Annotated in this window: 44 protein-coding genes (1 of these 44 running past the window's edge); 13 read left to right on the plus strand and 31 right to left on the minus strand. The window is 65.0% G+C overall.

Annotated elements, in window-relative coordinates:
* The first annotated feature begins 349 nt into the window (after nt 1–349).
* The 6 genes from WBR68_RS28265 (at nt 350) to cynS (ending at nt 5,729) form a co-directional block, all read left to right on the plus strand.
* Entirely contained in the window at nt 350–1,492 is a 1,143-nt protein-coding gene (locus WBR68_RS28265) for a sensor histidine kinase (protein WP_230695892.1), read from the plus strand.
* Nucleotides 1,493–1,511: 19 nt separating this feature from the next.
* Nucleotides 1,512–2,150: a response regulator gene (locus WBR68_RS28270; RefSeq protein WP_230695919.1), complete on the plus strand. Its 639-nt coding sequence runs from the start codon at nt 1,512–1,514 to the stop codon at nt 2,148–2,150.
* 136 nt (nt 2,151–2,286) lie between these two features.
* Nucleotides 2,287–3,633 (plus strand): CmpA/NrtA family ABC transporter substrate-binding protein, encoded by a 1,347-nt coding sequence (locus WBR68_RS28275; protein WP_230695893.1) that lies wholly within the window; start codon nt 2,287–2,289, stop codon nt 3,631–3,633.
* The gene (ntrB, locus tag WBR68_RS28280; protein ID WP_230695894.1) at nt 3,633–4,475 is read left to right on the plus strand and encodes a nitrate ABC transporter permease; all 843 of its coding nucleotides are present in this window, start codon (nt 3,633–3,635) and stop codon (nt 4,473–4,475) included. Before WBR68_RS28275 ends, ntrB begins: the two co-directional genes overlap by 1 nt.
* Before the next feature lie 4 nt (nt 4,476–4,479).
* Complete coding sequence (locus tag WBR68_RS28285) at nt 4,480–5,286, plus strand: ABC transporter ATP-binding protein (RefSeq protein ID WP_050450341.1); 807 nt, start codon at nt 4,480–4,482, stop codon at nt 5,284–5,286.
* A complete protein-coding gene (gene cynS / locus WBR68_RS28290; RefSeq protein WP_050450348.1) occupies nt 5,286–5,729 on the plus strand; it encodes a cyanase in 444 nt (147 codons plus the stop codon). The genes WBR68_RS28285 and cynS overlap by 1 nt, the downstream gene beginning before the upstream one ends.
* Nucleotides 5,730–5,799: 70 nt before the next feature.
* On the opposite strand, the gene pdxK is transcribed toward cynS, so the two are convergent.
* The 15 genes from pdxK to WBR68_RS28365 form a co-directional block, all read right to left on the minus strand.
* Nucleotides 5,800–6,663, minus strand: coding sequence for a pyridoxine/pyridoxal/pyridoxamine kinase (pdxK, locus tag WBR68_RS28295; protein WP_230695895.1), 864 nt, complete (start codon nt 6,661–6,663; stop codon nt 5,800–5,802).
* A gap of 62 nt (nt 6,664–6,725) precedes the next feature.
* Nucleotides 6,726–7,223 (minus strand): RES domain-containing protein, encoded by a 498-nt coding sequence (locus WBR68_RS28300; protein WP_230695896.1) that lies wholly within the window; start codon nt 7,221–7,223, stop codon nt 6,726–6,728.
* On the minus strand, nt 7,220–7,681 hold the full coding sequence (locus WBR68_RS28305) for an MbcA/ParS/Xre antitoxin family protein (RefSeq protein WP_230695897.1): 462 nt from the start codon (nt 7,679–7,681) through the stop codon (nt 7,220–7,222). Before WBR68_RS28305 ends, WBR68_RS28300 begins: the two co-directional genes overlap by 4 nt.
* A complete protein-coding gene (locus WBR68_RS28310) occupies nt 7,665–8,744 on the minus strand; it encodes a peptidylprolyl isomerase (protein ID WP_230695898.1) in 1,080 nt (359 codons plus the stop codon). The genes WBR68_RS28305 and WBR68_RS28310 overlap by 17 nt, the downstream gene beginning before the upstream one ends.
* A 29-nt stretch (nt 8,745–8,773) precedes the next feature.
* Nucleotides 8,774–9,304, minus strand: a complete 531-nt coding sequence (locus WBR68_RS28315; protein ID WP_230695899.1) for a YbjN domain-containing protein — start codon at nt 9,302–9,304, stop codon at nt 8,774–8,776.
* A gap of 40 nt (nt 9,305–9,344) precedes the next feature.
* Nucleotides 9,345–10,043: a DNA repair protein gene (locus WBR68_RS28320; RefSeq protein WP_230695900.1), complete on the minus strand. Its 699-nt coding sequence runs from the start codon at nt 10,041–10,043 to the stop codon at nt 9,345–9,347.
* A 4-nt stretch (nt 10,044–10,047) separates the two neighbouring features.
* Complete coding sequence (locus WBR68_RS28325) at nt 10,048–11,745, minus strand: putative porin (RefSeq protein ID WP_050450157.1); 1,698 nt, start codon at nt 11,743–11,745, stop codon at nt 10,048–10,050.
* 36 nt (nt 11,746–11,781) lie between these two features.
* Entirely contained in the window at nt 11,782–12,495 is a 714-nt protein-coding gene (locus WBR68_RS28330; protein WP_050450158.1) for a TonB C-terminal domain-containing protein, read from the minus strand.
* Between the two features lie 17 nt (nt 12,496–12,512).
* Complete coding sequence (locus WBR68_RS28335; RefSeq protein ID WP_100856877.1) at nt 12,513–12,932, minus strand: ExbD/TolR family protein; 420 nt, start codon at nt 12,930–12,932, stop codon at nt 12,513–12,515.
* 9 nt (nt 12,933–12,941) lie between these two features.
* Nucleotides 12,942–14,858 (minus strand): DUF2341 domain-containing protein, encoded by a 1,917-nt coding sequence (locus WBR68_RS28340; RefSeq protein ID WP_230695901.1) that lies wholly within the window; start codon nt 14,856–14,858, stop codon nt 12,942–12,944.
* Between the two features lie 38 nt (nt 14,859–14,896).
* Nucleotides 14,897–16,519 carry a ShlB/FhaC/HecB family hemolysin secretion/activation protein gene (locus WBR68_RS28345; protein ID WP_230695902.1) on the minus strand — a complete coding sequence of 541 codons (1,623 nt, stop codon included), beginning with the start codon at nt 16,517–16,519 and terminating at the stop codon, nt 14,897–14,899.
* A 436-nt stretch (nt 16,520–16,955) separates the two neighbouring features.
* Entirely contained in the window at nt 16,956–29,663 is a 12,708-nt protein-coding gene (locus WBR68_RS28350) for a filamentous haemagglutinin family protein (protein WP_230695920.1), read from the minus strand.
* A 110-nt stretch (nt 29,664–29,773) separates the two neighbouring features.
* Nucleotides 29,774–30,727 carry a FecR family protein gene (locus WBR68_RS28355; RefSeq protein WP_230695903.1) on the minus strand — a complete coding sequence of 318 codons (954 nt, stop codon included), beginning with the start codon at nt 30,725–30,727 and terminating at the stop codon, nt 29,774–29,776.
* Nucleotides 30,728–30,735: 8 nt separating this feature from the next.
* Nucleotides 30,736–31,311: an RNA polymerase sigma factor gene (locus WBR68_RS28360; protein ID WP_050450432.1), complete on the minus strand. Its 576-nt coding sequence runs from the start codon at nt 31,309–31,311 to the stop codon at nt 30,736–30,738.
* On the minus strand, nt 31,301–31,972 hold the full coding sequence (locus tag WBR68_RS28365; protein WP_230695904.1) for an STN domain-containing protein: 672 nt from the start codon (nt 31,970–31,972) through the stop codon (nt 31,301–31,303). Before WBR68_RS28365 ends, WBR68_RS28360 begins: the two co-directional genes overlap by 11 nt.
* A gap of 222 nt (nt 31,973–32,194) precedes the next feature.
* On the opposite strand from WBR68_RS28365, the gene WBR68_RS28370 reads away from it, so the two are divergent.
* The gene (locus tag WBR68_RS28370; RefSeq protein WP_230695905.1) at nt 32,195–32,563 is read left to right on the plus strand and encodes a hypothetical protein; all 369 of its coding nucleotides are present in this window, start codon (nt 32,195–32,197) and stop codon (nt 32,561–32,563) included.
* Between the two features lie 19 nt (nt 32,564–32,582).
* Here WBR68_RS28370 and WBR68_RS28375 read toward each other — a convergent pair whose 3' ends face one another.
* The 10 genes from WBR68_RS28375 to WBR68_RS28420 all read right to left on the minus strand — a co-directional run bounded on the left by WBR68_RS28375 (nt 32,583) and on the right by WBR68_RS28420 (nt 42,067).
* Nucleotides 32,583–32,948, minus strand: coding sequence for a cupin domain-containing protein (locus tag WBR68_RS28375; RefSeq protein ID WP_230695906.1), 366 nt, complete (start codon nt 32,946–32,948; stop codon nt 32,583–32,585).
* Nucleotides 32,949–32,962: 14 nt separating this feature from the next.
* Nucleotides 32,963–33,517: a helix-turn-helix domain-containing protein gene (locus tag WBR68_RS28380; protein WP_050450436.1), complete on the minus strand. Its 555-nt coding sequence runs from the start codon at nt 33,515–33,517 to the stop codon at nt 32,963–32,965.
* A 146-nt stretch (nt 33,518–33,663) separates the two neighbouring features.
* Nucleotides 33,664–34,446 (minus strand): aldolase, encoded by a 783-nt coding sequence (locus WBR68_RS28385; RefSeq protein ID WP_127185344.1) that lies wholly within the window; start codon nt 34,444–34,446, stop codon nt 33,664–33,666.
* 114 nt (nt 34,447–34,560) lie between these two features.
* Nucleotides 34,561–35,523, minus strand: a complete 963-nt coding sequence (locus tag WBR68_RS28390; RefSeq protein WP_230695907.1) for a Bug family tripartite tricarboxylate transporter substrate binding protein — start codon at nt 35,521–35,523, stop codon at nt 34,561–34,563.
* A 905-nt stretch (nt 35,524–36,428) separates the two neighbouring features.
* Nucleotides 36,429–37,253, minus strand: a complete 825-nt coding sequence (locus WBR68_RS28395) for a phosphodiesterase (RefSeq protein WP_227741338.1) — start codon at nt 37,251–37,253, stop codon at nt 36,429–36,431.
* A complete protein-coding gene (locus tag WBR68_RS28400) occupies nt 37,250–38,509 on the minus strand; it encodes an ABC transporter substrate-binding protein (protein ID WP_054438606.1) in 1,260 nt (419 codons plus the stop codon). Before WBR68_RS28400 ends, WBR68_RS28395 begins: the two co-directional genes overlap by 4 nt.
* Before the next feature lie 10 nt (nt 38,510–38,519).
* Nucleotides 38,520–39,362: a carbohydrate ABC transporter permease gene (locus tag WBR68_RS28405; RefSeq protein ID WP_026382206.1), complete on the minus strand. Its 843-nt coding sequence runs from the start codon at nt 39,360–39,362 to the stop codon at nt 38,520–38,522.
* Entirely contained in the window at nt 39,362–40,231 is an 870-nt protein-coding gene (locus WBR68_RS28410) for a carbohydrate ABC transporter permease (protein ID WP_026382207.1), read from the minus strand. The genes WBR68_RS28405 and WBR68_RS28410 overlap by 1 nt, the downstream gene beginning before the upstream one ends.
* Nucleotides 40,232–40,239: 8 nt before the next feature.
* On the minus strand, nt 40,240–41,376 hold the full coding sequence (locus WBR68_RS28415) for an ABC transporter ATP-binding protein (protein WP_054438607.1): 1,137 nt from the start codon (nt 41,374–41,376) through the stop codon (nt 40,240–40,242).
* Complete coding sequence (locus tag WBR68_RS28420) at nt 41,369–42,067, minus strand: HAD family hydrolase (protein ID WP_082401424.1); 699 nt, start codon at nt 42,065–42,067, stop codon at nt 41,369–41,371. Before WBR68_RS28420 ends, WBR68_RS28415 begins: the two co-directional genes overlap by 8 nt.
* Nucleotides 42,068–42,207: 140 nt before the next feature.
* Here WBR68_RS28420 and WBR68_RS28425 point away from each other — a divergent pair, with 140 nt between their 5' ends.
* The 6 genes from WBR68_RS28425 (at nt 42,208) to WBR68_RS28450 (ending at nt 49,768) form a co-directional block, all read left to right on the plus strand.
* Complete coding sequence (locus tag WBR68_RS28425) at nt 42,208–42,990, plus strand: DeoR/GlpR family DNA-binding transcription regulator (protein ID WP_230695908.1); 783 nt, start codon at nt 42,208–42,210, stop codon at nt 42,988–42,990.
* Between the two features lie 412 nt (nt 42,991–43,402).
* Nucleotides 43,403–43,576 carry a hypothetical protein gene (locus tag WBR68_RS28430; protein WP_156517876.1) on the plus strand — a complete coding sequence of 58 codons (174 nt, stop codon included), beginning with the start codon at nt 43,403–43,405 and terminating at the stop codon, nt 43,574–43,576.
* 146 nt (nt 43,577–43,722) lie between these two features.
* Nucleotides 43,723–44,568 carry a hypothetical protein gene (locus WBR68_RS28435; RefSeq protein WP_054438611.1) on the plus strand — a complete coding sequence of 282 codons (846 nt, stop codon included), beginning with the start codon at nt 43,723–43,725 and terminating at the stop codon, nt 44,566–44,568.
* 373 nt (nt 44,569–44,941) lie between these two features.
* Complete coding sequence (locus WBR68_RS28440) at nt 44,942–47,794, plus strand: AAA family ATPase (RefSeq protein ID WP_054438613.1); 2,853 nt, start codon at nt 44,942–44,944, stop codon at nt 47,792–47,794.
* Between the two features lie 640 nt (nt 47,795–48,434).
* Nucleotides 48,435–48,776, plus strand: coding sequence for a TauD/TfdA family dioxygenase (locus tag WBR68_RS28445; protein ID WP_159070651.1), 342 nt, complete (start codon nt 48,435–48,437; stop codon nt 48,774–48,776).
* Nucleotides 48,773–49,768 carry a hypothetical protein gene (locus WBR68_RS28450; RefSeq protein WP_054438619.1) on the plus strand — a complete coding sequence of 332 codons (996 nt, stop codon included), beginning with the start codon at nt 48,773–48,775 and terminating at the stop codon, nt 49,766–49,768. Before WBR68_RS28445 ends, WBR68_RS28450 begins: the two co-directional genes overlap by 4 nt.
* 408 nt (nt 49,769–50,176) lie before the next feature.
* Here WBR68_RS28450 and WBR68_RS28455 read toward each other — a convergent pair whose 3' ends face one another.
* The 6 genes from WBR68_RS28455 to WBR68_RS28480 form a co-directional block, all read right to left on the minus strand.
* A complete protein-coding gene (locus WBR68_RS28455) occupies nt 50,177–52,393 on the minus strand; it encodes a TonB-dependent receptor (RefSeq protein ID WP_230695909.1) in 2,217 nt (738 codons plus the stop codon).
* A 101-nt stretch (nt 52,394–52,494) separates the two neighbouring features.
* Nucleotides 52,495–53,490, minus strand: a complete 996-nt coding sequence (locus WBR68_RS28460; protein ID WP_230695910.1) for a siderophore ABC transporter substrate-binding protein — start codon at nt 53,488–53,490, stop codon at nt 52,495–52,497.
* Entirely contained in the window at nt 53,487–54,263 is a 777-nt protein-coding gene (locus WBR68_RS28465; protein ID WP_050450419.1) for an iron ABC transporter ATP-binding protein, read from the minus strand. The genes WBR68_RS28460 and WBR68_RS28465 overlap by 4 nt, the downstream gene beginning before the upstream one ends.
* On the minus strand, nt 54,260–55,207 hold the full coding sequence (locus WBR68_RS28470; protein ID WP_370641289.1) for an iron chelate uptake ABC transporter family permease subunit: 948 nt from the start codon (nt 55,205–55,207) through the stop codon (nt 54,260–54,262). The genes WBR68_RS28465 and WBR68_RS28470 overlap by 4 nt, the downstream gene beginning before the upstream one ends.
* Nucleotides 55,207–56,148: an ABC transporter permease gene (locus WBR68_RS28475; protein ID WP_050450418.1), complete on the minus strand. Its 942-nt coding sequence runs from the start codon at nt 56,146–56,148 to the stop codon at nt 55,207–55,209. Before WBR68_RS28475 ends, WBR68_RS28470 begins: the two co-directional genes overlap by 1 nt.
* Nucleotides 56,148–57,671: the 3' portion of an ABC transporter ATP-binding protein gene (locus WBR68_RS28480; RefSeq protein WP_230695912.1), read on the minus strand. The gene runs 231 nt beyond the window's last position; 1,524 of the gene's 1,755 nt are visible here — the last part of the coding sequence; its start codon lies beyond the right edge, outside the window — the gene reads right to left on this strand; its stop codon occupies nt 56,148–56,150. Before WBR68_RS28480 ends, WBR68_RS28475 begins: the two co-directional genes overlap by 1 nt.

Below are 57,671 nucleotides of genomic sequence, written 5' to 3' on the forward strand. Positions count from 1 at the left end.
CCGGCTGATGGATGACGACGTCCCATACCCCAGCGCCCTCCCCACTGCAGAGGGCGCACCTACACCATACAAGGATGACGACGGGGCAGTCCGGAGCGAAGGCTCCGGACCGCAATCGTTGACCCGCGCCGCCAGGACGCCGCCGCCCCGGGCGTCTCAAGAACCATGCTCCGGGCGTCTCAAGAACCAGGCCCAGGGCGTCTCAGGAACCTCGCCCCGGGGCGCCCCAAGAACTACGCCCCAAGCATCTCAAGCCCCCCGCACACCAAGGGCATTCCCTCCCCTCCCTCGCTCCAAGCCTCCCGTACACTCCCCAAAAATCCGCCCCGCGCCGCCATAAAGCCCCGCCATGTTCGCCGACCTGAACCACCTATCCCATCACGCCGCCTGGCGCCGCCAGTTGGAAATGTTGCTGGAATCCGCCGGCGAAGGCATTTACGGGATCGACCTGCGTGGCCGTTGCATCTTCATCAACGGGGCCGGCGCCACCCTGCTCGGCTACACCCCTGACGAAGTTGTCGGCCGCAACATGCACTACCTCATCCATCACTCCCACGCCAACCGCGCCCTGATGCCCGTGCATGACTGCCGCATCTTCCAGGCCTTTCGCGAAGGCCGTGGCGTGCGCGTTGACGACGAAGTGCTCTGGCGCCGCGACGGCTCCTGCTTTGACGCCCAATACGCCTCCTACCCCATCCGCAACGACGGCGAAGTCGTCGGCGCCGTCGTCACGTTTTCAGACATCACCGACCGCAAGCGCATCGAACGCGAACTGCACAACACCCAGGCCCTGCTCGAACGCCGCGTCGGCGAACGCACCGCCGAACTCAGCAACGCCCACGACTCCCTGCGCCGCCTGTCCTCACACCTGTCCACCCTGCGCGAAGAAGAGCGCGCCCACATCGCCCGCAACATCCATGACGACCTCGGCGCATCCTTCACCGCCCTGCAACTGGACCTGAACTGGCTACGCCGCCAACTCGGCGCCAAGCCCGAACTGCAAACCCACGTTGACCGCATGCTGGAAGTCACCCAGACCGCCATGGGCGCCACCCGCCGCATCCTCAGCGACCTGCGCCCCGTCGTCCTTGACCACCTGGGCCTGTGGGCCGCCCTGGAAACCCTGCTGCAAGACCTGCAAACCCGCACCGGCCTGCAATGCCGCTACCTGTGCCCACCCGACACCGAACGCCGCCGCCTCGACCGCAACGCCGAAATCGCCGTCTACCGCATCGTCCAGGAACTGCTGACCAACGTGCAGCGCCACGCCTGCGCCCGCAGCGTCAGCGTCAGCGCCGTCTGGAGCGACGACGGCCTGCTGCTGACCGTGGAAGACGACGGCATCGGCATGCAACTGCCAGAAGCCCGCCACACCTTCGGCATACTTGGCATGCGTGAACGCGCGCGCGGCATCGGCGGCGACCTTGCCCTGGACAGCGCCCCCGGCGCCGGCATGCGCGCCCGCCTGCGCCTGAACCCCACCCGCGCCTGAACCCTACTTGCCCCGCTCCATGGCCCTGAACCTGCTCATCGTCGACGACCACCTCATCATCCGCCGAGGCCTGGCCCGCATCCTGGAAGAAGACCCGCGCGTGGCCCTCGTACACGAAGCCGCCGACGCCCCCTCCGCCCTGCGCGCGCTGCGCCAGACCCGCTACAACGCCATGGTGCTGGACGTGGCCCTGGGCGAACGCGACGGCCTCGACGTCCTGAAAACCGTGCGCGCCGACTACCCCGCCCTGGGCGTCGTCATGCTCTCCGTCTACCCCGAAACCCAGTTCGCGGTGCGCGCCCTGCGCACCGGCGCCCACGCCTACCTGAATAAAGGCTGCGACCCCGACGAACTGCTGTCCGCCCTGATCAACGCCGCCGCCGGCAAGCTCTACGTCACTCCCACCGTGGCCGAACTGCTGGCCCACACCGTGCGCCAGGACAGCACCCGCCCCCCGCACGAACAACTCTCCAACCGCGAATTCCAGGTCCTGCAGTTGCTGGTGGCCGGCCGTTCGGTATCCGCCATCGGCGAACAACTGGCCCTGTCGGTCAACACCATCTCCACCTACCGCAGCCGCATCTTCGAAAAGCTCGGCGTGCGCACGCTCGTCGAACTGGTGGCCTACGCCAACACGCACCACCTGGGTGCGCTCTAGCCGCCTTGCGCACCAGCACGGCGCAGCGTCGCACCGCGTAGTAGACCCCCTACACGCATATCGTCGAACCGGGGATACCGGCCCCGCGCGCCCGGCCCCATGATGGCTCCAATCCCCCCCTGGCCGGAGCCATCCCATGTCCCTATTCAGCAATCCGTTCGACGCCAACAGCCGTCTTGCCTGCGGCTGCGGCCGCCACGCCTCGCAAGCCGAACATGACCGCGCCGTGCAGTCCGTCACGGACAATGCAGTCGACCAGGCGGTGATGCGCGCCCTGTTTCCGGAAGACGGACTGCGCCGCCGCTTCCTGCGCGCGGTGGGCGGCGGCACCGCCATGGCCGCCATTGCGTCGATCTTCCCGCTGGCCGCCGCCCGCGAAGCCTTCGCGCAATCCACCGGCCCGCTGGAAAAGCAAAAGCTGAAGGTCGGCTTCATTCCCATCACCTGCGCCACGCCCATCATCATGGCGCACCCCATGGGCTTCTATGCCAAGCAAGGGCTGGACGTGGAAGTGGTCAAGACCGCCGGCTGGGCGCTGGTGCGCGACAAGGCCATGTCCGGCGAATACGACGCCGCCCACATGCTGTCGCCCATGCCGCTGGCCATCTCGCTGGGCGTGGGCGCCAGCCGCGCCGTGCCGTGGACCATGCCCGCCGTGGAGAACATCAACGGCCAGGCCATCACGCTGTCCATGAAACACAAGGACCGCCGCGATCCCAAGGACTGGAAGGGCTTCAAGTTCGCCGTGCCGTTCGACTATTCCATGCACAACTACCTGTTGCGCTACTACCTGGCCGAACACGGCCTGGACCCCGACACCGACGTGCAGATCCGTTCCGTGCCGCCCCCTGAAATGGTGGCCAACCTGCGCGCCGACAACATCGACGGCTTCCTGGCGCCCGACCCCGTCAACCAGCGCGCGGTCTACGACGGCGTGGGCTTCATCCACACGCTGTCCAAAACCATCTGGGATGGTCACCCCTGCTGCGCCTTCGCCGCCAGCCAGGAATTCGTGAAGACCATGCCCAACACCTACCAGGCCTTGTTGAAGTCCATCATCGAAGCCACCGCCTACGCCCGCAACCCCGCGCATCGCAAGGAAATCGCCGCCGCCATCGCCGCGCCCAACTACCTGAACCAGCCCGTCACCGTGGTCGAACAGGTGCTGACCGGCACCTACGCCGACGGCCTGGGCAAAGTGCTGACCGACCCCAACCGCATCGACTTCGATCCCATGCCGTGGCAGTCCTTCGCTGTGTGGATCCTGACGCAGATGAAGCGCTGGGGCCAGGTCAAGGGCGACATCGACTACCAGAAGGTGGCCAGCGAGGTCTTCCTGGCGACCGACGCCGTGCGCCTCATGCGCGAGGCCGGCCTGACCCCGCCCGCCGAATCGGCCAAGAGCTTCAGCGTCATGGGCAAGCCGTTTGACCCGGCCCAGCCCGAGGCCTATCTGGCCAGCTTCAAGATCCGGAGAACCTGATGCGGTCGGTGCAATATTGGCGGGCCACGTTTCTGTCCGTCGCGCTGTTCCTGGCGTTTTTGCTGCTGTGGCACGCCGCCACGCGCCCCGACACGGGCGACGTAACGGTGGACCCGGCCTACGCCGCGCTGGTCGGCAATGCCGCGGCCAGCGGTTCCAAGACGCCGTTTCCCGGCCCGGCCGACGTGGGTGAAAAGCTGTGGCAACACATCAAGGACCCGTTCTATGACCGTGGCCCCAACGACAAGGGCATCGGCGTGCAACTGGCGTATTCGGTAGCGCGCGTGCTGGCCGGCTTCAGCCTGGCCGCGCTGGTGGCGATACCGCTGGGCTTTCTGATCGGCATGTCCAAGACCGTCTACCGCGCCTTCGACCCCTTCATCCAGGTGCTCAAGCCCATTTCACCCCTGGCCTGGATGCCGCTGGCGCTCTACACCATCCAGGACGCCGACACCTCCGCCATCTTCGTCATCTTCATTTGCTCGCTATGGCCGATGCTGGTGAACACCGCGTTTGGCGTGGGCGCCGTGCGGCAAGACTGGCTGAACGTGGCGCGCACGCTGGAAGTGTCACGCCTGCGCACCGCCTTGCAGGTGATCCTGCCCGCCGCCGCGCCCACCATCATGACCGGCATGCGCATTTCGGTAGGCATCGCCTGGCTGGTGATCGTGGCAGCGGAAATGCTGATCGGCGGGACCGGCATCGGCTACTTCGTGTGGAATGAATGGAACAACCTGTCGATAGCCAACATCATCTGCGCCATCTTCTTCATCGGCCTGATCGGCATGCTGCTGGACACCGTGCTGGCACGCGCCGCGCGGCTGGTCAGCTATCGGGAGTAACGCCATGAGCCATGCATTCCTGCAAGTCCAGGGCCTGGGCAAACGCTACCCCGGGCGCAACGGCCAGCCCCAGCCGCCCGTGTTCGAGAACGTGGATTTCGACATCGAGCAAGGCCAGTTCGTTTGCGTGATCGGCCATTCCGGTTGCGGCAAGACCACCATCCTGAACGTGCTGGCCGGCATCGACGACACCAACGAAGGCGTCGTCATCATGGACGGCCGCCAGATCTCGGGCCCGTCGCTGGAACGCGGCGTGGTGTTCCAGGCGCATGCGTTGCTGCCCTGGCTGACCGCGCTGCAAAACGTGGAATTCGGCGTGCGTTCGCGCTGGCCCGCCTATAGCCGCGAGCAAGTGCGCGAACACAGCCTGCGCTACCTGGACATGGTGGGCTTGGCGCAGGCGGCCGGCAAGAAGCCCAGCGAACTGTCGGGCGGCATGAAGCAGCGCGTGGGTATTGCGCGCGCCTTTGCCATTCAGCCCAAGATGCTGTTGCTGGACGAACCCTTTGGCGCGCTGGACGCGTTAACGCGCGGCACCATCCAGGACGAGCTGCGCGGCATCGTGCAGCAAACGCGCCAGACCGTATTCATGATCACGCACGACGTGGACGAAGCCATTCTGCTGTCGGACCGCATCCTGCTCATGAGCGCGGGCCCCTACGCCCGCATTGCCGAGTCCGTCAGCGTGGACCTGCCGCGCGACCGAACCCGCGCCAGCCTGCATCACGAACCCCGCTACTACGACATTCGCAACCATCTCGTCGACTTCCTGGTCGACAAGGCATCCCACAAGGAGGGAACCCCATCATGATGTCCCGCGCTGAAGTGACCGAACTGGTCGTTACCCGCAAACTGGAAAAAAAGCTGTCCTGGAGCGCCATTGCCGAAGCCGTCGGCCAAAGCAAGGAATGGACCACCGCCGCGCTGCTGGGCCAGATGACGCTGACCGAAGAACAGGCGCTTGCCGCCGCCCGCATCCTGGACCTGCCGGATGACGCCGTGCTGCAACTGCAAGTGGTGCCTTACAAGGGCTCGCTGCCCACCACGGTGCCTACCGACCCGCTGATCTACCGCTTCTATGAGCTGATCAACGTCTACGGCACCACCTTCAAGGCGCTGATCCATGAAGAGTTTGGCGACGGCATCATGAGCGCCATCGATTTCAAGATGGACTTGCAGCGCGAAGCCGACCCCAAGGGCGACCGCGTGCAGATCGTGATGAGCGGCAAGTTCCTGCCGTACAAGATGTATTGATGGCTTGGGCTGCGCGCCCCGCGTCAAGACCGGGGCGCGTTTGGGTTGCTGTGTTGGCTGCTGTGTTGGCCTAGCCTTCCACCGCCAACTCTTCCCAGCCCAGCTCGCGCGTGCGCTGCAAGGTGGCCGTGACTTGCGCCGCCGCCTCGCGCGCCGCTTCAGGCAGGTCCTGTCCGGTCAACAGCTTGGCCGTCAGGCTGGCCATGAACACGTCGCCGGTGCCATGCACCGACGGCGGGATGGCGATTTCCGGATGCGTCACGACGTTGAGCGTGTCGCGCGTGACCACCGCCAACTGCAAGGCGCCCGGTTCCGCCGCCATCGGCGCGGCGCTGGTCACCACAATCCATTGCGGCCCCAACGCGATCAGTTCACGCGCCGCCGCCGCCACCTCGTCCATCGTCGCCAAGGGTCGGCCCACCAGCATTTCAAGTTCAAAGTGATTCGGCGTCATGCCGTCGGCCAGCGGCACCAACAAGTCACGGTACTGCGCGACCAGACCCGCGTCCACATACAAGCCGTCATTGCGGTCGCCCATGACCGGGTCGATATGCACGCGCAGGTCCGGCCGCGCGGCGCGCAAGGCCGGCAACCAGCTTGCCAGCAGGTCCGCCTGCCCCGGCTGCCCCAGATACCCGCAGACCACAGCGCGCGCCACGCGGGTCACGCCGCGCTCGTCCAGGCCCTTCAACAAACCGGCGAACCAGTCCAACGAAACGGCCCCGCCATGCAGCGTGGGATAGTGCGGCGTATTGCTCAGCACCACCGTGGGCACGGCGATGGCGCGCAGGCCCGCGCGGCGGAAGATCGGCATGGCGGCGTTGTTGCCGACATAGCCGTAGACAACTTGGGACTGGATCGAAATGACGTCCACCTGCGCGGTGAAGGCGGGCAACGCTGCGCCGGGCGTGGGGGCAGCGGAAATGGCGGTCATACGGCGGGCTCCTGACAGGAACTTAAGGTTGCATGCCGGCAAGCGACCGGCTGCGCAACATTCTAGTCCGCTGCGGCGCCCTGGCATGCCGCGGCCAGCCAGGCGGCGCCGTCCCGCACCGCGCGAACAACGCCGCCTAGGTGGGGCGCGTAGGGATAGGCCACCGACGACACGACCCGGCATTGCCCCATTTGCGGATGCGCGGTGTTCATCAAGTACTGGACGCCGCCCGTGGCGGTCGGCACGCGCAGCAACAGGGTGTCACCCCCCGCCAGCCAGGCGTCGCCCACCGCCCGCGTGGCGCGCAGATCGGTCTGCCAATGCGGCGGAGGCTCGGCCACGCCCACCGCGCGAGCGGGCGCCCCCACCTCCAGCAGCAGGTAATCGCGCGGCAAGGCGTCAGGATGCGGCACCTCGGCCAACGCCAGTCGCGCGAGCACCGCGGCGGCCGGGCTTGCATCCAGCACGATCACCGGGGCGCCCGCCTCGTGCCACCGGCCCGCCGGCAGCGCGCGCGGCTGCACGTCCTGGGCATTGCTCAAGCGCCACAGGGCAATCATGGGCCGTTTCCTTCGTCGATATCCACCAGCCATTGTTCGATCTGGGCGGCGTAGCGCCCGTGCTGGCACACCCGCAACGGCACCCGTCCAAGCAGCCGCCGCTTGGGCGCGCTGAGCCAGCGATACGCGTGATCGCGGTCGCCGAAAACCAGTTCAGCCAACCACACCACCCGGATAGCGCGATGCAGCACGCGCAGGTCAGCCAGGTCCAGGCCCAGCGCACGCGGTGCCTGCGCGGCTGTGGGTTCGGAGATTCCCGAGGGCATTCCCAGGGGCACGCCCATGGGCATCAACGGAAACCAACGCGCAAGATCATTCGGGAACGCCTGGCGCAGCGCTTGCAGTAACGCCGCCGCGCTTCGCAAGCTGGCGGGCGGCTGGGCGTGGCCCAGCACCCGCGTCAGGCGCGCGTCCAACGCCACCGTGACGGCGCTTGCCGCGTCACGGGGCGCGGGCAACGGACGGCGCGCCTGCCTGGGCGGCCGCGTTCTGTTCGAACGCGGCATTGAGGGCAGCGCCATCGATGCTGACGGTTCCGGCATTCAGCAAACCCTCCATATAGGCCCGCGCGGCCAGTTCCTGACGTTGGTTACGCAGCGCGGCGCGCAGCGCCGGCCTGACTTGGTCGAACGGCGTCACGCTGGCCGGCTGCAACGCCGCCAGCTTCAGGATGTGAAAACCGGCGGCCGACTGCACCGGGGCCGACACATCGCCGGCCTTCATCTGCTGCACCACCGGACGCATCTCCGGCGTCAACTGCGTCAACGGCACATAGCCGATGTCGCCGCCTTGCGCGCGCGTGGTCTCGTCACGCGAATTGGCCTGCGCCAGCGCCGCGAAGTCGGCCTTGGGCGCCTGCGCCCGCTTGGCCAGGTCCAGCGCCTGCTTGCGCGCCGCCGCCACCGCGTCGGCATCCGCCAACGGCGCGGGCAGGAAGATCTGGCTGACGCGATATTGCGCCGGCTCGGTCAGTTGCGGCTTGGCGCGTTCGTAAGCCGCTTGCAGCTCAGCCTCGCCGGGATAATCGTCCGGCGCGCGGCTGACGGATTCCAGATAGCTCTGCACCACGATGCGTTCCTGCGCAGCCTGCACCGCCTGTTTGATATCGGGCTTGTCCTGCCAGCCCTGCGCGCGTGCCTGCTCGATCAGCGCCTTCTCGGCCAGACGCCCGCGCAGCCACTGGTCCAGGCCCGCGCGGTTGTCCTGCAATTGCTGACGCGCCTGCGGCGGCAAGGCCTGCAATTGACGCATCAATTCGTCGCGTTCAACACGCACGGTGCCCAAGGTGGCAATGGCCGGGGCTTGGGGAACCGGCGCGGCCGTCGCGACCTTGGTCGCCGTGGCGCCCGGCGGCGAGGCCGCGGGCGCGGCGGACGCCACGGCTTTGGCCGGCGCCGGAGCGGGCTCGCTGCTTTGGGCATCGTTGCCGCGCATCAACGCGACGGCGCCCGCCAGCACCGCGATTAGCAGCACGGCTGCCGTCACGCGCAATTGCTTGTTGGAAGTCAGAGTCTTGGTCATGGATTGCACCCTTTGCCAGGCAAGCCGCGTTAGGCTAGCGCCGTTGTCTCGGCCGCGTCGGCTTCCGGTTCGGTTTGCGGCTCGGCCTGCTGCTCGGCTTGCGGCTCGGCTTGCACTGCCTGCCCCGCCTCGCCTTGCTCCGCCGAGGCGTTAGCGCGCAAGAACAACAGAAACTCTTGCAGCAAGCGGTCCCAAAGTTCGGTCGTGGCGCGTAGATACGATTCCGACACGCCGCCGGCCACGATCACGTCCAGTTCCAACACCAGGAACACGCCTTGCACCGACAGGCGGGCAAAGCGCTTTTCCACGTTCCATCGCTCGGCCAGACCGGCCGGCAGCTCGCCTTGCACGCGCAACGCGCAGCTCAGCGTGTAGTCCAGATAATGGCCATCCTGCTGGGCCGGGTTGCCCATGCGGGCGGCAAAGCCCACGCCCTGGCTGGCACTCAGCAGTTGCACCATGCCGTTCTGCTCGGACAGCGTTACGCGGTAGCCAACGGATTGCAGCAGGGCTTGCAGGCGTTCGGCGTTCACATCAAGAATCAGGTTCGATTCGGTCATTTCAGGTTTCCAGGAATAAAGAATGGGCAATCGGGAAAGGCTACGGCGTGGACGTTGCAGCAGCTTGACTTTGGGGCGCTTGCGCGTCGTAGAGCTTGTCGCCGTACGCCTGCGCCTGCTCTTCGAACTGCACGCGGGCCTTGCCCGCAAAGGGTTGCTTGAGCGCCAGAATGTCGCCCGTGCTGATCCGTTCATAGGCATTCAGAATGTCTTTGCCGGCCTGGTACATCTCGCGGTTTTTCGCCAGGCACACCTTGACCTCTTCATCGCGCTGCGCCAGGTTGCGCGCCAGCGCCACGCGCTCCGTTTCCTTGGCGCGCGCCAGCGTCAACAGTTCGTCGTAGGCGCCCTTGAACTTGCCCAGCTGCGCATGGCTGGCGGCCACTTGGGCCTGGGCGCTTTCCGTCAAGGCGTCTTGTTGCGCCGCCAGCTTCTCGGCCTGCCCACGGCTCTTGGCCAACTGCGCGCGCAGCGACTCCAGCTCTTTCTGCGCGGCGTCCAGCTGCGCTTGGGTGGCCGCCTTGGCCGCGTTGATCTGGGCTTGCTCGCTTTGCAATTGCTGTAGCTGCTGCGTGGTGCTGCGCAACTGGGTGCGCAGGCGCTCTTCCATGGTTTCGGCCTGAACGCCGCCAGACAGGGAAAGGCCCGCCGCGCACAGCGCCACGGCGGCGGCCAGACGCCGGCCGCGCCCGGCCGTGGGGGAATGACGGGATTCATTCCATACGAGGTGCATGTCCATGGCCTTAGAACCTGGCGTTGATTTCGAACTGCATGGTGTCGATGGCCAGCGGCTCACCATAGATCTCCTTGGTGCTCATCCAGCGGAACACGCCATACACGTTCTTCTCGAAGGCATAGCCCGCGCCGATGTAGTAGCCGCGCGCGTTGGTGCCGCCCTGATGGAACGACGAATCGTTGAAAGCATCGGGCAGTGCGTCCGGCTGAATGTACTTGTAGCCAACGAAGGCCAGCCAGTCGCCCTTGTCTTTCAGGTCATACGAACGGCCCAACGTGGCTTGCAGCATCCAGGCGTTGGGGCCGCTTTCGACGTTGCCGTTGTCGTCGAAGTTGTTGACGATGTAGCCCTGCGAGCGGCTGGCCATCTTGCCCTTGCTGTAGGCCAGGTTGTGGATGAAGTTGCCGTTCACGCGCAGGCCCAGGCCATCGAACACGCGGGTATCCCAACGCAGGTTCAGATCCAGCAGGTCGAACTTCGAGGCCAGGCCCACGTATTGCGGCTGCGGCGTGTTGGCCGGGTCGAGCGGGTTGGGGGCGATATTGCGCAAGAGGAACAACGTGTTGCCCTTTTGCATGAAGGCGGGCCGCGACCAGTCGGTATCGCAGTTTTCGTCGCCCGCCCACGGCGAGCACGCGCTTGAGCGCTTGCCGGCGATGTTGTCGAAGTGGTAGTACGCCAGCGCCCCGCGCAGGCTGTTCTGGTTATTGACCTTCCAGTCGGCGCCCACCTGCGCGCCCAACAGCCATTTGTTTTCGCTTGCGCCTTCCGACATGGACGACGCGTTCCAGCCGTTGTTCGCGTACTCGGTCGCAAACGCGCCCAGCGTGCCGAACAAGGTCACATCGCGGCCTTGCAGCGGATGCTTGAAGATGGCCGCGATACCGTCGAAATTCAGATCATTGGAGAACAGCGTATCGGTGGATTCGAACGGGTTGGCGATGCGGCCGCCGGTTACCGTGGCCCAGGTGGCGGGACGATAGGTCAGGTAAGCCTGGTCAAGCCAGATTTCCTTCTTGCCCATGCCGCCGCCCAAGGTCTGGGACGTGGATACCGGGCTGTCGTCGCTGCCGGTGGCCAAGCGGATGCCCGCCGTCCAGGCTTCGGAAATTTCGGCGCGCACCCCAAGACGGGCGCGAATGCGCAACTGGTTGCGGCGGTCTTCGCGCGTGTTCAGCATGGGCGGATAACCGCCGTTGCTGTTCTGGTTGACGTCGTACGGGCCGTTGGCGTTGAGCTTGGCGAAATTGACAATCTCGTTGCTGTTGCTGCCGTTGTAGAAGCGCGATTCGTCACGCACGCGGACGTCGCCTTCCACGGTGATGCGCGACACCCATTCCGGGAAGGTATTGGGTTGTGCCCAGTTCTCTTCCTTGGCCTGCACCATGACTTCGGCCTTGACCTCGTCGCGGATCTGGTCGCGCACGGTCTGCGGAATGTAGGGCACACGCACGTCGCCCGCTTGCGCCACGGCGGCGCCGCGGTCGGCGGGCGGAGCGTTGCGCGCGGCCTGGGCTTCGGCCTCGGCCTGCGCCACCAGCGCGTTGGCCTGTTCGGGCTTGAGCACGCCTTGCTGCACCAGCAGGCGGATCAGGTTGATGGTGGCGTTCTCGGACGGCGCGGGCGCGCTGTGCGCCGGCAGCGAGGCGGCGCCCGCCACGGCCAACGCCAGCGATGCCGCCAACCGGTTCAATGGGAACTTCATGCTCTTGTCACTCCAGGATCAATTCAATGTGAGACATCAAGACGGGCGGCGGCCTGTCAGCGAGGCACGGATGGGCATGCTGGCCGAGGCCGGCGGTCGTTCGTCCAGGCCCGGCACGGCGCGCAGCGCGGCGATCACACGGGCGTCGACGTCGGCGTCACCGCTGCCACGGGTCAGTTCAACGCGGGTCACCTGGCCCGACGCCGTGAGCCAGATGTTGGCTTGCAGGCGGAAAGTCAGATTGCGGGTACGTTCGTCTTCGCGCAGGATCTTCTGCAGCGCATAGGCCAGGTATTGGCTATAGGTGGCGTTGCCCGCGCGGCCACCGCCCCCGCCCGACATGCCCTTGCCCTGCCCCGCACCGATGTTGAAGGCGTCGCTGCCGGCTTGCGCGTCGCCGTCGATCTGCATCGGGTTGGCCAGGTCGTCGGCCGGGCGCGGGGGCGCCTCGTCCTGCGGCTTGGGCGGTTCGGGCGTGGGCTGCGGTTCGGGCTCGGGCGTGGCCACGGGCTCTTCCTTGGGCTGCTCGGGTTCCGGCGGCTTTTCGGGTTCGGGTGGCGGCGGCGGGGGTGGCGGCAGCGGGATGATGGCCGTGACCTTGGGCGCATCGCGCCGAACGCCGGACATATCGTTGGCCCAGCGCCAAAGCGCATAGGCCGCCACGATCGCCGCCACCACCACGGCCGCCAGCTTCAGCCAGCGGCGCGCCGGATGCGGATCGCGCGAGGAATCGGATGCATGTTGCGGCATGACGTCGGTTCCGGCCTCTATTGCGGCTTGCCGGTGACCAGGCCGACCTGTGCAAGTTCCAGGCGGCGCAACAGGTCCAGCACTTCCACCACTTTCTGGTATTGCACGGCGGCGTCGCCGCGCACAATGACCGGGAAGTCGGGGTTCAGTGCTTTCTCCGTGCGCAGCCGGTCTTCCAGCTCGGGCAAGGTAACCGGGTAAGCGTCCAGGAAAACCTGGCCGGCGTCGTTGACGGAGATCGCCTTGGTTTTCGGCTGCGACAAGGCCACGGTGGAGCTGGCCTTGGGCAGGTTGACCTTGATGCCGGCGATCTGCGCGGTGGCCGTCAGAATGAACATGACCAGCACGACCATCAGCACGTCGACCAGCGGCGTGATGTTGATGCCGTCCACGGGCGCGTCGTCGTCATCGTCCTGGGAAGTGGATACGGAAGCCATGGCTGCTCCTTACGCTTCAGCGGACGCGGGTTGCACGTCGCGCACGGCCGGGCGGCTGGCCGCCGGGGCGCGCACTGCCTGCTGATGGGCGGCTTCCTGCGCTTGCGTTTCGCCGTGCACTTCAGCCAGGCGCGTGACGAACTCGTCGACAAACACGCGCATGTCGGCGCTGACTTCCTTGTTGCGCGACACCAGGCGGTTGTAGCCAAACAGCGCGGGGATCGCGACAAACAGACCCATCGCGGTCGCCAGCAAGGCGGCGGCCATGCCGGGCGCGATGGCGTTGATGTTGACGTCACCCGCCATGGCCGTGCCCAGGAACACGACCATGATGCCCAGCACCGTGCCCAGCAGGCCGATGTAGGGGCCGCCGGCAATGGCGTTGGACAGCGAACCCAGCTTCGAGCCCAGCGCCAGGTTTTCCTTGGTGCGCACCGCGTCCATCGACGCGCGGATGGCTTCGATGGTGGCCGTGGAAATGGACGTGGTGTCGGCTCCTTGCGCGCGGCGCGTCCGGATCTCGTTGATGGCGACGCGGTACAGGCGCCACAGCGAGGCGTGCTCAACGCGCGTGGCCAGCGCCTTGTCGTCCGCCAGCAATTCCAGACGCTGGCCAACCGTGGCGAAGGCGTCGCGGAAGGATTCGTTGGCGCGCGCCACGCGAGCCACGTTGCGGCTCTTCTTGAACATGATGATCCAGGACTGCACCATCATCAGCACCAGCACGCCGATGATGATCCAGGCGTCGATCGGCACGGCGTTAAGCAGAAAACCCAGTCCGCCAAAGCCAAAGCCGGATTGCTCTTCATCGGCGCCGTAAACCACCAGGCGCGACTCCGCGCCTTGCGAGGCCGCGTCGGCGTAGATCAGCGCAGCGGGGCGCGCGACCTTGGACAGGCGCACTTCGTCGATCGCGCCCACGAACGGCGCGTACGTCGGCTGCGGCGCCGGGACGACTTCGGCAGGCGTCGTGCCGTCCGCGGCGGGGGTGGCGGGGATGGCGATGGGCGCGGCCGGCATCGGCACATCGCCACCCAGCGCGGCAGTGGTGCCAAGCGGCGGCAGGCTCGCGGCCAGCGATGCGGTGGCACGACCATTCACATACAAGTGGACCTGGCTGCCATCGGCCGTCACGGCAAGGTGTTGCCAGGCGGCGGGCGTCAGCGGTTGGCCGGGTTGGCTGCGCTGGCCGTTCACTTCCACAAAGGGCACGCCCTGGTTGATGCCGATCAGCAAGGCGTTGCCGGCGTCGCGACGCGCGTAGATCAGTTGTTCACCAGCCGGCTGGTCGGCACGCACCCAGGCGCTGAACGTGAACGCGCCCGCGGCAGGCATGGCCAATGACGGGCTGGCCGGCAGCATCAGCGGCGCGGCGCCCGTGAATTGCGCGGCGCGGCCGATCACGCCGTCCACCATCGCAGCGGTCGGCGTCTGGCCGTGGTTGCTGTAGCCCGTGGTGTCGCGGGGCGGCGCACCGGCGGCGCCGTCAAAGTGATAGACCAGCGTGTAGTTGAGGTCGAAGCTCAGTTGGCCGTTGGCCGAGGCGGGCGCCTTCTGGTTGCCGTAGTACATCCAGATGTCCTGCCGCTGGCCATCGGCCACGTCCGGCACGTCCACCCACACCAGGGCCATCCCCAGCAAGGGATCGAACGATTCCAACTGGTGGTTCAGCACGGTCTGGTCGTCGGCCGCCACAAAGCGGATGTCGGCGCCCTTCTCGTTGATGCCATCGAAGGTGAAGTTGCCCGTATGCAGGCGCACCAACAGCGGCGTGCGGCCGGCGGGGCCGCCCAGCGGCATGCCTTGCGCGGTGCTGTCGACGGTGATTTGCTTGCGGTACTGCCAGTCTGGTTGCCACCAGGCGTTGGCGGCGGACGGCAGTACGCCGGCCAGCACGGTTAGCAGGAGCATCAATAGGCGTTGCATGAGTAAGACTCCGGGGTGAATGGGGTAAACGCGTGCGCTCAGAAGTTGGCGCGGACGCTGAAGTTCAGACGGGGATCATGTTTGCGGGTATTGGGGCCGTCCTTGAGCGGGTAGCCCCAGTCCAGCGAGCCGGACAACCAATCCAGCACTTGCAGGCGGGTACCCAGGCCCAGACTGGCCAGTGAATAGCTGGCGTCCTGTTCGGGCAGCGGATCACGCAGGCGCAAGCTGGCGGCGTCGGCAAAGGCGTAGAAGCGCCATTCGTTGACGTTGGCGCCCAGCCAGCGTGCCAGGGAAGGCGTGCGCCATTCCACCGACGCCAGCACGCCGTCGTCACCCGTGCGTTCCGCGGCCAGGTAGCCGCGCACACTGGTCGCGCCGCCGGCAGAGAACTGCTCGTTGGACACCAGCGCGCCCGAGGCCAACTGGAACGAGCCGCGCAGGCCCAATTGCCAGTCGCCAAACAGGTTGTGCGTGTGCGTGCCGTCGCCGCGCAGCAAGGCGAAGCTGGGGCTGGCCCGATAGCGCTTGTCGTCGAATTGCTTCCAGTCGCTGCCTTGGTTGAAGAAGGAACCGCTGGCGCCCACCACCGACAATCCCAGGCTGCTTTGCGATGACTCGGAATAGCGGTAGCCGTTGTAGGCCAGCGTGAACGGCAGGTACTTGATGGGGATCTGGTCTTCGTTGTCGCCGAAGCGGGTGGACTCATCGAACTTCTTGTAGTCCAGGCCGATGGACAGCGAATTGCTCCAATCGCCTTGCGGGTCCATCGTGTAGATGGCGGACAGCCCGAAGGAATAGCCCTTGCCCAGCACGTTGGTGCCGCCGATGGTGGCGACGTTGCTGTCGCTCTTGTAGCCCGAGAATTGCAGGCCCCAGCGCGGCGTCAGCGGCATGGAGTACGAGCCCGACCACACCTTGGCGTTGTCGGTTTCCTGCGGCGCGGTGAAGAAGGTCAGGCTGACGGAGTGGCCCAGCTGCCACAGGTTGTCGTAGCCCAGCGACGCCGTGCTGCGCAGGCGCGAGGTGTCGGCGCTGTAGTCGTTGTTCAGGCCCAGGCTGGCGTGCCAGGGGCTCTTGTCTTCAACCTTCAGGTCCACATCCATCGTGCCCGGGAGGCGCCCTTCCTTCACCAGCGGCACCACCTGGCGGCTGGCGCCCTTGTTCAGTTGCGTCAGCTCGGCCTGCGCGCGATTGAAGTTGGGCACCTGCCCTTCCTGCAAGGCGGGCACGTCGTCGCGGATCGCCAGGGGCGAATAGTGCTGCGCGCCCACCACCCGCACGCGGCCGACCTTGGTTTCCGACACCTGCAAAAAGACGATGCCGTCGGCCACCTGCTGTTCGGGCAGGTCCACGTAGACCGACTGGTAGCCCTTTTCCTGATAGATCGTCTGCAAGGCCTCGCGCGCTGACTCAATGTCGGCCAGGGTGCGGTCGGGTCCCAGATAGGGATAGACGGCGCGCTCGATGTCACGGGCTTCAAGCACGGTGTTGCCGCGCACGATGTATTCGTTGATGTTGACGCGGCGCACCGAGGTGGCGTCAGCCCCGGCCGCGCCTTGCGCCCAAGCCGCGTTCATCGCGACGATCAGCACGAACGCCTGCGGCGCGCGGCGCACGATGGCGCGCAGTGCGCGGCCCCTACTTTCGAAATCATGCATAGCGATGCACTCAGTTCCTTGTGTGAAAGCCGGTCTGGTACCGGCCGCTACCGTGCAGCGCGCATCGCGACAATCCCGTTACGGTTTTCGCCCACAACCCCGCGTCTACAACTTCTGCTTGTTACTAGACGTACTGGCAGGCCCAAGACCGCGCGTTGTAAGAAAAACTTCACGAAAAAAATCAAGGCGTCGACCGATCCGAACGATCTCGCGGGGATTCTGGCGACGCCACATGACGGCGCCAGCAGCGCAACAAAAAAAAAGCGGCCAGTAGCAAACTGGCCGCCCATACGTAGGATGGGTGAAGCGCGCAAACCCCACGGCAAGAACCCCGGCCCCGAACGCGCGCAACCCATCAACCGCCGTCGGCATGACTCCACCCCGGGTCAAACCCATCGCGTTCCTCACGCCCCGGTTCGCCCCCCGCCCCCCAACTTCACAGCATCAACTTGCGCCGCTCCTCCGCCGTCAAAGATGCCGTCTCGCCCACGTCCAACGCCCCCGCCCCCAGCACCTGCACCGCGCTGGCCGCGTCGTACTTCGGCGTACCCGCAGCCGCACCCGCTGACGGCACAACCGGCGCGGCGCCCGCCACCGGCTCATCGCCATACCCCAGAATCTGCACATTGATCACCGACGGCTGGTTCTGACGCGCCTCGGCCTGCGCGCGCTGGGCGGAATCCTGCGCCGCATTGACTGCCGAGCTTGCCGCCGCGCTGGCCGACGACAACGCACCGGTGTTGACCCCTGCCGTTACCGGCACGCCCGCGCTATCGCCCTGCGCCTGGATGTTGGCCGCGTTCACCACTTGCAAGGCCGCGATGTTCACGTTGCCCGATACGCGGATGCCGGCCTCGCCCGCGTCAATCGTGCCCAGCGGCGCGTACAGGTCCACATCGCCCGCCGGTACTTCCGGCAGCGGCGCCAGCGTGGCGATGCCCGCGCCGGTGCTGGGCGCGTTGGGCGACAAGGTCACGTTGCCGACGGCGTCGTAGACGCGCTTGGGCGGCGTGTACAGCACGGTCGTCTTCGAGCCCCGGCCCGCGTTGATATCGCCTTGCGCCGACCACGCGGTAATCCCCCCGCCGAAGGTCGTCATCACCCGGCTTTGGCCCAGCAGGATGCTGCCCTGCGCGTACAACTGGATGTTGCCTTCGCCCTGCGTGATGATGCCGGCGGTGGCGGGCGGCGCCACGCCTTCCACGCCGAACACCTGCTGCCCGCCCGGCGTCATCAACTGGATGTCGCCGCCGAAGGTGCTGCGGATGCCCGCCGCGCCATACAGCGTGATGTCACCCTCGTAGGCGCCCGGCGCGGTTTCCGGGAACAACGCGGCGATCGCCTGGCGGCCACGCAGATAGCTGCCGTTGCGCGGGCTGGCCAGGTCGTTGTATTCGCGTCCGCCGGAACGCAGCTCGGCAAAATAAACCTGCCGCGCAAAGATCCGTTGCTGCTCGGCGGGCAAGGCGGCAAAGGCCGCGCGCGCGTCGTCCGTGCTGCCGGCAAAGCCATAGCGTTGCGTCATCCACAACAGCAATTCAGCTTCGTAGGTCTTGAAGGCCAGGCCCTGGTCCACCAGCGGACGGCTGGGGTCGGCCGCCTGGGCCGGGTCCAGATACCGCGCCAGGAACGCCGCGTAGTCCGGCCCCTTGGCGCCCACGCCCGCCTGCACGGCAATCGACGCGCCAGGGCGGTGGTCGCCCGGCATCACCGCGCCCAGGCTCGTGATGGAAGCCTTGTCCGCCATCAGCACGTGACGGCCGGCCGACACTTCCAGTGCGCCGGGGCCCGCTACCTGGAACGAGCTGTACAGAATGTCGCGACCCGCCGACACCCGCGACACATCCAGCGCGTCGCGATGCAGGAACAGGTTGCCGGTCGAGGTCACCGACGTCCCGCTTGCGCCAAAGTTCATGCCATTGGTGGAGGGCACGTCGGTCGACGTCCCCGTGTTCGTGCCCGAGGCCACGATGTCGCGGCCCGCCAGCATCCAGACGGGGCCCGATGCCTCGTACCAGGTTTGGCCCAGGTTGGGGCCCTGCACAATGGACAGCGCCTCGCCCGTGCGCAGCCCGACGATGTCGCCATCACGGGCGTAAAAGCGCGTCACCGTATTGGAGCCCGCCGTGCTGGCCGTCAGCGCGTTGAAGTAGAACAAGGGGAAATGGGTGTACCGGTCGCCAGCCAGGCCGTTGGCACCCTGGTTGCTCAAGGCCACATTCGAATTGGCCTCGGACAAGTAGCCCGCAAAAGCTGGCGCCAACACGTTGGCGACGCTGGCCGGGTCCGCCCCCGAGCGGTTGATGGCGTAGCCACCCGCGTAGATGGAATCCCCCGCCAGCATTTCCAGTTGCCCGCGCGCACCCGGCGCCAGCGTTAGCGAATACGGCAGGCCGCTTGCTTCGTTGTTCAGGTAGCCCGCCGACACGCCCGCATAAATACTGCCGTCATACGCCGTGGCCCGCAGAATCGACGGATACAGATAGCGCCCGTCGGACGGCGAGGTATTGCGGCCCGGCTGCACCGCCAGGCCCTGCGCGCTATGCGAGGTCTGCCGGCTGGGCGTCAGGTTGCCGCCCGCGCTGGACAGCTCAATGGCCGTGTTCTCCGTCCACATCGAGAACCAGCTATAGCCGCCGCCCGTGCGCATGGTGCCATCTGGCATGCGGTAGGGCGTGCTGTTGGGCAAGGCGACACGGCCCGGATCGCTGGCGCCGCCGACGACCAGGTCGCCACGCGTATCCAGGCGGATCACCGCGTCGCCGGGAATCAGCACCAGGCCGCCCGTGGCGCTGGCCATCGTGGACACGTAGGGGTCGTAGCCACGGCTTTCCTTCACGTCTTGCTCGCGCGCTTCGTTGCCGTATTGCAGATCCAGCCCGCCCACCGCGCCACCGGCCAATTGGGCATGGCCGCGCAGGTTGATCAGCGCGCCCTGCAAGTCCAGCGCGGGTTCGCCGTAATAGGGGGTTGGCCCCACGGTCGAAGACACCAGACCGCGCGCGCTTTGCGTCGGGTTCAAACCGCCTCCGACACGGATGTCGATATCGCCGCCCCCCGTCAACGTCATGCCGCCGTCGGCCGCAACGCGGCCGGTGCTGCCCACGGCCACGATCAGGCCCTGGCTGCGCGGATTGTTGATGGACCCGCGCGACTCGATGTTGCCCGCGTCGCCGTCCACGCGCAGGCTGACGTTGCCGCCGCCCAATGCCCCGAAGCCGGTGAAGCCCACCAACAGCGGCGTGTTGTCCTTGAACGCCGAGGGCGCACGCGTGTAGCTGCCGAAGTTGATCCACCAGGCGGTAGGCGTATCGCCGCCATTGGCGCTGCCGGTGCCTTGGCGCCACAACCAGTTGCCGATGCCCACGCTGGGATCAATCACACGCGAGTCGAAATTGCCGCCCGTGGTCTTGCCCCATACATCGCCGCGCAAGGCGCCGCCCGTGTACAGGCTGAGGTTGCCGCCCGCTTCCGGGTACCAGGCCTGATAGCCGGCGCCGGCCGACACGAAGGGTTCATACGTGGTCGAGTGAGCGTCGCCCAGCACCGTGGTCTCGTAGCGGCCACGCGGCAATTGGTAGGCAGCGTCCACGTTGGCCGCTTGCGTGCCGGCCGTGTAGACGCCATACGCCGACATCAGGCTGAAGTCGCCGCCCGCCGCCAGGTCCAGGTCGCCCGTACCCGTGCGCAACACGCTGAAATTCTGCGTATGCGTCACCACCGACGTCGACGATTTATTCTCGATGCACTGCTCCGCCGACAGCGAGCAGAGATCGATTTCAGCCTCGGACACCGGCGTCCCGGCCGGGTACCCGAACCAGTTGTCCGGCCCCCAGACAAAACGCGGCGGCGGCATGCACAGCCCTTCGATCGCGTCGCACAGCCAGAGCAGGTCTTCTGGCACCGGGGTGCCGGGTTCAAAACCGGACGGGCCGGCGTCGGGCCCCCAGACCAGGCTTGCGCCCTTGACCAGGCTGGCGTTGTAGTGGGTATCGGCCAGCGTCAGCTTGCCCGCATCCGGTCCGCGCACAACGCGCAGCGGATCCGCCGCATCCAGGTCCGCGCCCGCCACCAACTGCATCGACCACGACTGGCTGCCGGCCGGCAGCATCTGGGCCACCGCCCAGTTGCGCCGCTGATCCGCCGCCGTGCCCGGGCGCAGCTCAACATAGTCGACCCCTTCGGGGAACACCAGCTTGGTCTGCGACGGGATCAGCGCGCCCTGCTTGAGCGTGATGGTGCCCGCCATCAACAACACGTTGCGCTCATAGCCTTGTGTCGTGTAGAGATTGGGCAGGGCCACGTTGGCCGGCCACGTGAACGACTGAAGCGCCGTGCCGGCCGTGAGCATCGTGCCCGCGCCCAAGCGCGTGCCGACGGGCAAGCTCACCGCTTGCTCAAGAATGCTGCCGGCGGCGTACAACAACTGCCCGGAGGCATCGCGCACGTCGCCCGACAGCACCACGCCGGCGGCCAAGGACAGTTCCTGGTTCAGCGCAGCCTCGACCGGCAGGCGCGTGCCCGCGGCCAGCGTGGTGGCTTGCAGGGGCAAGGCGTAGTTCAGCGTCTTGCCGCCCGGGAACTCCGTGCCCTCGGCCAACTCCACGCCGCCACGCGGCAACACCACATCACCGCCGAACGCTTGTGCGCCCGGCGTCAGGATCCAGCCGTTCTCGTCATCCGGCGTGGCCGAGGGCGGCGCGAAGCCGTCGTTGATACTGCCGTACACATCCAGGTTGCCCTTGGCGCGCAGCGTCAGCGCGCCCGCTTCGCCCGAGCCATAGACGGAAGTCATCGCCGAGTGCGGGTTCAGGCTGGCGTAGCGATAGCGCGAAAGGTCCAGGTCACCTTGCACGACCAGATCGCCATCGCCCGTCTTGCTGACGATTTCCACGCCCGGGCGCAGATGGAACACATCGCGGTAGGTGGCGTTATTCAAGCCCGCAAGCTTGGTGTTCAAGAGATAGCCATTGGCCCGCGCGCGGCCGATGAACGTTGTGCTGTCGCCGTGCAGCGTGTCCAGATACGCCTGATCAATGATTTGATATTCGCGGCCGCTCGTGCGATCCGCCGCAACGCCTTCCCGGGCGTCGTCATAGCGTTGGGTGGCGATCAGCGAGATGGCCTTGGCGCCGTCTATCGTGACCGGGCCGCGCGCCTCGATGGCGATGTCGCCATAGGTGGCGGCGGAACCCGCCACCCCGCTACCGTTGTTGGCCGCGTTGCCGGCGGCGTCTATGCGCGGCGCAAACAGGTCCAGGGTGCCGCGCGCCACACCGTCGTGCTGCCCCGTGCCCGTTCCACGCGTGGCCGCCGTGCCGTGGCGCACGTCAATGCGCGCGCCACTGGCAAGCGTCAGCACGCCGCGACCCGAATTCAGTTGCACCACGGCGCGGTTGGGCGCGTCGATGATCTTGCCGTAGCTGTCCACGCGCAGCACGGTTCCGTGCGCATCCAGCACCGCGTTCGACGCCAGGGTCAGGCCATCGCGCGCGGCCAAGCGGATCCGGCCCACGCGCTCGCCGCTGGCGTCCACCAGGCCGGCCACGGTCAGGCTGCCGCCGTCGATCGACAGGTTGATGTCGTTGGCGCGCAGCGTATCGCCCAGCGTCAGGCTGCCTTGCTTGATCTGAAAACTGCGCGCGCCGGTCACGCCGCCGTCGTTCAGGCGCTGATTCAGCGTGTTGAAATTCGCGTTCAAGGCGCTCGGCGCGCCCAGATGTTGCGCGCTGATGTCGATGCTGCCCGCGCGGTAGGGCACGGCCGTGCCGCCCGCATCGTAGACGCCCGAACTCGTGCCCAGGATGCGGCCTTGCAGGTCCACCACGCCGGCCGAGGCCGCGATCGCGTCGGCCCGCAGGCTGCCCGCATTGTTCTGCTGCGCAGACAGATCGATCAGCGCTCCGCCTTCCTGCCGGATGCTGCCCTGGCTGCTTGCCAGAACGACGTCGCCGCCCCAGCTATAACGCAGCACGTCGTTGAAGGCGATGGCACGGCCCGACACGTCCAACTGCGAGGCCGACGTCAGCAACACGCTGTCGCGGCCTTCCAATGTCAGCTTGCCGCTGGGCAGCACGATGCTGCCATCGACCCGCACGTTCGCCCCGGCCAGGCTGATTTCCGCGCCCAGGTCCTGCACCGCCGCCGCTTGCAAAGCCGGCCCCCCCGGCGCACCCATCACCCGCACATTGCCACCCGCCGTCATGCGGTTGACGGAACCCGCCCCGCCGGTCAGCAAGGGCGTGTTCAGGTTGAGGTTGCCGCCAACGTAGGCATAGCGGCCCGTGGCGCTGTCGAACGCGCCCTGCGATTCGTAGACCGACAAGCTGCCGCGGTGGTTTGCCGTGATGCGGTCGCTGGCATTCAGGTTGACGCTGGAAAAGCCCAGCGCCAGCCTGGCGTTGTCGTCCAGCCCGGTGGGTTGCGCGCCCTGCCCATAACCGAACTCGATCCGTTCGGCGTCGATGCGCAGCGTACCGTGGCCCGTGCCGGCCCCACCCGCCGCCACCGCGCCCGGCGCTTGGGTAGCCCCATTCCACACCAGATTCTGCGTGCGGATGCTGGCCTCGTCGCCCGCGTCGCCGTAGCCATAAATGGCCGGCGTGCCCAGCGCCAGCGTGGCCAGGCTGTATTTGCCGGTCAGCGGGTCGCGCGTGTCCAGCGCCACCGTGCCATAGAAGTTAAGCGCGTCACGCGCGGTCAGCGTCAGGGTTTCCAGCGCGGGGGCCCCCATGCTGGTATCACCGCGCAGCAGGCGGCCCAGGATGTCCTGGTTCAGCGTCAGGCCGTTGGGCAAGACACCGCGCGCGGCGGCTTGGGTCAGCGCCTCGGTCGTGCCGACATTCACCGCGCCCACTGCCAAGGCCAGGTTGCGGGTGCCGTAGCGCACCTGTTCGCCCAGATCGAATACGCCATTGGTGGCGGCGGCGATGGTGCCCTCGGAATACAGACGGGTCACGCCCTGGCAGGGCTGCGCCGCGCAGGTGCCGATGCGGATGGCGCCCGCGCCCAGTGCGTCCGGCGCCAGCACATCCAGACGGCCATTGGACACCGCCAGCAAACTGCTGGCCCCGGGCTGGAAGGCATAGCCGCTGGTGGAGTCCACCGACGGCGCGCCAGCGCCCAGCGTGGATATGCCCGCGCCGGCTTCAAGTTCGATCGTGCGCGACGAGATCAGCACTTCCGGCCCCGTCAATTGCGCGCCCGCGCGCAGCACCACCTGGTTGGCGGACGCCTGGAAGGTATAGAAGCGGCCGCCCGACCCGTACCACACTACCGGCAGCGCGCCGACGACCAAACGGCTGGCGCCCAGCGCGTTCAAGGCATCCGCCTGCACCGACGTGCCCGCGAACCCCGCCGTGGGGGTCTGGCCCGCCGCCAGGATCTCTACCGTCGAGCTGCCGCCATTGAGCGCCACGGCGCCGCCGAAGCCGCCCTTCGCGGCCGTGAAATTCGCCAGCCCTTCAACACTCAGCGCCTGCCCGTCCGTGGACCCCGGATGGATCGCCAGCCGCAAGGTGCGGGCGTCGGCCGGCAGCATCGCACGCGGCACACCGCGCGTCACGGCATCGGCCGCGACAAAGCTGGCGTAGCTCATTTCGTTGTACTGCGACAGCGTGCGCAGCACCTTGCCCGGCGTCAGGATCACCGCGCTGGCCAGGCTGTTCACCACGTTCGTACCCGCGGTCGACAAGGCGCCGCTGGCCGCCCAGGATTGATTGCGCATCTGCATCGGCGCAAGCGCCGCGCCCGCTGAAGCGCCGCCGTTGATCTCGACCCGGAACGCGCCGGGCAGCAAGGCATAGGTGGACGGCATCAAGGTGTAGGTGCCGGCCGGCAAGCCCGGCACGCCCGCGCCCAGCGTGATCTGCTGGCCAACGCCGGGTGTGGAGGCTCCCGCCTCGCCACCCACCGGCGCCACCACCGGCTGCGCGCCGGGCACGATGGCGTAGACCGGATTGCCTGCCAGCCCCGGCAGGGTGAAGCCGCCTTCGGGATTCATGCGGACCAACGGCGCATAGCGCGCATCGGTGGATCCGCCTCGGCCCGACACAAAGCCCGCGCCCGTGAGTTCGCCGCCCCCGGACAGATCCAATACGGACCCCGGCTGCGCGTCCACGTCGCGAAACCCCAAGGTGATACCGGTGCGCAGGGTAGCGGCCCCGTCCAGGCCGAGCGCGCCGCCCACGCCCACCAAGGACACGTCCGCGCCGTTGAACTTGTACGACACGCCGTCGGTCGTGCCGCCATACGGCATGACCAGACCGGCGCCGCTGACCGACGTAACGCTGCCCGGCAACAAGCTCAGGCGCTGCGTGCCTATCTGCTCGCTCAAGTCGCCCAGCGTGATCGCGCCCAGCGGCGCGCGCAACACACCGCCCTGCTCCACGGTTGCCGCCGCCAAACGCAAGGAGCCAAATGCCGAATAGGGCATCGCGGGCAAGGCGCTCGTCGTGCCTTCATGCCGCGCGATCCGCAGGGTGCGGTCCGGGTCGAACACCTGCGTGCCGTTCGGCCGACGCGTGAAGCCCACCAGCACCTCGGCCTCAACGCCGGTGCCCGGGTAGATCTGCGCGGCGATCAGGTCCAGATCGCCGCGCGTCCACAGGCGCGTGCGCGGCTCGTTGTCGTTGTGGGCCAGAAAGCGCAGGTCGCCCGCGCTGTCCAGCGTCACCCGGTCAAAGCCGGTACGCGCCACGGACAGCACGCCGCCCACGCTGCGGTTGATCGTGCCTTGCGTGCCGAACGACAGGCTGTTGCCCACTTCCAGCAAACGGCCCGCGCGCACCGTGAACGTGCCCTCGCCCACGTCCTGCGCGTCGCCGAACAGCACGCGCGGCCGGATCATGCCGTTGGAGGCCGCGTATTCTCCCGGACCCGACAGCCGTACATAGGACGCGGCCAGGTTGACCTGGGCCGGTGCGTGGGTTTGCATGCCGGCCAGCGCATCCCCCTGCGGCGCCAGCGAAAATGCGCCGGCGTACAAGCGCAGGCTTTGCCCCACCGCCACGTTGACATCACCGTCGAAAGACATCAGGCCGTTGGACAACAGCCCCAGGTGATCGAAGCCCCCGCCGGCCAACAGCCGCGACGGATCCAGACGCGCCTGGCCGTAGCGCAAGCCGTCGTCGGCTTCGCCCGGCGTCAGGCCTGTGGCAAGGGGGGTGCCCGCCCCCGAAGCCAGCACCATTTCGCGCGGCACCTGCACGGCTTCGCCCGCCACGCCCTCGCCCCAGGTGCGGTACAGCGGCGTCTCAAGCGCGATATCCAGCGTGCCGCCCGCCGCGCTCGCGCCACCCGCGCGTGCGATGAATGTGCCGTCCAGATGCAGCCCGTTGTAGGAACTGAGCGAGATTCGCCCGCCGTCGCGGTCCAGCCGCACCGGGCCTACACCATTCACATCCACGGTCGTGCTGGCGCCGGAGGCGTCCAACACCGCGCCGGGACGCACGATGACATACAGGTCGGATGCCGTTGCCGTCGCGCGATCATGGTTGATCTCGCCGCCCAGCACGATGACGCCGCCCGCGTCCGCCACGCCGTAGCGGCGGCCCTGCGCATCCACGCCCGTTTCCGAGCGGCCGGCCACGTTCAGCACGGCCTGCTCGCCGATCCAGATGGAGCGGTCGTGAGCCTCGCCTTGCACGACTTCCAGGGACTCGGCCACATCCACGTCACCCACGCGCAGTTGGCGGATATCGATCTTGCCGCCCGCCGCCGTCAACGCGCCCAGCACGGTAATCTGCCCCGCCCCGCGCATCTGAATCGATTGCCCCGGGTCCACGTTCAATTGCGCGCCTTGCCCAACGATCAGCGCGGCGTCCACATTCGCGCCGGTCGCGGCAAGGTTGCGCCCGCTTTGCAGCGACAGGCTGGCGCCCTGGCGCTGCGTTACCGTTGCCGCGACCACGTCATGCTGATAGACCGGCGGCAGCCACGTTTGCAGCACCGATGCGGGGTCCGCGCCCGTCGGCAAACCGGCCGCGCCATCAATAGGGCGGTACACAGGCATCAACACATCGATACGCGCGCCGTCGGCCACCGTCAGGCCGTTGGCGCCCGTGAGCTCGTAGCGCGAATAGCCTTGCTGGAAGAACGGCGCGTCCAGCGTCAGCACGCGCTCGTCGGCGTCGCCAGGCGCGCGCCCCAGCACGATCTTGTCTCCCGTCACCGCCAGGGTGCCGCCGCCTTCCACGCCATAGCCGCGCAGCTCGGCGCCCAGGCTGAGTCGGCCGGCCTGCGTGCCGCCGGCCACCAGCTCCACGGTGGTGTTGCCGCCCTTGCCGCCCGTAACCCGGCCGTTGTTGCGCAGCACCGCGCCCGAACTCACGTCGATGACGCTGCCGGCGTCCAGCAGGATGTCGCCGCTGCTACGCAGCGCGACCGTGCCGCCGTTCAAGTAAGGCATGGCGCCAATCTGCTCGGGCGACATCGCCAGGTTGCTGAATTGCCCCCGGGTATCCAGCCGCGCCCGCGCGCTCAGCGCCAGCGTGGGTTGGGCGCCGTCAGCCCCGGTGGCGGTATCGGCCATGCCCGTGGGCGTAGCCTGGTTCAGCACATTGCCCAGGCGGATGCTGCCCGCGCGCGCGGTCAGCGTGGCATCCACGGATACCTTGTTCGCGAACAAGGTGATGTCGCCTCCCGCCGCCACGCCCAGATCGGATTGCACGGCGATGTCGTTGGCGGCGATCTTGATCGCGCCCAGGTTGAACGCATTCAGGCGCGTGGTGTCCAGATGCAGGATGCCCGCCCGCGCTTCAGGCAACGCGGCGTCCAGGTCCAGCCCATCCGCAATGGCGTCCACCCGGTCAGACAACAGCACCTGTTGAACGGTGTTTTCAGAATGCCCCAGCGCGTACGACATCGAGCCGGTGGCCTTGTTGTAGTACGGCGTGTACGTGCCCACCACCAACTGCGCACCGCGCGCCGCCGCGCGTTGCGATTGCTGATAGCCGTCCAGCGCCGGCTGCGGCGCCGCGTTCTGGCGCTCGCCCTGATAGGTCTGGCCGATCAGATCGCCTTCCAGCACCGCGCTCTTCGTGCCGACAAGCAGTCGGCCCGCGTCACGCCCCACCGTGTAGCCGGTTTCAAAACGTTCCTTCGGCGCAAGCAGGGGGTTGTAGAAATAGCGGGTCTGGCCCCAGCGTTCGGACTTCGCCTCGTAGCCCTTGTACAAGCCCGTGTACGCCAGATCGCCGGGCGCGCGCGACACCTCATACAGCCGCCCGTCCGCACCGCGCAGCCAGGTCTGGCGGACCATGCCGTCCTGCACGTCCAGCGTGCCGCCCGACACGTTGATCTGCGACCCGGCGCGCGTAACCACTTCGCCGCCCGTGAACTCGACGTTGCCGCCCTGCGCCATCCATTCGTTGACGGCGTGGCCCTGGGTGCCCAGATAGCCGCTGACTTCCAGCAGGCCCCCTGCCGTGTACCAGCGGTCGGTGGCGTAACCGTTGGTGCCTGCCGGTACAAAGACAAGTTCGCGCGCATCCACCCAGATGTCGCTGTTGTTCAGCTTGCCGCTGTCGCGGTTGACCGCCGCATCGCGCTGCTCATTGCCCTGTACGTTGATCTTGACGCTGTTGTTCTCCATGGCCACGGGCACCCCCACCGCGCCCGCCACGTCCAGCACCGCACCGTCACGCAGCAGGCTGCGCTGCGCGGCCTGCACGGCAATCTGGCCACCCGTCGCCAAGGTGATGGAGCCCGACGCAAAATCCACCGTGCCCGAACTGTTGATCTCCACGCGCGACAGCTCGCGCCGGTCGCTACCGCCGGGCGCCCAGGCCGAATCCGACGCGGCGATGACCGGCGCCCGCAGGCCGTCGCGCTGGCTGTCCAGCGCCAGCGCGCCGCTGCGGTCCAGCAGAATGGCCGTTGTGCCCGCTTCCGCCAGGGTGATCTTGCCGCCCTCGCCCGTCGCGTTCAGGTGCACCGTGCCGCGCGTATCGACCGAGGTGCTGGACAGCGCCACACCGCCCTGCACCACGTCGCCCCCCGTCAAGGTCACATCACCCAGCGAGGCCTGGATCAAACCCGTATTCACCACGCGGCCGGGCGTGCCGGTAACGCTGACTTCATTGCCCTTGGTGGTGGACGCGAGATTGCCCGACGTGCCCTGTCCACGCTTGATCACGAAATTGTCACCGGCGGCCAGCACAGCCTGGCCCGAGGGCGTGTCGATGGCGCCCGCGTTGGCGGTTTCCTTGCCCAGCAGCAGCACATAGCCGCCGCTGGTGGTGGACGTGGAGGGCGCGGCGGTCCGGATCATTGCGCCCGCTTGTACGTCGACCTTGCCCAGCGCATCCTGGAACGTCGGCTGCGTGCCGTTGTCCGCATACAAACCCTTGTCGCGGAATTGCGCGTCGGTGATCGTGGCGGCGGCGACCACCAGATTGCGCGCATTCACCTGGCTGGTGCCGGTGAAGATGACGCCGTTCTGGTTCACCACCATCACGGTGCCGTCGGCCTTGATCGCGCCCTGGATCTGGCTGGGCTTGGCCGCTGCGCCCACCACCCGGTTCAGCACCGCGCCGTCCGCGCCCTGCTTGAACTGCACCGTGGTGTTGCGCCCCACGTTGAAGGTGTCCCAGTTCAGGATCGCCCGCGACTGCGTCTGTTCAATGGTGACGGTCTGGCGGCCGTTCTCGACACTGGGCTTGGCAGCCTTGGCGCCTTCCCATTGGGCCTTTGCGCCCGTGGCCGCCCACAGCCCGCCTTCGACCAGCCCGTCGGGCACGCCGCCACCGTTGGCGGCTGCCGCGGCCGCGCGCGCCGCCGCCTGCGCGGCCTGCTGCGCCGCGACGGCGGCAGCCGTTCGGTTCAGGTTTTCCAGCGACCGCTGCAACTGCTGGCGCGATTGCGCCTGTTGGCGCGCGCTGCTGCCGATGCCGGCCAAGCTGCCGTCGGGCATGCGGCCCGTACGCTGCGCCGTCGATTGCACCGCGTTCTTGTCGGAGAACCAGCCCGGGCTGAACGCCCGTTGCTGCGCCTGCGCCGCCCCGCTGGCACTGCCCGCGATCAACAGCGCCGTCACGGCCTGCGACAGTGGCGTCGGACGCCAGTTCGGGCGCACGCGCGCCGGCACGGTCCCCATGTTTCGCTTGCCACCCAACCCCGACATCCGTGCCTGCATGATCGCCATCCCTTGTTTCAATCGCGCGTGTTCGTCACCTAGAACAAGACAGACGGATTGAAAAATGCAGACCAGAACCCTGTCATAAATATTTCATCGAGCGGCAGGCCGCCTCGTGCTTATGACAACAGGACGACGCCGGCGGGTAGGTGTGTCACACGCGCGCCATAGGCATCGCGGATCAGGCGTTCGGCATCGGCCACCTGCGCCAACGAGAAGCGGGCTTGAACCAGACGCTGGCCCAGTTGCTCATTCATCAGCACCAGGCGGCCGCGCCGGTAGCGGTTCAATTCTTCGACCACCTGCGCCAGCGGCTGCTGGTTGAACACCAGCCATCCCTGACGCCACGCGGTCACCACGGCGGGGTCCACCTGCACGGGGGGCATCACCCGCGTATCGTCATAGCGCAACTCACGATTGGCCACCACGTCGAACACGCCTTGCGCGTGCACCAGGCGCAGCGATCCCGACAGGCAGCAAAGACGCGCCTGACCGTCGATGTAGCGCAGGTTGAAGCTGGCGTCCCGCGCGGTGATCCGGCCCTTGCCAGCCACCACGACGGCGGCCGTTGCACCGCTGCGGATTTCCGCTTCGCCATCGGCCAATTCAATCACCGGGCCACCGGCATCGTGATCAACATTGATGCGCGTCAACGTGTTCATATCCACGTCCAGCGCATTGCCTAGTGACACCCGGCGTTGTTCGCCCGCCGCCGTGCGGTAGTCCGCCCCCAAGGTATCCACGCCAGGCCACAGGCCCAGCGGCGGCTTGAATGCCAGATAGGCCGCCGACGCGGCCAGCGCGCCGCCCAGGAATGCACGACGGCCCGTAAAGACCGGCTTGCGCGTACGGCTGCGCGCCCCCTGCGCCACCACTTCCTGGATGGCCGGCCCCAGGCTTTCCCACAACTGCTTCTGATGGGCAAAGGCCGCTTGGTGCCGGCGGTCGGCGCGTAGCCACTCGCGAAACGCCTGCGCGTCGTGCTCGGTGGCGCGGCCCGAGGTCAGCGCCAACAACCAGTCCCGCGCCTCGCGGGTGGCGGCGTCTTCTTTGTTCTTGTTTCTTCCGGGCATGCTCATCGTCAGCGCCATGGTTCTTCGTCCCGGCACGCGGCACGGGGGACCGGGGCCGACCCGCCCTTTCCGCTCCCCGCCACGAGCAGTTCGCGCGCGCAATGTTCCAGCGCGCGTTTGAGTTCTTTGGATACGATGCGTTCCGACACGCCGTAGCGCCGGGCAATCTCGGCATGCGGCAACTCGTGCACGCGCGCGGCCAGCACCATCTGCTGCGTGCGCTCGGGCAACTGGCGCAGCGCGCGCTGGAATGCGTCGATCTGATCGCGGCCCTGCGCAATGCGCGCCGGGTCCGCGGCCTCGTCCGCCAGGTGGATCAGTTCGCTGATCTCAACCCCGGTCAGCAGCCGGGAGTCGCGCCGCCGCTGATCTTCCGCGATATTCAGCGCCACGCGAAACAGGTAGGCGGCAGGCTGCTGGATAGACGAACTGGCTGGCAGGTCATTGACCTTCAAGAACGCTTCCTGCATCGCGTCATGCGCCAGGTCATCCGAACCCAAGCGGCGCTTGAGCTGATTGCGAAAGTCGTTGTAGCGCTCCAGAAACAAGGCCCGCAAAGAGTTTTCCGGCTTGTTATCCCGCACTGCCGCCCCCCCGCTCCGTGTCGCATTCCGCCGCGCTGCGCGGCAGCAACAACACCGTCAGGGGTTGCGGCGTGCCCGCCGGCAAAGGGCCGATCACCGCGCCACGCAGCGCCGCTTCCAGCCGACCATCCAGGCCGGCCTGACCGGTGCTTGACACCCACGCCACGCGGCTGATGCGCCAGGCTTTGTCGAACCACAATTGCGCCAACGCGCGATAGCTGCCCGGCTGCGTGCCGGCTGCCTTGCACAAGGCGCGTTTCAGCGCGGTTTGCACCACGGCGGCGTAGGGCGTGTCGCGCAAGCGCCGGCCCGTGCTGGACGCGGCCTCATCCGCCTTGGAGACCAGCGTGAACGACCGCGCGCTGGCATAGCGAATGGACAAGGGCGAACCGGCCAGCAGCTTGCGCAACGCCTCGCTGGGTGTGTAGACGCCCACCACCGCCGGGGCCTGCCGGCCGGCGGTCAACGTGCTGTCCACCAACACCGTCAGGCCGCTTGCCAGGCTGTATTCAACAAGCGCCTGCGCAAGCGGCTGCGCCGCAATCTCGAATCGAATGGATGAGGTGGGCGGCGCGGCATGGCCTGCCTGCGCCAGCGCCAACAGGCCGCAGGCCAGACAGGCGCGCAGCACTCCGCCGCGCCCCTTGAAGGCGCCGCTCATAAACGTGACCGCAAAGGGAAGGTGCCTGACATGGCCGCAACAGAGGACACCGGAATGTCCGCCCTGACAAAAGCCGCCATGCTAGAGGCGCTGAATGACGCATTCGTGACACAACATGCGCGTCAGCCGCGCCGCCGCCACGCAACGGTCACCTGCGCGCCTGTTGCCGTCCCTATACTTCCTGGGTTGCTCCGGCCGGCGGGGCGTCTTCAAGGAGCGCGCATGCGCACGGTGCCCCTGGCCCTTGGCCAGCTGTTTTTATTATTGTTGGCCGCGATGTTGATGCATGCGCCCGTGTCGGCCAACGACACCCAAGTGGCGCCCGCCGCCAAACCATCCGCCAAGCCAGCAGGCACCGCCGACGGCGCCTGCATCGACACCGAGGTCAACGGCTATCGGGCCTTGTCCTACGACTGCCTGAACCAGAAGATGGCGCCGGCCGCCACGGCCAGGCCCGCGCCGCAATTGGAATCCGAAGCCATCACGCAACGCCCGCCCAACCAGATGGGCCTGCCCACGCCCGCCACCATCGGCAACCGCATGGGCAATACGTTCGGCACGTCGGCGTACCCGCAACGGCCACCGCGATAGTCGCCATCGCGGCTTGCCTTCACGCCGTGCGGCTGATGAAGTAGATCTTCTTCACGAACTGGTCCACTTCCCAACGGCCCGTATAGCCTTCGGGCATGACGAAGGCCTGGCCCACCGTCAGTTCATGCACCGTGCCGTCCGGGTCGACCAGACGCGCCGCGCCTTCGATGATGGTGCCGAATTCGATATAGCCGGTGGTGTTGGCCTGGAACACGCCCGCTGTGCTTTCCCATACGCCGGCTTCGGCCTTGCCGGCGTTGCCCTCGAAGAAGGTCTCAGACATAAAAGCCGCATCGCCCGAGATCGGGCGGCGAGGCTTGCCCGGCACCGGGTTTTTCAGAGGGCCGGCGTCAATGCGGACTAGCCGCGAGGGGTCGTGTGTCATGGCTTGCCTTGGGTTCAATGCGCCGCCACCACCAGCACTTCAGCCATGGCGCGGCTGACCGTGCGCATGCGGTGCGGCAATTCGGAATCAAAGTAGAGGGAATCGCCGGTTTCAAGGCGCAACTGGCGTTCGCCCACGTGGACCTCGATGGCGCCCTTGAGCACCAGCAGAAACTCTTCGCCCGGGTGCGGAAACACCGCGGTCGCGTCGGGAAAGTCGCGCGGCGGATGCACCACGAAGGGCTCCATCGCCTTGACCTTGCGGCGTCCGGCGAGCGACTCGTAATGGTATTGCGAGCCCAGCCCCCCACGTTGCAGGGCCTCGCGGTCGGCCACGCGCACCAGGCTGACCACTTCGTCCTGCGCGGCGTCATCCGCGCCCACCAGTTGCGACACGCCTACGCCATAGGCTTCGGCCAGGCGCAGCACCGTCGAAATCGACGGTTCGCTCAAGCCGCGCTCAAGTTTGGACAAATAGCTTTTGGTCAGCCCGGTGCGCTGCGCCAGCTGTTCCAGGGACAGGGCTTGCTGACGGCGCAGGGTGCGTAGGCGGTGGGGAAGATCGATCATGGGCGGGAGGGCAAAAATCCGACCGGTAAGCATGCCCGAAACCGGCGCCGCCGTCGAGCGCTCTGCGCCTTCAAGGCGCTTGGCTTCCCGCTCTACGCCAGGACGCTCTACACCTGATCGGCCTTTCTCCCCCCTGCCCCTGTGGCTTACGCCAGCACGTCCGGGTGCGAGCGCAGCGCGCGGCGCGCGTAATAAGAAAAGCCGACTTGCGAGCGCTTGGGCGTCAAGATCCAGTCGTGCGCCTCGCGGCCCAGCGCGGGCGGAATGGGTTGAATCTTGCCAGCAGACATCGCCAGCAATTGCATGCGCGCCGCGCGTTCGAATTGCAGCGCCAGCACGCAAGCCTCTTCCACCGAACCCGCCGCGATCAGCATGCCGTGATGCGACAGCAGAATGGCGCGCTTGTCGCCCAGCGCGGCCGAGATGAGCTCGCCTTCTTCATTGCCCACCGGCACGCCCGGCCAGTCCTTCAAAAACGCCACATCGTCGTACAGCGTGCAGTTGTCCATGTGCGACACCTCCAGCGGCACCTCCAGCATGGACAGCGACGCCACATGCAGCGGGTGCGTATGGATGATGCAGTTCACATCGGGCCGCGCGCGGTAAATCCACGAATGAAAACGGTTGGCCGGGTTGGGCATGCCGCCGCCCTCTTGCACGCGCAGATCCTCGTCCACCACCAACAGATTGCTGGCCGTGATCTCGTCAAAGCCCAGGCCCAGGCGTTGCGTGTAATAACGGCCCGGCTCCGGCGCGCGCGCCGTGATCTGCCCGGCCAGACCGGAGTCGTGTCCACCGTCGAACAGAATGCGGCAGGTCAGCGCCAGCCGTTCGCGCAGGCTCCATTGCGGCGCGTCGAACTGGCGCTGCATTTCGGCTTGCGCCCGCGCAATCAGCTCGTCTTTTCCCAGGTGCATCGTATCGCTCATCATGTCTCCGTCATGCCGTGTTCAACCACGGCGTAAGTCCTGAATTTCTTGCTGGATTGCTTGCTGAATTGCCCACGCAATGGCATCCCGGATTGCAGTCCGGGATGCCTGCCATCAATCCATCTTGATATCGGCGCGCTTCACGATGTCGGCCCATTTTGATTTTTCGGCCTTGATGAAGCGCTGGTATTCGTCTGCCGACCCGGTATACAACTGCGTGCCCTGGGAAGCCAAACGGTCTTTCAGTTGCGGGGACGCCAGCGTCTTTTGCAGGGCGGCGTTCAAGGCAGCCAACACCTCGGGCGGCGTGCCGGCCGGTGCAAAGAACGCATTCCAGGAACTGATCTGCAAAGCCGCGTCGCCCACTTCGGCGCTGGAGGGCACAGCCGGCGCCGCCGCCAAACGCTCGCCCGACGCCACCGCCAGGGCATGCAGCTTGCCCGAAGCCACATGCGGCATGATGACGGAACTGGCGTCCATCACCACATCCACCTGCTGACCCACCGCGGCATTGACGGCTTCGCTGCCGCTCTTGAACGGCACATGCACAATATCCACGCCAGCCGTCAGCTTCAGCAGTTCGAGGCCCAGATGGGGCGAACTGGCGTTACCCGCCGACCCAAAGTTCAAGCGCCCGGGATTGGCCTTTGCATAGGTCACGAAGGCGTCGAACGTGGAAGCGGGCACCCCCGCCCGCACCGCCAGCACAAACGGCGACCCGGACACCATGCCTACCGGCGCGAACGCATTCGCGTCATAGCTGAGCTTGCTGTAGATCAACGGGTTCACCACCTGCGTGCCCACCGTTCCCATGAAGATCGTGTAGCCATCGGGCGGCGCCGTGGCTGCTACCTGTGCAGCGATTACACCACCCGCGCCGGGGCGGTTTTCAATGACGAGCGTTTGCCCCAGGACATCACCCATGCCCTTGCCCACCTGCCGCGCAACGATATCGGTGATGCCACCCGCGCCGAAAGGCACGATCAACCGGATGGTGCGTTCCGGATACGCGGCCTGCGCGCCGCTCGTCAAACCCAGCGCTATGGTCAGCGCGGCTATCCTGCGAAAAACTTTCATGCCATTCCCCTTGATTGCGCCGTGTCGGCTTTAATGACACAAAGTGTCCTATAGGGGATTGAGTTTCCGCAAGGGGAATGTGATTGGGGGATACCCTGAGCGGCGGGGATAGAGTTCGCCTTTTTCGTTGAAATTCGCCTTTTGGCTTTGATGGGGAACTCCTGCTATTGCGCGGGCATCTTCTCTTCTTCTGTGCAGATGGGCGGCGTGCAGATTGAAGAAAGGCGAACTTTGCGATAGACGCAATTACATTAGCGTGACAGCCCAAGGCGGCAGATTTGGGATATGCCCGTGCGGGAATTGGGGAGGAGACATGGACGTCTCAGGGCACTCGGCTATTGGGAAATGTCAGAGTAGGCAGCGCAGTGCTTTGTGTGGAATGGCCCCTGTGGCAAGTGCCCGCTTTCGGCTGCGAGCCGTCCTTGTCGAAGGGCCGAGGACGACCCGTTGCAGCCCTTTGGGTCGGCGCCGTCTAACGGCAGCTTTCAAGGGGTTAGTGGTCAGTCCCAGCGGAGTGGCTGCTTGGACATGCCATTGCGCATCCCTTCGAAAGGCGAATGATCTTGGAGAACAAGTGCAGACTGAAAACGAGGCGAAGCGGCACAGCGACGGTCGGAAGGCGACGTCCGGCTCGCTTCCTCAGGCCGCGTTAGGGTGAGGACGGTGCGACACTGAGCAGGTGCGCCCTCATGTCGGAGGAGGTGCTCGGCAGGGAGCCGAGGCGCACGGTCAAACGGGGTAACGTTCGCATTGTGTCTCCGATGTTCGGGTATGTGGTCCCTGTGGGACCAGGCTCCACCCAAAAAGCGGACGGCGCTCCTGGGTATTGACCTGCAGAAAGGCCGGCCTCTGCAGCGCTGAAGCGGCGGCTCGCCCGGGGCCGGCCGCCGCGGTCGGGGCTGCAGTCAGCTCTGCTCCTCGTCGCGCATCTCGTGCAGCCTGTAGCGCATTTCGCAGTCGAGATAGTCTTCGGTGTGGATCAGCACTTGATCGGACGCCAGAAGCACCACGCCGTATTGCGGCTGCTCATGCACGCCTATGATTTGGCTCTCGTCGCCGTGCAGATCGAGCGCGACCTGATGGTTGGTACCGCGCAGCGTCGAGTAGCCGATGCCGTGATAGACGCCGCAGATCGGGCGGTGGATGTGGCCGAAAAACACCTGCCGAATGCGTGCTTCGAAGCCGGCGATGGCGGCCATGAATGGCCCGGTGTCGCGTAGCGAGATGAGGTCCATGCTGCGGATGCCGATCGGGAAGAACGGGTGGTGCATGAACAGCAGCACGGGCTTGGCCGACGCCTCCAGTTGTTCGCGCAACCAGGCCGCGCGGCGCTCGCAGAAAACGCCCCAGTGCACGCCGGGCTCGTTGGTATCGAGGAACAGCGCCAAGTGATCGCCGAAGTCCACCCCATATTGCACAAAACCCTCGGGGTCGCGCCCGACGTGCGGGAAGTATTCCCGGAAGATCTCGCGGTGATCGTGGTTGCCAAGGATCGGGAACACCGGCATGGTAAGTGGTGCCAGACACTCGCGCAGGTGTTCGTATGCGCCGGGGTGGCCGTAATGGGTCAGGTCACCGGTGATGGTCACGGCTTGGGCGTCGGGCTGGTGCGCCAGAATGTGAGCTACCGCCTGCTGCAGCCGCTGCTTGGGATTGGTGCCATACAGATCGCTAGCGTCGGCGACCAGGTGGGTGTCGGTGAGATGGATGAATTTCATCGCGGCGCTCACTTCAGCAGCTTCTGCACATCGCGCGTCATGGCGTCCAGCGCGGCGTCGGGCTTGGTGGACTTGTCGAACACGGTCTGCAGGTGATCATTGATCACGTCAGTGATCTTCAGGCCGTTTTCGCCAGGGAACGCGTACCAGCCGGTCAGCCACGGCAACTGGCGCACGGCGGTGTACTGGTTCGGGTTGGCGTCGTAGTAGCCCTTGAGCTTGGCGGGGTCGTCAATCGGCAGGGTGTTGGCGGGGAAATAGCCGGTGCCCTTGGTCATGATGGTGGCCCCTTCGGGGCCGGTGGCGAACTTGATGTATTCCCAGGCAGCCTTCTGGCGCGCCGGGTCTTTAGCAAACATCATGGCCACGTTGCCACCGGCCGGCACGCGAGCGTTATCCCCATAGGTCGGGAAGAAGCCCGTCACCATCTTGAACTTGCCGCCGATCTGCTTCTCGATGGTCGACAAGCGTGACGTGGACGATGACAGCACAGCGAGCTTGCCGGTCACAAACAGCTGGGCGGCGTCCTTGTATTTTAAGTTCTGCATGGTGCCGTGCTCGACCATGCGGCCCATCTGCTCGATCGACTCGCGGCCGGTCTGGTCATCGAAGGCCACCTTGGCTTCGCTCGCGTCGAGCATGCTGCCGCCCTTCGAGAACACCATGGCCTGCCAGAGCCAGTTGCCGGTGATTTCCCAGTCGTAGTGCAGGCCATTGGTGCCGGCGTTGGCGGCGCGCGACTTGTCGGCGGCGGCGAGGATGTCGTCCCAGGTTTTGGGCAGCGCGTCGGCCTTCACGCCGGCGCGCTCCAGCAGGTCCATGTTGTAGTAGACGATCGGGGTCGAGAGCGAGAAGCCGATACCCACCTGCTTGCCATTGACTTGGCCGAGCGACATCAGCGCAGGGCTATACCCGCTCTTATCCCAATCCTTCTCGGCCTGGATGAAGGGCGTGAGATCGACCGCGATATTGCGGTCGACGAACACGCGTTGGCGGTTCAGGCCCTGGTACGACACGTCGGCCAGTTGGCGCGTGACGGCATGCCGCAGCGCCTGTTGCGCGGCGGCCTCGTATTCGGGCGTGGGCGCGCGGAACTTCACGGTGTAGTCGGGAAACTTCTCCGTGAAGCGCTTGGCGATTTCCTCGTGCACCGTGTTGAACATGTCGGGATAGGGGTAGTCGACGATCAGTTCTATCTTGGCGGCCTGGGCGGCATTGCCGATCAGGGCGACGCCGGCCAGCAGGCCGAACAGCAGTTTGAATTGCATGGAGGTTCCTTTAACCTTTGACACCGGTGAGGGTAACGCCCTCGATGAAGCGCTTCTGCGCCGACAGAAAGAACAAGAGCAAGGGCAGGGTGATGATCACCGTGCCTGCCATTAGGGGGCCGAAATCCGTGCCGGCTTCCTCGTTCTTGAAGAACATGGTGCCCAGCGGCGGGGTGGCCAGATCGGTGGTGTTGATTACCAGCAGCGGCCAGAAGTAGTCGTTCCAATGCCACACCACGGAGAAAATCGAGAAGGCGATGAGCGCGGGCATAGCCGCAGGCATCATCACGCGCCACACCAATTCGAACTCGCCCATGCCGTCCAGCCGCGCAGCATGGATCAGGTCGTCGGGTACGCCTATAAAGAACTGGCGCATCAGGAAGATGCCGAAGGCTGAGGCGATGAACGGCAGAATTAACGCTGCGGTGGTGTCGAGCAGGCCGGCGTGATAAAGCAGGATGTAGAGCGGGATCGCGGTGGCCTGGAATGGAATCATCAGCGATAGCAGCACCAGACCCCAGGCCAGGCGCTTTCCACGGAATTTGAGCTTGGCAAAGCAATAGGCGGCCGGCAGCGACACGATGATCTGCAGGATCAGGATCCCGCCGCACACCACGATGCCGTTCCACAGATAGCGCAGCAGTGGCACCTGGGTCAGCGCGCGGGTGTAGTTGTCGACCGCGGCCCACTGCCGCGGCAACAGGTGGAAGCCGTCGCGGAAGATCTCGTCGGCCGGTTTCAGCGATGTCGACAGCATCCAGACGAAGGGCAGCAGATAGACTGCGGCGCCGGCCAGTAGCAGTGTGTGACGCAGCACGCGCCAGGGCAGCCCGGGTTGCATGGGATTTTTCATCAGTGGAGTGTCCGTTTTTCCATGCTGGCCTGCTGCACCAGCGTGAGCACGAAGATGCAGCCGACGAACACCACCACCATGGCCGCCGCATAGCCCATGCGGAAGAAACCGAAGCCCTCGGCGTAGATGGTGTGCAGCAGCACCTCCGTGGATTTGTTGGGGCCACCCTGGGTCAGCGCGTGTACCGTATCGAACACCTGCAGCGAACGGATACCGCACACCGTGACAACGAACAGCATGGTTGGGCCGAGCATCGGCAGAGTGAGCCGCAGCAGGCGGTCGAGCGGATGGCGCATGCCGTCGAGCAGGCTGGCGTGGCGCAGTTCGGCCGGGATGCTTTTCAGACCGGCCAGGAACATCACCAGTGCCAGGCCCGACATCTGCCAGATGCCGATGGCCGCCAGCGCCGGCAGGGCCAGGTCGTAGTCTTTGAGCCAGTTGCGCGGCTCGGCGCCGAACCAGCCCAGCACGTGGTTGAGAAAGCCCACCGAGGGGTGCATCAGGAACTGCCACACCACCGCCATCGCGATCAGTGTCGAGGCCACCGGCATGAAGAACGCGGTGCGGTAGAAGCCGCGCCAGGAATCATGCGACTCGATTAGGAGCGCCACGGCCAGGCCGATTGCGATCGAGCCAAGCGACACCACCATGAGGTAGTACACGGTGTTGGCGAAGCTCTTGCGGAACGTGGTGTCGTTCCACAGATCGGCGTAATTGCCCAGGCCGATCCAGTTCCAGCTGGCCGCGCCGAACTGCCAGTCGGTGAGCGACATGAGCGCTACCACCACCAGCGGCAGCACCAGCAGCAGCAGGGTCAACACCAGGCTTGGCCCGAGTAGCAGCGTTAGTTGCAAAGGCTTGATGCGCATCCCGGCTCCTAGGCGGCCAGCGACAGCGCGCGCTGGCCGTCAGCGAGACTGTGGCCGTCGGCATCGAACGCATGCCAGGCCGTCAGTGGCACGTACACGCGCAGCACCTCGCCGGTGTGGATGCGGTTGCTGGCGGGCAGCACCACGACGACCTTCTCCGCCCCTGCAGTCTGCAGCGTAACCATGCAGTCGGCCCCGGTGAACTCCACCAACTGCACCGTGCCGCTTACCACCAGGGCATCGCGCATGGGCGCGAGCGTGGCGGCGTGTGGACGGAATGCCATTCGGGTGCTGCGCGTGGGGAAGTGTGGCTCGATGGCCTGTTCCTGCAGCGCAGCGCGGCCGGCGCTGTCGTGGCCCACGGTCAGGAAGTTGATGCGCGGCGCGCCCACGAATGCGGCGACGTCTGCGTGTTGAGGCGCGTGGTAGATCTCCTGCGGCGTGCCCAACTGCAGAATGTGGCCACCCTTCATCACCGCCACGCGATCCGACATGGACATGGCCTCGTGCTGATCGTGCGTGACATAGACGAAGGTCACGCCGAGCTGGTCGTGCAACTGGCGGATTTCGCTGCGTAGCGACTGGCGCAGGTTCGCATCGAGATTGGAGAGTGGTTCGTCGAACAGGAATAGCGAGGGTCGGCGCACCATCGCGCGTGCCAACGCCACGCGCTGGCGCTGGCCGCCAGAGAGCTGGGCTGGCTTACGTGTCCATAGATGGTCGATGCCCAGGATACCGGCCACCTGGCGGCCCTGGTCCTGCGCGTCGCGCACACGGCGGCGCGTACCGGGGATGAGCCAGCGCGCACCGGGCAGGCGCTGGGCGAAGTTGAGTGAGCGCATATAGAGCGGGGTGCAGATGTTGTCGCCCACGCTCATGTGTGGATAGAGCGCGTACGACTGGAACACCATGGCGCAGTCGCGTTCGCTGGGCGACTGCGCCAGGATGTCGGTGTCGCCCTTGCGCAGGGTGCCGCTGTCGGGCATCTCCAGTCCGGCCAGCAGCTTGAGCAGCGTGGACTTGCCACAGCCCGAGGCGCCCAGCAGGGTCAGGAACTCGCCATCGTGGATGGTGAGCGAGAGACGGTCGAGCACTGTCGTGCTGCCATAGGACTTGCTGATCTGGTCAAGGACGAGGTCAGTCATCTTCTGTCTCCAGGACGCGGGTGGGGTGCGACGCGATCCAGTGCGTCAGGTCGCCGGCATGGTCATAGGTGAATACGGCGGGGGTAAGGTCACCGGGCCGGGCATGGTAGCCACCGCGATGGGCGGCGAAATCCACGCGGGCGGCCTGTGCGCAGCGCGCGTCGACCTGCGAGTCCCCCACGAACAGGGCCCGTCCGGAGGGATGGCCGACACGTTCGAGTGTGGCCAGCAGCGGCGCGCCATCGGGCTTGGGCGGCAGACCGTCGTCGAGACAATGGACGTGGCTGAAGTGCGCGCGCCATTCGTGGTGCGCCAGCAGGGTCAGGGTGGAGGCGCGGTCGCGGTTGGTGCACACGGCCAGCGTATGGCCGGCCGCCCGCAGGCCGGCCAGCAGTGCGCCGGTGCCGGCGTAGGGCGTGGCCGTCACCAGCGTGTGATCGAGATAGTGGCGCGACATTGCCGCGAACAGCGCGGGACGCACCCCGTCTTCAGGGCCGGCTAGTTGCGTGGCGGCGCGTTTGAACATTGGGCCGACGCCCTGGCTCAACGCCAGACGCAGCGCAGTCGGATCGAGACTGGGGGCCGAGGCCGGGGCCACGGCGCGCACGGCCGCCAGCAGGCTGGGCCAAGTATCGAGCAGTGTGCCGTCGAGATCAAAAACGATCGCTGGATAGGGGGTGAAAGTTGTCATGTCCGCTACTTTATTGATCGAATGTGACGCAGATATGAACAAATTCGTTTATAAAAGATCAATATCGATCATTCCATCGTTTAAGGCTCCAGACATCTCTGTGTGATAGGGTGGCGGCCCCGGCCCGATAACGATCAAATATGCTCAAAGCCGAACGTCAGCAGCGCATCCTCGCGCGTATGCAGGAAACCAACGCCGTGACCGTGCGCGATCTGGCGCAGGCCTTTTCGACCTCGCCCATCACCATCCGCCGCGATCTGCTCGAACTGGGCGACAAAGGCATGCTGGCACGGACCCATGGCGGCGCGGTGGCCTTGCACGAGGTGCTGGCCGAGGGCAATGCGCGCTATGAGATGTACAGCTATGCCGAGCGGCATAATCAGCAGTCGGCCGAGAAGGCCGCGATCGCGGAGTGCGCGGCGCAGTACATCTCCGATGGCGACAGCATCCTGATCAACGCCGGCACCACTGCGCACGCGCTGGCTCAGGCTCTGCGCGGCCACCAGGATCTACACGTCATCACCAACGGGCTTTCCGTGGCCGCGGCGGCCGGGCAGAGCCGAATGGCGTATGTGTATGTGCTGGCTGGCCGGCTCGACACGCGCAAACAGGCCACTATCGAGCGCGCCGACAACGACACGCTGTCGGGCATCCAGATCCGGGAGGCGTTTCTCGGGGTGCACGCGGTGTCCGCCGCCGACATATTCATGCGCGACAGCGAGGATGGCGCCATGAACCGCGCCTTCATCGCGGCGGCGAGCCGTACCACCGTGATGGCCGACCACACCAAGCTCAACGCGCATGCCAGTTTCCGCGTGGCCGCCTGGCAGCAGGGGCAGCGCCTGATTACCGATCCGGCGGCCGACCTGGAGGTCGTGGCCGCGATCCGCGCCCAGGGCGTGGAAGTGATGATCAGCGCCTAGGCGGGTAGGGGCGCGGACCCGGTCGAGCTCTCAATGGCGAGTTAAAGCGGACATTCAAAAGGGCAAGTTATACGACCGCTTCTGGCCGAGAGTCGTCCTTGCTGACCGGCCGATGACGACCCGTTGCGGTCACTCCACGTCCGTTTAGGAATGTCTGCTAAGCGGCGTTCCCTTCATATTCCCCTCCCACAGGTTACAAAGCGCTGCGGCATGAGGGGCCTGATAGCCAAGTGGCGGCCAAGATTCCACTAGGCCAAACGCGACTGCAATCAGCGAAGCTATTCAACGGGCTTTCCCGTCAGATAGACCAGCCATTTCTAAGCTGAGCACCGTCAGCGCATACCTGCTGCAGTCCTAAGAAAACGTGATACAACTGTTAACATCATCTCGTACAACCCCTCGACGAGCGTTCTTGCGTCACGTGGACTTCTTCCGGTATGGCGGCTGCGGGACTTTTGGTGGTCTTGAGCTAAGCAAGGCTTGGCAGGATCTCGGTGAGGATCCGACTACCGACATCAAGGACGCCGAAGAGTGGGAGGTTCAGCTACGTACCCTGCTGGATTGCATGCCGTTCGCCGATTTGTAGTTCAACGCGGAAGAGAGAGCCTAGCCCTCGCTGCTGTCGCGGCCGCGATCTCGGAGAAATGCAGTCTGACACCTTTGCTACCACAGCGGACAGCCTACGGCAGCCGCTGAATTCAATCGTTAGTCCTCATCGACAAGAGAACAAGAATGGCAACTGCGCTCGTATCGGCCCCAATAGCTGGCGACAAGCTTTATCAGGTTCGTGCTCGTGAAGCTCTGCCTCTACTGGTTCGGCAGGCTGAGGCCAGGAACACCATCACGTACTCGGACCTTGCTTTCGAACTTGGGATGCCGAACCCAAGGAACTTGAATTACGTGCTCGGCAGTGTGGGCCGGACGATGGAGGGTCTTTCTCGGAAGTGGAAGGAGAAGGTGCCTCCGATTCAGTGCGTAGTGGTGAATGGAAACACCGGCCTACCCGGCGAGGGCATTGGATGGTTCTTGGTGAAGAAGAACAACTATACGTCTCTCCCTGCGGATAAAAAGCGCGCAGTGGTAAAGGCGGAATTGGCCGGAGTCTTCGGCTACCCCTACTGGACTGAAGTTCTCGAAGAAGTGGGTTTGCGACGTCATGCTGGCATTGCAGTGCAGGCGCTTCCGAATTTCGGCGGTGGCGGTGAAGGACCGGAGCACAAGCGGCTTAAAGCATATGTGGCGGCTAATCCAGCAATCGTTGGCTTACCAGAAATGGCTCCGCACGGAACAATGGAGGAGTGCCTCTTATCGGGAGACGCATTGGACGTTTCCTTTCAGCATCGCCGGCTTTGGTTGGGTGCTGAAGTTAAGTCACATATCTCTTCGGAGCTGGACATTCAGCGAGGACTGTTTCAGTGCGTCAAGTACCGGGCCGTGATGGAGGCTCAGGCCCAGGCGGCTGGTGCAGAGCGCGATGTTCGTGCTGTCCTCGTTTTGGGGTGCGCGCTCCCCGCAAGACTGAAGCCACTCAAGAATATGCTGGGCATTGAAGTTGTCGAAAGCATTCACCCGCGGTGAGGCTTAAATTCATACAGCAAACGCAACGCCGTGAGTAACGCAATCGCTCAAGCATCTGTCACCAGCCTAACCGGTTGGTTAAGCTGACGCCAACAGTTTCGCTGTTGGTGCCCTCCGTTGCGCTCCGGCGCGAATCACAGAGTATGCCCCTTTCGCTCTTGCAGGCTGCATCTACGGTGTTCGTGTCCTTGATTATGATGAGATGGGGCGTGGTCGGTAGATTTTTGATGTGCATAAGCCGAGCTGAACCAGATTACGCACCAGATTCAGATCGGCAGATTGCAACAATTGCGAAGGCCTCGACACTTGAATTGGGGTAAAAGTTTTCTGCTCTCAGTCTGAATACGATCATGCGCATCACGGAGGAGTTGTAATGAGCCAGTACCTTTTGAGTTTTGCAAGGCAGAATCTTGAAGGGCGCACTGACGCATACCTTGCGTTGCTCTGGTGTATGTACCAGGCCAACCAGGACAAGGGCCGCTACTCCGACCATATCAAAGCACATATCACCGTGGCAGCTGACCAGTTACTGGGTCGCAACTACCAACGGATGGCCGCACGCTTCAAAAAGGTGCTCGACAGTAGGCCGGAACTGGATCGTATACCGCCGTCCGGCCTCGGTACTTTGGACTACCTTCGCGTGAAAAGTTTCCGAGGCTTCGGAGAAATTGGCCCTGACGACACTGGCACCTTCATTCGCTTCAGCAAGCTCAAAAACATCTTCTACGCACCCAATGGCGGCGGCAAATCATCGCTGTGCGAGGCGTTGGAAATTGGTACCACCGGCGATATCAAAGAAGCGGCCAGGCGCAAGACCAAGGTCACTCAGTACATCGCACGAGGAGAGACCAAGCCCAAGCTAATGCTCATGGGAACAGACCGGCTACAAGTTAAACGGAGCATCAGCTGGTCGGGCTGCTTCATCGACCGCAATCGCCTTCAAGAATTTTCGCTATTGGGCTCCAAGGATACTGGCAGTGCAGAGAGGGATGTCCTAGCCACCTTGTTCGGCTTGGAAGAACTCCAGGAGGTCATTTCTAGATTCGTTCGGCCTGAAAGCTTCTCGCTTAAGGCCTTTGTGCGTGCGGATCGAGCCGGCGCACTGGACCTATTGGAACGCACCCGCGTCACCCTGAGCCAACTGCGACGTAAGCATAGGGCAGACCTCCAAAAATCGATATCCGAGAGTTGTAGGCTGCTGGGGCTGAGGCCCAACCAGGACTTCGATGTTCGACGAAAGGTCTTGCGGCTGCGAGACACAATAGAAATGCACATTCGTGGTGCCGAGCGCCTGCGCGCCTCCAGGGCCCCGCTCGCTATCCCGCTGAAGCAGGTGAAGCGCATCTGTGCCGTCGCTCAGCGTTTGCTTCACCGAAGAGCCAATATCGAAGCGGCATTTTTGCAGAGGGCCAGCGACGTCGATTATCGCGCCTTCTTTGAGGCATTAGAAGCAATCGAGCATTTACAGGTCGGTGAAACCTGTCCTGCATGCCTGACTCCCCTCGATCAAGTGGTAGTTAGACCGTTCGAGAGGGCGCGACTGCAGATCAAAGCACTGTGTGCATTGGAGTCCCTCAAACAATCTAAGCTGCGAAACGACGCCCGGATTGTGCTCTGGGCTTCGAAAGTCGCCACGGGAATCAGCGGGGTGAAGAACAACGAGCATGCCGACGTTCCCTGCACGTTGAATATGTGCGCGTTGGATGAGGTGCTTGCAAAGTTCCATGCCGCTACCGATCGTTCGGAAGTGGCACCCGCCGTCCTCGACTCGTTTCTGGATCTTTGCGCCCGAAGTGCAGATCAGATGGAGGTCTACTTAATTGCCTGCGAGCGCAAGCGTCGGGAGGTCGGTCATGCAGCGGCCCAGGCAGCCCGACTCGACGCGCGGGTGACGCAGTTGAAAGAAATAGATGAATCTCTGAAGCTGCAGTTCGACGGCAAAAAAATAGCGGAACGCGAGTTCAAAGTCGCCAACGATCAGATGGCAGACCTGGTAAAGCAGAAAGTGGCATTGCTGAACGATGCAGTGGATAACAGCCGCTTCAACCAGCTGCTCGAGGATCTGGAGACAGAGTATCGAACACTCTATCGCAATTTGCTCGATTACAAGCTGGAGCTGGAAAAAGCGCGAATCATCGGGATCGAAGCCAAAGCTGCCGAGTACTATCGAGCTATCAACAACCACGACGATGACCATGAGCAAATCACGTCGTTGCGCTTCGAACGTCAGGCTGAAAGCTACCGGATCAAGATCACCAACCTAGACGGATCATCGCTCGATGCGTTTGCTGTGCTCAGTGAAGGGCATCTGAGAACGTTGGGTTTGTCGATCCTCCTGGCGATGGCTGAGAAAAACAATTTCCCGCTCATCGTGTTCGATGACGTGGTCAACGCCATCGATACAGATCATCGATCAAACATCATCGATCTCTTCTTCAGCGATGCCTACTTACGCCGCATCCAAATGGTAGTAACCACCCATGACCGCCTCTTCTGGGAGCGATTTTGCAACATCGCGGACCGTCACCCTCAGTGCGATCAGCACGCCAGTCATGTGCTCAGCTACACGAATAAGGGCATTGTGGTGATTGATTATGCGGGTGGCTTCCAGAAGAAAGTCTATCTGGCGTTGTCGGTCTTCGACGTCCGCCAGGCGTTGCTTTATTGCCGCATCTGGTTCGAATCCATAGTGCTTGAGTTTTGCATCGAAAACCGCGTTAGAGTCACGGCCAACTTCAACAAGTCGCAGCTTAAGAAGAGCATGTACTTGCAGGTCAGCCTGGAGCATACTTTCTCGTTGGTGGAGCCTTTCATTAACTACGACCTGTCGTACTTCAATTTCATCAAAAATGACTTGGTCAACTGGGGTGGTCAGAACCAGGAGCATCACGCCTTCGACGAGGGCAGCCTGAACTTCGTGCACTCGAAAACCAGCGGTGAGGTGTTGAGAATCTACGATGCCATCCGCTTTCTGGAGTGCCAGCTCTTTCCGATGAGGAAGAAGGAGTCCGGGCAAAAATACCTTGCCGAACTTAACGAGAAAATTGAGAGAAGCCAGAGGAAGTTGGCAGGGCTCGCTAAAGCGCCAGCAGACGTGCAGGAGGAGCACCAAGCCGCGTTGAAAGCGCTGGAAAAGCGCGCCGCCGAGCTTGGGCAGGAGCTTGAGTTCATCGAGCAGTGTCTCGCTAGCGTCGCTCAACGCGAGCAAACAAAAGAACTGCCCTGAACTCTATTCCGCTTGGTACAGCTCTGGCTGTTCTTGGCTGGCATTCTGCCGGGCACCCGCCCCATCTTGTGTATAAGTGACCATGTTCCCAAAGTGCATCAAATCGAGCCGCAAAATCATTTGCATCTCTATGAAAATGCTCTGCAATCGTGTGCAAGACCGACGATGGTTTTGTTTCCAAAAGACCCCCTACCAAATCAAAAACCCGCTGTATGAAGCGAAAGCAGAGCGAATCTGCGTCAGTCAAAGTGCGGTAAAACACAGCTTAACTCGACAGAAGCGCAGCTAATCCGATCCAATGGCACCGACAAATCAGCCACTCAACCCGAATGAATGCAGGATGCTGAAAGAGTGCGGCTGGGTTGCCACCCAACACATGGCGGATGATGCAGACGTCTTTGAGCAGGCTGTGCTGTCCCTCGGACAATTTCTCGGGACTCCAATTACAACCCGCACCCGACGTCTCGTGGATAGGCTAACGCCAAAGCTAGCTGACATGGCGCACCCACACTCTTTGAGCCGGATGTCGGGAACTGGTCAGCAGCCGTGGCACATGGACATGAGCCATCGCGTTGAGCCCGCGCGCTACCTAGTGATGGGGATGCACGAGTGTCCCGCGAGAACTGCAGACACTGAGCTCTTGGACGCCTCCACCTTGGTCCCCACAGACCTTTACGAGGAAGCGCTTGCAGAGCCCTTCTTGTTCCGCACAGGAGCCCAGTCGTTCTACGCAACGATCAAAGTCAAGGGAGCTCCCTTTGTGCGCTTTGACCCAGGCTGCATGCATGGCACAACAGCGCGTGCCAAGGCCCTGATGCAGCAACTCTTGAACCGCACCCTGGCGCCCACCCACGTTCATCAATGGACACCGGGGGCCGTGCTGGTGATCGACAACTGGAAGATGCTCCACCGGAGAGCAGACGCCACCGCATATATCAATCGCACCCTGTATCGGGTCAGCGTCATGGGAGGCGCTACATGAGCAGCAATACCAAGATGGATTTCTTCAAAATCTCGAAGAAGGGCAAGAGGCTTCCGCCGCCCGTTGCGGTCGCTCACGAAACGCTGCTCGCCAAGTCCAGGCTCATGGCCAAGCGCAGTGTGGACGCCAAGCAATCTGGCATGGACACCGAGTGCCAGCTTTGGGCAGCGGGCGCATTGGAGCTTCTGGCTAAGGCGCAGCTCTCGGGCATTCACCCCTCGCTCGTGGTGGAAGCCGAAAACACCAATAGTCTTCTAGAGGCCTGCGGCATACACACCAGCACGAGGGTGCGCACCATCAATGCTTCGGTGGCCTACGCGAGACTCAACCATACTGTGCCGCACTTTTCGACGCCCGTGATGGAGGGATGCAAGAAGCTGGCTGACCGCAGGAATGCGGAGCTGCATTCAGGAGAGGCCGCCTGTGCTGCCATGCCGTTTGAGGCGTGGGAGGGCGACTTTTGGAACGCCGCAGACCTCATCCTCAAAAGCATGGACATGGACCTGCAAGAGTGGCTGGGGGCCGATTCCAAAGCCCCCAAAGCTCTCTTGAAGGCTCACCGCCAGGCTGAAATCAACGCGGCGAAACAACGGGTGATCCATCACTCCTCCGAGTTCAAGAAGACCGAGAGCGGGAAGCTGGGCCGCGACAAATTCAAGCTCTTTAAGGCACAGACACTGCAACGACCAGTCGATCACAAAGATTTTCACTACCTGTACTCACAAATCTGGCGTCACGAGTGCCCCTCCTGCAAGACTTGGGGAGCGGCGGCAGGCGACATGACATGGGAAGACAAAGCCGAAGACCAGGACGAAGCCGATTATGGTTATGAAATTATAGAAAGAGGCTTTTCACCATCTGAATTCTTTTGCCCTACCTGCGGCCTGTCACTCGTCGGGGATGCTGCGGTGAATGCTGCCGGGATCAATGAGGAATTCATTGAAACCAAAGAGGTCGAGATTGAGTACGAACCCGACTACGGCAACGACTGATGAAAAATCCTACATCACTTCCGGATTGGAACTTGACGTCGGACATTCTTCAATCCGAGCTCCAATGACCGTTTTTGGCCGAGAACGGACATAGCCTAGGCCAAGCAAGTCGCCGACCGACATGCTGCATGGATCGGACGGCGCCGTCGAAAAGGCGTACTGCGCAATAAACGCGATTTACTTTGCGCAACAGTCTAAGCCCGCAGATTCAGGGCACGGCGCTATCAGCGCCGTGATCTCGACAGGCGCAGATTTCGACGACGCCATGGGTCTGCGGGCTTGGCTTGGCTTGCCTCACCCGCAGAGCGTTCTGGATCCAGCTTCCGCCAGACGCACTGGCGCTGGCGCTGGCGCTGGCGGACATGGCACTCATCATGGCGGCAGAAGTGTTCCTGGCGCTGCCACTGCTCAGAAGTCCATCGACGCCGACAACATGAACGTGCGGGGCGCGCCCAGCGCCAGACTCGAAAGCTGCGGCATGCCCCAGTAGGCCTTGTTCGTCAGGTTGTTGATGGCGGCGCGCAGCACCACCTGGCGGTCGCCCACCCGCGTGGCATAGCGCGCGCCCACGTCGAACGTCGTGCGTCCGCCCACCGAAAGCGAGTTGTCCGCGCTGATGTATTGCTTTGAGACCGAGGTCGCGTTGGCGGTCAACGTCAACCCCTGCACCGCCGGCAAGTCCCATTCCACGCCGAGCTTGCCCTGCAGCCTCGGGATGCCGGTGGCCTGCTTGCCCTCATTGGCCGCGACGGCGGCTTTCGTTACCTTGGGATCGATGTAGGCGACGCCGCCGATCAGGCGCACGCCGCGCATCGGTTCGCCAAAGAAGCCCCACTCGACACCTTGGTTGCGCTGCTCGCCGCCGAACGAGAACACGTTGGTGACCGGGTCGGTGTAGCTGCTGGGACGGTTGATTTCAAACAGCGCCAGCGTATGGGTGAAGTCGCCCAGGTCGACCTTCAGGCCGATCTCCTTCTGCTTGGTCTTGTAGGGCGCAAAGAGCTCTCCTGCGTTGGCCGCGGTGGCAGGCGCCGCCTGTCCCTTGGACAGGCCTTCGATGTAGTTGGCGTACACCGAGATATTGTCCGTGGCCTTGACGAGCAACGCGGCGGCGGGCGACGTGGCGCTGGCGTCGTAGCGGCTGGTCCGCGCCCCTGTGGTAACGCTGAAGCTGTCGGTGCGAACCTCCTGGCGGCGCGCGCCCAGCGTCAGCTGCACACGGTCCTCGGCAAAGGACAAGGTGTCGGCCAGGCCGTAGCTGTTCATGCGCGTCTTGCTGTGCATGATCGGCGGAAAGACGCCAGTTGGCGCCGGCCCCCAGACCGGGTTGTAGATGTTGGTGACCCAGTCCGCGCCGGGCACCGAGCGGCGGCCGTAGTCGTGCTGGTCGTCGGAGTAGTAGGTGGCATTCAGCACCCACTGGTGCTTGATCGCGCCGGTCTGCAGCTTGCCGCGCAGGCCCGCGTCGCCGGAGGTCTTTTCCACCTCCATTTTGAGTTGCCCCATCGACGTGCGGAAGTCGCCGGCATCGTTGAACACCTGCGCCGACATGGCGCCGCTGTAGGTGTATTCGGAACGGCTGGTGCCGATGGCCGCGTAGGCCATCAGGTTGTCGGTGACGTCGAATTCGCCGCGGATCATGGCGCCGCGATCCTGGTTCTTCACGTAGGCCCAATCCGGATTCAACAGGGTTTCGGGCTTGGGCGGCTTGGGCACGCCGATGCCGGGCGCCAGGTTGATGCCGCGCGTCACGCCGTCGATGCGCTCATCGGTGTCGTATAGATCAGCGGAGATGCGGACCCGCTCGCCGCGCCAGTCCAGGCCCAGCGACGCCAACTGCGCCCGCTTCTTCTGGTCGACGACCGGGCCGTCGCCGTTGCGGTACATGCCGTTGAACCGGATGCCGAACTGCTGTTTGTCGCCGAAGCGCCTTCCCATGTCCAGATGTCCGCCGAATTGCGAATCCGACATGTAGGTGGCGGTCAGGCGGGTCAGGGGATCGGCGCCGGCGCGCTTGGACACCAGGTTGACCGCGCCGCCGACCGAACCGCCGGGGGGCATGCCATTCAGCAAGGCGGACGGGCCCTTCAGCACCTCGATCCGCTCAAACATCTCGGGCGAGGCCCGATAGTACGGCGCCATGCCGGCCAGTCCATTGAACGTCATGTCGGTGGTGGCGGAAGCGAAGCCGCGGATCGAGTAGTTCTCGCTCCACGCGCCCGACACGCCGTTGCTGAACACCGACGGGTCGGTGCGGGCGATGACGTCAGTGATGTCCTTGGCCTGCAGATCCTCGATGTACTTGTCCGTGTAGTTGATGACGGAGAACGGCGTGTCCATGAAATCCTTGTCGCCCAGGAAGCCCACGCGGCCGCCGTACGTGACCTGGCCGCCGGCGTAGGGCGTTGATGGCGCCTCCTGCGCGTCGGCTTGGCCCGTGACCGTCACCGTGGGCAGCGTCTTCACGCCCGCCTCCTGTTGCGCCCAGACGGGCGCCGCGGCCACGGTGCCCAGCGTGAGGCCAAACAGGCCGGCGATGAGAGGATTCAAGGAAAAGGCGGGCTTCGCCTGCCCGGCCAGCGGCGAGGGACGTGCGACGCGGCCGCTATGGCGACGTTTGCTCATGGAATGCTCCGTTCAGTTGAGCTGGGGATCGCCCGGCAACTCGGGCGACTGGGAATCATTTACGTTTGAATCGGCAATGACGCGCGGCGCGTCAGGAGAAATCAGTTGCGGTAGGGCCTCATGACTTCGTCGATCATGAGATGCAGCGACTTCACGCTGGCGGCGGTGACGTACCAGGCTTCGGCGTCGGTAAAGACGACGCGGCCGTTGCGCCATGCGGACGTCTGGCGCAGCAGCGGGTTGCCCAGCGTCTCGGCGGTCAGCGCCGGCCTGCGTTCCATCACGGCCGTGCGGTCGACCACGAAGACAATGTCCGGGTTCGCCTGCTGGATGAATTCGCTGGAGATCGGCTGGCCATGCAGGCCGCCATCGGCCAACGGACTGGCCGGCTTCACGCCCAGCGCCTTGAAGATGAAGCCGTAGCGGGATTGCACCCCGAACGAGCTGAAAGCCCCGTTGTTGTGCAGCACGACAAGCGCCGTCTCCGGGCGATCGCGGATGAGCGCACGCGCCTCGTCGACCTTGGCGTCCAGATCGGCGGCCTTGCGGCGGGCAAGGTCGTCCTTGCCGAAGATTCGTCCCAAGGTCAGCAGATGGTTCTTGACGATCTCGACGTGATCGGCCTGACTGTCGCGATAGTCCACGTCGAAATGGATCGTGGGCGCGATCTGGCTCAGCTCCTTGTAGTGATTCGCCTGCAGTGACGTGATCAGAATGAGGTCCGGCTTGGCCGCGTGCACGCGCTCCAGATTCGGCTGGACGATGGCGCCCATGTCCTGCACCTCGGGGGCATCGCGGTAACGGGCCAGGAAGTGCGGCACGAAGTCCTTGGGCATTCCCACAACGGGGACACCCAGCTCGTCCAGGAAATCCACTTCGTTCATGTCCAAGGCCACCACGCGCTGCGGCAGCCGGTCGATCACGGTCTCGCCCAGCTTGTGCTTGACGGTGACCGGGGCATAGGCATTTTGCGATGGTTGTTCAGCGGGCGCGGCGGTGTTGGGCGCATCCGTGGCTTGGCCGCAGCCGTGCAGCGCCGCCGTCGCAGCCATCGCGGCGGCAAGCAGCAGCGCCCTCGGCCAGTGCGACAGGATCATTTCAGTTCTCCAGGGGGATTGAAGTAGTTGCACAGGCGACCGCGATCGCCCTGCGTGATCTCGAAATCCAGTCCATACAGTTCGCGCAGCCGGTCCTCGGTCATGACTTCATGCACCGCGCCCGCGCAATGCACCGCCCCGCCCTTCAATGCGACGACGTGGTCGGAATAGCTGGCCGCGAAGTTGATGTCGTGCACCACCAGGATCACGGTGCGGCCATGGTCGTCGCACAGACGGCGCAGGGCGCGCATGATCTGCACGGCATGCCGGATGTCCAGGTTATTCAGCGGCTCGTCCAGCAGCAGGCAATCGGTCTGTTGCGCGATGGTCATGGCCATGAAGGCCATCTGCCGCTGACCGCCGCTCAGCTCATCCAGATAGGCGCAACGCAGCGGCTCCAGCGACAGGAAGGCGATGGCCTCGTCGATCGCCTGCCGGTCCTGTGGCGTCAAGGCGCCGCGGCTATAGGGAAAGCGCCCGAAGGCCACCAAGTCTTCCACCGTGAGCCGCAGGTTGAAGTCGGGAGACTGGCGCAGGGTGGCGACGCGCCGCGCGTAATGGGCACGGGGCATGCCCGCCACGCTGCGGTCTCCGATGAAGATGCCGCCCTGCGTCGGCTCCAGCAGGCGCGCCATCATCATCAGAAGCGTGGTCTTGCCCGCGCCGTTCGGGCCAATGAGCGAAGTCAGTTTTTTTTCAGGGAACTGAAGACTCACATCGCGAAGGACCGTTTTCGCGCCGTGGCGTTTTGATAGATTTCTGGTCGTGATCATGCGGAGCCCCGCGTGCGCGCCATAAGCGCGAGAAACCAGCCGCCGCAGACCAGGTTGACCAGGATGCCGACGGTGGTCTTGTAGTTGAAGACGTGCTCGACCGTGAGCTGGGCCAGGATGAACATGCCGACGGCGATCGCGCAGCCGGTGGGCAACGTGATGCAGTGCCGGCGTGTGCGCGCCAGCGCATACGCGGTGTTGGCGACGAAGATGCCCATGAACGCCGTGGGTCCCAGCAGGCTGGTGGAAACGGCAACCAGCACCGCGATCAACGCCAGATGCAGTTGCACTGCGCGCGGATGGTCCACGCCCAGCGACATGGCCTGGTCACGCCCCAGCGACAGGACGTCCAGCGTCGGCAATTGCCTGCGTCCGACCAGGCATACCACGGCAACAACGGCGGCGGATGCCAGCAACTGCGCCGGCTCGGCCTTGCCGAACGAGGCCTGGGTAAAGCCCAGCAGGATCGAGAACTCCCCCGGACTGGTCTTCAGTTGCACGAACTGCGTGAAGGTGCCGATCACCATGGTCAGCACCAGCCCCACCAGCAGCAGGAAATACACGTTCTGCCTGTCCTGCCGGAACAGCCAGCGATGAAGGATCCACGAATACGCCAGCATCACCAGCACCGAGAGCAGGAAATTGCCATTCGGCCCCAACAGCATCAGGCTTTGCGTACCCAGCGCCAGGATCATCACCGACTGCAACAGCAGATACACAGCCTCGTAACCCATGATGGCGGGCGTGAGGATCCGGTTGCCGGTCAAGGTCTGGAACACGATTGACGACCAGGCGATGCAGACGCCGCCGATCACCATGGCCACTAGCCGCGCCAGGCGTTTGGGGATGACGTAGTCGAAGTCCAGGCCTGACCGGAAGAAGAGGAAAGTCGCGGCCAGCGCGATAACCACCATCCACACCGTGTTTCGGGAAACCGCGCGCATCATCGGTGCTTCCAGAAAATAAGCGCCAGGAACAGGACGCCGCCCACGGCCCCCGCTGTCAGGCCGATGGGCACTTCGAACGGATAAATCAGCACGCGCCCCAGGATGTCGCAGCACAGCAGCAGCGACGCGCCGCCCAGCGCGACGACGGGCAACGTACGGCTCAGGTTGTCGCCGTAGTGAAGCGCGACCAGATTGGGCACCACCAATCCCACGAACGGAATCGCGCCCACCGTGATGACCGTGGCCGACACCGTGACCGCCACAAGCATCAGACCCAGCGCAACCGTGGCCGGATAGTTCAGTCCCAGGCTTGCGGCCATGTCCTCGCCCATGCCGGCCACCGTGAAGCGGTGCGCGTACAGATAGGTAAGAACGACGATCGGCAGGATGAGATAGACGATCTCGTAGTTGCCCTGAACGATCTTGGAAAAGTCGCCCAGCAGCCAGCCCTGCATGCTTTGCAGGATGTTGTTGCGGTAGGCATGGAACTCGGCCAGCGCGCTCAGCACGCCGCCGAACATCAGTCCCATCACCGGCACCAGCACCGTGTTCTTGAACCTGATGCGGCGCACGATCATGACGAAGGCCAGGCTGGCGGCAAAGCAGAACGCAAGCGCAAACGCCATCCGCCCGCCCGGCCCCATTGACGGCGCCAGCGTCAGCGCAACCAGGATGCCCAGCTTGGCGGCGTCAAGCCCGCCGCAGGTGGCGGGTTCCACAAACTTGTTGCGCACGATGTGCTGCAGGATCACGCCGCATACCGACAGGCCGACGCCCGTCAGCACCAGCGCGGCCAGCCGCGGCAGGCGGCTGGCGGTCAGCGTCAGCCACGCGTCGCCCGACAGCGTGAAAAGCTGCGTCCACGCCAACTGACGTGCCCCGACCAGCAGGGACGCGCCGCACAGCGCAACGAACAGCACCGACAGCCCGGCACGCATCAGACGCGGTCTCCCGCGATGCGCCAGCCCTTGGCGGCCTGGCGCTGCGCGAGGAATTTTGCATACCGCCCGCCGCTCGCGCGCAGCGCCGCCGGCGCGCCCGCTTCGACGATCCGGCCGTCCTCCACCACGGCGATTTCATCGGCCATCGCCACCGTCGACAACTGATGCGCAATGACCACCAGCGTCCGCTTGCCGCGCAGGCGCGCCAGCGTGTCGGCAATGACGGCCTGATTGCCCGCGTCCAGCGCTGCGGTGGCCTCGTCCACCAGCAGGATGGGCGCGTTGCTGATCAGCGCGCGGGCGATGGCGATGCGCTGGCGCTCGCCGCCCGACAGCCGCGAGCCCCCCTCGCCCACCGGCGTGTCCATGCCCTGCGGCAAGCGCCCAGCGATCTCGTCCACGCCCGCTTCGCGCGCGGCTTGCAGGACATCGGCATCATTGCAGCCCGGCCGACCGACGCGGATGTTGTCGGCGATCGTGCCGGTGAAGAGATAGGTGTCCTGGAAGATCTGGCTGATCTGCCCGGCCAGTTGCGCGCTGGCGATCTGCCGCACGTCGACACCGCCGACCCGCACGCTGCCCTCGGTCACGTCGAAGAAGCGCGCAATCAACCGGGCCAGCGTCGTCTTGCCGGACCCCGACGCGCCGATCAGGGCGACCATGCTGCCCGACTCGATGCGCAGGTTCAACCCGTGCAGCACGTCCGGCTCGTCGTGCGCATAGCGAAAGCGCACATCGCGCAATTCGATGGACGCATCGCGCGGCACCTGCGGTGCGACGGGCTCCGGCAGCGGCGCTGCGGCCAAGAGTGCGTCGATTGCGTCAAGCTGGGCGCGCGTGCCGCGCAGGACCTCGCCATAGCCGGCAACCTCGAGCAACCCATCGATGTAGCGCACCGCCAGCAGCATCGCGACAACGGCCGCCACCACTTCGCCGGCCGCGGCGCCGGCGCCGAGCAGTCCGTTGAGCCACAGGGCCGCCGCGATCAGCAAGGCGGCAAAGATGGCCTGGACCGCCCAGACATTGAGCACAGCCGCGGCCGCCGACAGCCAGATCAGGCGCGCGCCCGATTGGCGCTGCGCGTCAAGGGATTGCTCGAAGTGCCGCATGCCGCCGCCTTCCGCGCTGAAGGCGCGCAGCACCGACTGCGCCTGCGCGAACTCGACCACGCGATGGCTGGTTTCAGCAAAGCGCCGATGAAACGTTGCGTCGGCTCGCCCCGCCAGCCGCGCGGTAAGCGCCAGCACGCCCGCCAGCAGCGGCAGCGCCGCCAGTGCGATCAGCCCCAACAGCCAATGCTGCGCGAGCAGGGCCGCGACCAGCACGAGGGGCGCCACCACGCCCACGATGAGCGGCGTGAAGACGTGCGCGGGCAACTGGGCCACGGTCATCATCCCCTGCGTGACGACATGGCTGAGATGCGCGGTGTTCTGCGGCGTGAACCAGCCGACAGGCAGTCGCGCCACATGGTCGCCCAGCCAATGGCGGCCGGCCTGCAGAATGGCGACGCCCGCGCGCAC

The sequence above is a fragment of the Achromobacter sp. JD-1 genome, from assembly GCF_038594925.1.
Taxonomy (GTDB): domain Bacteria; phylum Pseudomonadota; class Gammaproteobacteria; order Burkholderiales; family Burkholderiaceae_B; genus Achromobacter; species Achromobacter spanius_C.

Excerpts from the sequence above, each read along its gene's own strand:
- WBR68_RS28475 (WP_050450418.1), bottom strand. The coding sequence starts at position 56,148 with ATGCGTGCCGGGCTGTCGGTGCTGTTCGTTGCGCTGTGCGGCGCGTCC.
- WBR68_RS28470 (WP_370641289.1), bottom strand. The coding sequence starts at position 55,207 with ATGCGCGCGGTTTCCCGAAACACGGTGTGGATGGTGGTTATCGCGCTG.
- WBR68_RS28400 (WP_054438606.1), bottom strand. The coding sequence starts at position 38,509 with ATGCAATTCAAACTGCTGTTCGGCCTGCTGGCCGGCGTCGCCCTGATC.
- WBR68_RS28325 (WP_050450157.1), bottom strand. The coding sequence starts at position 11,745 with ATGAAGTTCCCATTGAACCGGTTGGCGGCATCGCTGGCGTTGGCCGTG.
- WBR68_RS28310 (WP_230695898.1), bottom strand. The coding sequence starts at position 8,744 with ATGACCAAGACTCTGACTTCCAACAAGCAATTGCGCGTGACGGCAGCC.
- WBR68_RS28330 (WP_050450158.1), bottom strand. The coding sequence starts at position 12,495 with ATGCCGCAACATGCATCCGATTCCTCGCGCGATCCGCATCCGGCGCGC.
- WBR68_RS28415 (WP_054438607.1), bottom strand. The coding sequence starts at position 41,376 with ATGACTGACCTCGTCCTTGACCAGATCAGCAAGTCCTATGGCAGCACG.
- WBR68_RS28455 (WP_230695909.1), bottom strand. The coding sequence starts at position 52,393 with ATGAGCAAACGTCGCCATAGCGGCCGCGTCGCACGTCCCTCGCCGCTG.
- WBR68_RS28385 (WP_127185344.1), bottom strand. The coding sequence starts at position 34,446 with ATGAGCGATACGATGCACCTGGGAAAAGACGAGCTGATTGCGCGGGCG.
- WBR68_RS28315 (WP_230695899.1), bottom strand. The coding sequence starts at position 9,304 with ATGACCGAATCGAACCTGATTCTTGATGTGAACGCCGAACGCCTGCAA.
- WBR68_RS28345 (WP_230695902.1), bottom strand. The coding sequence starts at position 16,519 with ATGCATGATTTCGAAAGTAGGGGCCGCGCACTGCGCGCCATCGTGCGC.
- ntrB (WP_230695894.1), top strand. The coding sequence starts at position 3,633 with ATGCGGTCGGTGCAATATTGGCGGGCCACGTTTCTGTCCGTCGCGCTG.
- WBR68_RS28410 (WP_026382207.1), bottom strand. The coding sequence starts at position 40,231 with ATGCGCATCAAGCCTTTGCAACTAACGCTGCTACTCGGGCCAAGCCTG.
- WBR68_RS28405 (WP_026382206.1), bottom strand. The coding sequence starts at position 39,362 with ATGAAAAATCCCATGCAACCCGGGCTGCCCTGGCGCGTGCTGCGTCAC.
- WBR68_RS28270 (WP_230695919.1), top strand. The coding sequence starts at position 1,512 with ATGGCCCTGAACCTGCTCATCGTCGACGACCACCTCATCATCCGCCGA.
- WBR68_RS28355 (WP_230695903.1), bottom strand. The coding sequence starts at position 30,727 with ATGCCCGGAAGAAACAAGAACAAAGAAGACGCCGCCACCCGCGAGGCG.
- WBR68_RS28460 (WP_230695910.1), bottom strand. The coding sequence starts at position 53,490 with ATGATCCTGTCGCACTGGCCGAGGGCGCTGCTGCTTGCCGCCGCGATG.
- WBR68_RS28335 (WP_100856877.1), bottom strand. The coding sequence starts at position 12,932 with ATGGCTTCCGTATCCACTTCCCAGGACGATGACGACGACGCGCCCGTG.
- WBR68_RS28275 (WP_230695893.1), top strand. The coding sequence starts at position 2,287 with ATGTCCCTATTCAGCAATCCGTTCGACGCCAACAGCCGTCTTGCCTGC.
- WBR68_RS28375 (WP_230695906.1), bottom strand. The coding sequence starts at position 32,948 with ATGACACACGACCCCTCGCGGCTAGTCCGCATTGACGCCGGCCCTCTG.
- cynS (WP_050450348.1), top strand. The coding sequence starts at position 5,286 with ATGTCCCGCGCTGAAGTGACCGAACTGGTCGTTACCCGCAAACTGGAA.
- WBR68_RS28285 (WP_050450341.1), top strand. The coding sequence starts at position 4,480 with ATGAGCCATGCATTCCTGCAAGTCCAGGGCCTGGGCAAACGCTACCCC.
- WBR68_RS28265 (WP_230695892.1), top strand. The coding sequence starts at position 350 with ATGTTCGCCGACCTGAACCACCTATCCCATCACGCCGCCTGGCGCCGC.
- WBR68_RS28300 (WP_230695896.1), bottom strand. The coding sequence starts at position 7,223 with ATGATTGCCCTGTGGCGCTTGAGCAATGCCCAGGACGTGCAGCCGCGC.
- WBR68_RS28365 (WP_230695904.1), bottom strand. The coding sequence starts at position 31,972 with ATGAGCGGCGCCTTCAAGGGGCGCGGCGGAGTGCTGCGCGCCTGTCTG.
- WBR68_RS28420 (WP_082401424.1), bottom strand. The coding sequence starts at position 42,067 with ATGACAACTTTCACCCCCTATCCAGCGATCGTTTTTGATCTCGACGGC.
- WBR68_RS28380 (WP_050450436.1), bottom strand. The coding sequence starts at position 33,517 with ATGATCGATCTTCCCCACCGCCTACGCACCCTGCGCCGTCAGCAAGCC.
- WBR68_RS28320 (WP_230695900.1), bottom strand. The coding sequence starts at position 10,043 with ATGGACATGCACCTCGTATGGAATGAATCCCGTCATTCCCCCACGGCC.
- WBR68_RS28465 (WP_050450419.1), bottom strand. The coding sequence starts at position 54,263 with ATGATCACGACCAGAAATCTATCAAAACGCCACGGCGCGAAAACGGTC.
- WBR68_RS28340 (WP_230695901.1), bottom strand. The coding sequence starts at position 14,858 with ATGCAACGCCTATTGATGCTCCTGCTAACCGTGCTGGCCGGCGTACTG.
- WBR68_RS28425 (WP_230695908.1), top strand. The coding sequence starts at position 42,208 with ATGCTCAAAGCCGAACGTCAGCAGCGCATCCTCGCGCGTATGCAGGAA.
- WBR68_RS28435 (WP_054438611.1), top strand. The coding sequence starts at position 43,723 with ATGGCAACTGCGCTCGTATCGGCCCCAATAGCTGGCGACAAGCTTTAT.
- WBR68_RS28350 (WP_230695920.1), bottom strand. The coding sequence starts at position 29,663 with ATGGCGATCATGCAGGCACGGATGTCGGGGTTGGGTGGCAAGCGAAAC.
- WBR68_RS28390 (WP_230695907.1), bottom strand. The coding sequence starts at position 35,523 with ATGAAAGTTTTTCGCAGGATAGCCGCGCTGACCATAGCGCTGGGTTTG.
- WBR68_RS28440 (WP_054438613.1), top strand. The coding sequence starts at position 44,942 with ATGAGCCAGTACCTTTTGAGTTTTGCAAGGCAGAATCTTGAAGGGCGC.
- WBR68_RS28370 (WP_230695905.1), top strand. The coding sequence starts at position 32,195 with ATGCGCACGGTGCCCCTGGCCCTTGGCCAGCTGTTTTTATTATTGTTG.
- WBR68_RS28450 (WP_054438619.1), top strand. The coding sequence starts at position 48,773 with ATGAGCAGCAATACCAAGATGGATTTCTTCAAAATCTCGAAGAAGGGC.
- pdxK (WP_230695895.1), bottom strand. The coding sequence starts at position 6,663 with ATGACCGCCATTTCCGCTGCCCCCACGCCCGGCGCAGCGTTGCCCGCC.